53 protein-coding genes and 2 tRNA genes (1 of these 55 running past the window's edge) are annotated in these 57,671 nt (G+C 40.9%); 25 read left to right on the top strand and 30 right to left on the bottom strand.

Annotated features, from left to right (window positions below; translation table 11 throughout):
* Window positions 1-320 carry the 5' portion of a protein CreA gene (gene creA / locus C5469_RS09400; RefSeq protein ID WP_166305307.1) on the bottom strand. The gene continues 166 nt to the left of window position 1, outside the view, so only the first 320 of its 486 coding nucleotides appear in the window; the start codon lies at window positions 318-320; the stop codon falls past the left edge of the window.
* A gap of 275 nt (window positions 321-595) precedes the next feature.
* A complete protein-coding gene (locus C5469_RS24040) occupies window positions 596-730 on the bottom strand; it encodes a hypothetical protein (RefSeq protein ID WP_278249753.1) in 135 nt (44 codons plus the stop codon).
* A 100-nt stretch (window positions 731-830) separates the two neighbouring features.
* Between C5469_RS24040 and robA the strand changes: the two genes are divergently transcribed.
* Window positions 831-1,715, top strand: a complete 885-nt coding sequence (gene robA, locus C5469_RS09395) for an MDR efflux pump AcrAB transcriptional activator RobA (protein WP_166305304.1) — start codon at window positions 831-833, stop codon at window positions 1,713-1,715.
* Here robA and gpmB read toward each other — a convergent pair.
* Window positions 1,704-2,351, bottom strand: a complete 648-nt coding sequence (gene gpmB, locus C5469_RS09390) for a 2,3-diphosphoglycerate-dependent phosphoglycerate mutase GpmB (RefSeq protein WP_166305301.1) — start codon at window positions 2,349-2,351, stop codon at window positions 1,704-1,706. The genes robA and gpmB overlap by 12 nt on opposite strands.
* A gap of 54 nt (window positions 2,352-2,405) precedes the next feature.
* On the opposite strand from gpmB, the gene yjjX reads away from it, so the two are divergent.
* On the top strand, window positions 2,406-2,936 hold the full coding sequence (yjjX, locus tag C5469_RS09385) for an inosine/xanthosine triphosphatase (RefSeq protein WP_054477340.1): 531 nt from the start codon (window positions 2,406-2,408) through the stop codon (window positions 2,934-2,936).
* A gap of 35 nt (window positions 2,937-2,971) precedes the next feature.
* Here the strand turns inward: yjjX and trpR are convergent, their stop codons facing one another.
* Together trpR and sltY are read right to left on the bottom strand one after the other, a co-directional pair.
* Entirely contained in the window at window positions 2,972-3,292 is a 321-nt protein-coding gene (trpR, locus tag C5469_RS09380) for a trp operon repressor (RefSeq protein ID WP_054477338.1), read from the bottom strand.
* A gap of 58 nt (window positions 3,293-3,350) precedes the next feature.
* Complete coding sequence (gene sltY, locus C5469_RS09375; RefSeq protein WP_166305298.1) at window positions 3,351-5,267, bottom strand: murein transglycosylase; 1,917 nt, start codon at window positions 5,265-5,267, stop codon at window positions 3,351-3,353.
* Between the two features lie 373 nt (window positions 5,268-5,640).
* On the opposite strand from sltY, the gene ettA reads away from it, so the two are divergent.
* Window positions 5,641-7,308, top strand: a complete 1,668-nt coding sequence (gene ettA, locus C5469_RS09370; protein WP_166305295.1) for an energy-dependent translational throttle protein EttA — start codon at window positions 5,641-5,643, stop codon at window positions 7,306-7,308.
* A gap of 37 nt (window positions 7,309-7,345) precedes the next feature.
* Here the strand turns inward: ettA and C5469_RS09365 are convergent, their stop codons facing one another.
* The 4 genes from C5469_RS09365 to serB all read right to left on the bottom strand — a co-directional run bounded on the left by C5469_RS09365 (window position 7,346) and on the right by serB (window position 12,409).
* Window positions 7,346-8,128 (bottom strand): ABC transporter ATP-binding protein, encoded by a 783-nt coding sequence (locus C5469_RS09365; protein ID WP_235525409.1) that lies wholly within the window; start codon window positions 8,126-8,128, stop codon window positions 7,346-7,348.
* Window positions 8,129-8,764: 636 nt separating this feature from the next.
* Window positions 8,765-10,012 (bottom strand): multifunctional transcriptional regulator/nicotinamide-nucleotide adenylyltransferase/ribosylnicotinamide kinase NadR, encoded by a 1,248-nt coding sequence (gene nadR, locus C5469_RS09360; RefSeq protein WP_166305292.1) that lies wholly within the window; start codon window positions 10,010-10,012, stop codon window positions 8,765-8,767.
* 12 nt (window positions 10,013-10,024) lie between these two features.
* Window positions 10,025-11,407: a DNA repair protein RadA gene (gene radA / locus C5469_RS09355; RefSeq protein ID WP_166305289.1), complete on the bottom strand. Its 1,383-nt coding sequence runs from the start codon at window positions 11,405-11,407 to the stop codon at window positions 10,025-10,027.
* A 24-nt stretch (window positions 11,408-11,431) separates the two neighbouring features.
* On the bottom strand, window positions 11,432-12,409 hold the full coding sequence (gene serB, locus C5469_RS09350) for a phosphoserine phosphatase (RefSeq protein ID WP_166305286.1): 978 nt from the start codon (window positions 12,407-12,409) through the stop codon (window positions 11,432-11,434).
* Window positions 12,410-12,525: 116 nt separating this feature from the next.
* Between serB and C5469_RS09345 the strand changes: the two genes are divergently transcribed.
* The 5 genes from C5469_RS09345 (at window position 12,526) to C5469_RS09325 (ending at window position 17,575) form a co-directional block, all read left to right on the top strand.
* Window positions 12,526-13,164 carry a YtjB family periplasmic protein gene (locus C5469_RS09345; RefSeq protein ID WP_166305283.1) on the top strand — a complete coding sequence of 213 codons (639 nt, stop codon included), beginning with the start codon at window positions 12,526-12,528 and terminating at the stop codon, window positions 13,162-13,164.
* 230 nt (window positions 13,165-13,394) lie between these two features.
* On the top strand, window positions 13,395-13,649 hold the full coding sequence (locus C5469_RS09340) for a FitA-like ribbon-helix-helix domain-containing protein (protein WP_036772272.1): 255 nt from the start codon (window positions 13,395-13,397) through the stop codon (window positions 13,647-13,649).
* Complete coding sequence (locus C5469_RS09335) at window positions 13,646-14,056, top strand: type II toxin-antitoxin system VapC family toxin (RefSeq protein ID WP_166305280.1); 411 nt, start codon at window positions 13,646-13,648, stop codon at window positions 14,054-14,056. The genes C5469_RS09340 and C5469_RS09335 overlap by 4 nt, the downstream gene beginning before the upstream one ends.
* Before the next feature lie 975 nt (window positions 14,057-15,031).
* Window positions 15,032-16,399 (top strand): pyridoxal-phosphate dependent enzyme, encoded by a 1,368-nt coding sequence (locus C5469_RS09330; protein ID WP_166305277.1) that lies wholly within the window; start codon window positions 15,032-15,034, stop codon window positions 16,397-16,399.
* Window positions 16,400-16,420: 21 nt separating this feature from the next.
* Window positions 16,421-17,575, top strand: coding sequence for a trans-sulfuration enzyme family protein (locus C5469_RS09325; protein ID WP_166305274.1), 1,155 nt, complete (start codon window positions 16,421-16,423; stop codon window positions 17,573-17,575).
* A 90-nt stretch (window positions 17,576-17,665) separates the two neighbouring features.
* Here C5469_RS09325 and deoD read toward each other — a convergent pair whose 3' ends face one another.
* From deoD to deoC, 4 genes are all read right to left on the bottom strand, one after another.
* Window positions 17,666-18,382 carry a purine-nucleoside phosphorylase gene (gene deoD / locus C5469_RS09320; RefSeq protein ID WP_036811781.1) on the bottom strand — a complete coding sequence of 239 codons (717 nt, stop codon included), beginning with the start codon at window positions 18,380-18,382 and terminating at the stop codon, window positions 17,666-17,668.
* A gap of 76 nt (window positions 18,383-18,458) precedes the next feature.
* A complete protein-coding gene (deoB, locus tag C5469_RS09315; RefSeq protein ID WP_166305271.1) occupies window positions 18,459-19,682 on the bottom strand; it encodes a phosphopentomutase in 1,224 nt (407 codons plus the stop codon).
* Window positions 19,683-19,749: 67 nt separating this feature from the next.
* Entirely contained in the window at window positions 19,750-21,075 is a 1,326-nt protein-coding gene (gene deoA, locus C5469_RS09310) for a thymidine phosphorylase (protein WP_166305268.1), read from the bottom strand.
* A 74-nt stretch (window positions 21,076-21,149) separates the two neighbouring features.
* Window positions 21,150-21,929, bottom strand: a complete 780-nt coding sequence (gene deoC, locus C5469_RS09305; protein ID WP_166305265.1) for a deoxyribose-phosphate aldolase — start codon at window positions 21,927-21,929, stop codon at window positions 21,150-21,152.
* Window positions 21,930-22,619: 690 nt separating this feature from the next.
* Here deoC and tssI point away from each other — a divergent pair.
* The 7 genes from tssI (at window position 22,620) to C5469_RS09270 (ending at window position 27,593) form a co-directional block, all read left to right on the top strand.
* Window positions 22,620-24,632 carry a type VI secretion system tip protein TssI/VgrG gene (gene tssI / locus C5469_RS09300; RefSeq protein WP_166305262.1) on the top strand — a complete coding sequence of 671 codons (2,013 nt, stop codon included), beginning with the start codon at window positions 22,620-22,622 and terminating at the stop codon, window positions 24,630-24,632.
* Window positions 24,629-25,126 carry a DUF4123 domain-containing protein gene (locus C5469_RS09295; RefSeq protein ID WP_166305259.1) on the top strand — a complete coding sequence of 166 codons (498 nt, stop codon included), beginning with the start codon at window positions 24,629-24,631 and terminating at the stop codon, window positions 25,124-25,126. Before tssI ends, C5469_RS09295 begins: the two co-directional genes overlap by 4 nt.
* Window positions 25,123-25,464 carry a hypothetical protein gene (locus tag C5469_RS09290; RefSeq protein ID WP_054474962.1) on the top strand — a complete coding sequence of 114 codons (342 nt, stop codon included), beginning with the start codon at window positions 25,123-25,125 and terminating at the stop codon, window positions 25,462-25,464. The genes C5469_RS09295 and C5469_RS09290 overlap by 4 nt, the downstream gene beginning before the upstream one ends.
* Before the next feature lies 1 nt (window position 25,465).
* Window positions 25,466-26,242, top strand: coding sequence for a restriction endonuclease fold toxin 5 domain-containing protein (locus tag C5469_RS09285; RefSeq protein ID WP_166305256.1), 777 nt, complete (start codon window positions 25,466-25,468; stop codon window positions 26,240-26,242).
* A gap of 12 nt (window positions 26,243-26,254) precedes the next feature.
* Window positions 26,255-26,977, top strand: a complete 723-nt coding sequence (locus tag C5469_RS09280; protein WP_166305253.1) for an Imm52 family immunity protein — start codon at window positions 26,255-26,257, stop codon at window positions 26,975-26,977.
* Window positions 26,978-27,022: 45 nt separating this feature from the next.
* A complete protein-coding gene (locus C5469_RS09275) occupies window positions 27,023-27,289 on the top strand; it encodes a PAAR domain-containing protein (protein ID WP_036772407.1) in 267 nt (88 codons plus the stop codon).
* A 154-nt stretch (window positions 27,290-27,443) separates the two neighbouring features.
* Window positions 27,444-27,593, top strand: coding sequence for a hypothetical protein (locus tag C5469_RS09270; RefSeq protein WP_166305184.1), 150 nt, complete (start codon window positions 27,444-27,446; stop codon window positions 27,591-27,593).
* A gap of 144 nt (window positions 27,594-27,737) precedes the next feature.
* Here C5469_RS09270 and C5469_RS09265 read toward each other — a convergent pair whose 3' ends face one another.
* On the bottom strand, window positions 27,738-29,015 hold the full coding sequence (locus C5469_RS09265; RefSeq protein WP_166305250.1) for a NupC/NupG family nucleoside CNT transporter: 1,278 nt from the start codon (window positions 29,013-29,015) through the stop codon (window positions 27,738-27,740).
* A 691-nt stretch (window positions 29,016-29,706) separates the two neighbouring features.
* Here C5469_RS09265 and C5469_RS09260 point away from each other — a divergent pair.
* Genes C5469_RS09260 through C5469_RS09250 form a run of 3 tightly spaced genes read left to right on the top strand, consistent with a single transcriptional unit; the run spans window position 29,707 to window position 32,572 of the window.
* Window positions 29,707-30,741 carry a TauD/TfdA family dioxygenase gene (locus C5469_RS09260; RefSeq protein WP_166305247.1) on the top strand — a complete coding sequence of 345 codons (1,035 nt, stop codon included), beginning with the start codon at window positions 29,707-29,709 and terminating at the stop codon, window positions 30,739-30,741.
* Between the two features lie 6 nt (window positions 30,742-30,747).
* A complete protein-coding gene (locus C5469_RS09255) occupies window positions 30,748-31,443 on the top strand; it encodes a phosphohydrolase (RefSeq protein WP_166305244.1) in 696 nt (231 codons plus the stop codon).
* Window positions 31,433-32,572, top strand: coding sequence for a DegT/DnrJ/EryC1/StrS family aminotransferase (locus C5469_RS09250; RefSeq protein ID WP_166305241.1), 1,140 nt, complete (start codon window positions 31,433-31,435; stop codon window positions 32,570-32,572). Before C5469_RS09255 ends, C5469_RS09250 begins: the two co-directional genes overlap by 11 nt.
* A gap of 226 nt (window positions 32,573-32,798) precedes the next feature.
* On the opposite strand, the gene C5469_RS09245 is transcribed toward C5469_RS09250, so the two are convergent.
* The 6 genes from C5469_RS09245 to C5469_RS09220 all read right to left on the bottom strand — a co-directional run bounded on the left by C5469_RS09245 (window position 32,799) and on the right by C5469_RS09220 (window position 38,081).
* Window positions 32,799-33,572 (bottom strand): TatD family hydrolase, encoded by a 774-nt coding sequence (locus tag C5469_RS09245; protein WP_166305238.1) that lies wholly within the window; start codon window positions 33,570-33,572, stop codon window positions 32,799-32,801.
* A gap of 4 nt (window positions 33,573-33,576) precedes the next feature.
* Entirely contained in the window at window positions 33,577-34,641 is a 1,065-nt protein-coding gene (locus C5469_RS09240) for a DUF6363 domain-containing protein (protein WP_166305235.1), read from the bottom strand.
* Window positions 34,642-34,823: 182 nt separating this feature from the next.
* Complete coding sequence (locus C5469_RS09235) at window positions 34,824-35,201, bottom strand: BON domain-containing protein (protein ID WP_166305232.1); 378 nt, start codon at window positions 35,199-35,201, stop codon at window positions 34,824-34,826.
* Window positions 35,202-35,507: 306 nt separating this feature from the next.
* A complete protein-coding gene (prfC, locus tag C5469_RS09230) occupies window positions 35,508-37,097 on the bottom strand; it encodes a peptide chain release factor 3 (RefSeq protein ID WP_166305229.1) in 1,590 nt (529 codons plus the stop codon).
* A gap of 134 nt (window positions 37,098-37,231) precedes the next feature.
* Entirely contained in the window at window positions 37,232-37,699 is a 468-nt protein-coding gene (gene rimI / locus C5469_RS09225) for a ribosomal protein S18-alanine N-acetyltransferase (RefSeq protein WP_166305226.1), read from the bottom strand.
* Window positions 37,668-38,081: a DNA polymerase III subunit psi gene (locus C5469_RS09220; protein ID WP_166305223.1), complete on the bottom strand. Its 414-nt coding sequence runs from the start codon at window positions 38,079-38,081 to the stop codon at window positions 37,668-37,670. Before C5469_RS09220 ends, rimI begins: the two co-directional genes overlap by 32 nt.
* A 128-nt stretch (window positions 38,082-38,209) precedes the next feature.
* Between C5469_RS09220 and rsmC the strand changes: the two genes are divergently transcribed.
* From rsmC to C5469_RS09205, 3 genes are all read left to right on the top strand, one after another.
* A complete protein-coding gene (gene rsmC / locus C5469_RS09215) occupies window positions 38,210-39,226 on the top strand; it encodes a 16S rRNA (guanine(1207)-N(2))-methyltransferase RsmC (protein WP_166305220.1) in 1,017 nt (338 codons plus the stop codon).
* A gap of 170 nt (window positions 39,227-39,396) precedes the next feature.
* Window positions 39,397-39,483 (top strand) — tRNA-Leu (locus C5469_RS09210).
* 48 nt (window positions 39,484-39,531) lie between these two features.
* Window positions 39,532-39,618, top strand: a tRNA-Leu gene (locus C5469_RS09205).
* 53 nt (window positions 39,619-39,671) lie between these two features.
* Here the strand turns inward: C5469_RS09205 and C5469_RS09200 are convergent.
* From C5469_RS09200 to C5469_RS09160, 9 genes are all read right to left on the bottom strand, one after another.
* Window positions 39,672-39,938 carry a DUF1435 family protein gene (locus C5469_RS09200; protein ID WP_054481336.1) on the bottom strand — a complete coding sequence of 89 codons (267 nt, stop codon included), beginning with the start codon at window positions 39,936-39,938 and terminating at the stop codon, window positions 39,672-39,674.
* Between the two features lie 228 nt (window positions 39,939-40,166).
* A complete protein-coding gene (locus C5469_RS09195) occupies window positions 40,167-42,299 on the bottom strand; it encodes an SGNH/GDSL hydrolase family protein (RefSeq protein WP_166305217.1) in 2,133 nt (710 codons plus the stop codon).
* 559 nt (window positions 42,300-42,858) lie between these two features.
* The gene (locus C5469_RS09190) at window positions 42,859-44,991 is read right to left on the bottom strand and encodes an SGNH/GDSL hydrolase family protein (protein WP_166305214.1); all 2,133 of its coding nucleotides are present in this window, start codon (window positions 44,989-44,991) and stop codon (window positions 42,859-42,861) included.
* A 28-nt stretch (window positions 44,992-45,019) separates the two neighbouring features.
* Complete coding sequence (locus tag C5469_RS09185; RefSeq protein WP_166305211.1) at window positions 45,020-46,792, bottom strand: carbamoyltransferase family protein; 1,773 nt, start codon at window positions 46,790-46,792, stop codon at window positions 45,020-45,022.
* A gap of 644 nt (window positions 46,793-47,436) precedes the next feature.
* Window positions 47,437-48,879, bottom strand: coding sequence for an alkaline phosphatase (gene phoA / locus C5469_RS09180; protein ID WP_166305208.1), 1,443 nt, complete (start codon window positions 48,877-48,879; stop codon window positions 47,437-47,439).
* Window positions 48,880-48,984: 105 nt separating this feature from the next.
* A complete protein-coding gene (locus C5469_RS09175; RefSeq protein WP_242689427.1) occupies window positions 48,985-49,209 on the bottom strand; it encodes a hypothetical protein in 225 nt (74 codons plus the stop codon).
* A gap of 363 nt (window positions 49,210-49,572) precedes the next feature.
* Complete coding sequence (locus tag C5469_RS09170) at window positions 49,573-51,018, bottom strand: 4-hydroxyphenylacetate 3-hydroxylase family protein (protein ID WP_166305205.1); 1,446 nt, start codon at window positions 51,016-51,018, stop codon at window positions 49,573-49,575.
* A gap of 473 nt (window positions 51,019-51,491) precedes the next feature.
* Window positions 51,492-52,112, bottom strand: coding sequence for a DUF3156 family protein (locus tag C5469_RS09165; protein WP_242689426.1), 621 nt, complete (start codon window positions 52,110-52,112; stop codon window positions 51,492-51,494).
* The gene (locus tag C5469_RS09160; RefSeq protein WP_166305620.1) at window positions 52,087-53,580 is read right to left on the bottom strand and encodes an APC family permease; all 1,494 of its coding nucleotides are present in this window, start codon (window positions 53,578-53,580) and stop codon (window positions 52,087-52,089) included. The genes C5469_RS09165 and C5469_RS09160 overlap by 26 nt, the downstream gene beginning before the upstream one ends.
* A gap of 443 nt (window positions 53,581-54,023) precedes the next feature.
* Between C5469_RS09160 and C5469_RS09155 the strand changes: the two genes are divergently transcribed.
* Together C5469_RS09155 and C5469_RS09150 are read left to right on the top strand one after the other, a co-directional pair.
* Window positions 54,024-54,683: a response regulator transcription factor gene (locus tag C5469_RS09155; RefSeq protein WP_166305199.1), complete on the top strand. Its 660-nt coding sequence runs from the start codon at window positions 54,024-54,026 to the stop codon at window positions 54,681-54,683.
* A 295-nt stretch (window positions 54,684-54,978) separates the two neighbouring features.
* Window positions 54,979-55,137, top strand: a complete 159-nt coding sequence (locus tag C5469_RS09150; protein WP_166305196.1) for a hypothetical protein — start codon at window positions 54,979-54,981, stop codon at window positions 55,135-55,137.
* 61 nt (window positions 55,138-55,198) lie between these two features.
* Here C5469_RS09150 and C5469_RS09145 read toward each other — a convergent pair whose 3' ends face one another.
* Window positions 55,199-56,068, bottom strand: coding sequence for an AraC family transcriptional regulator (locus C5469_RS09145; protein ID WP_166305193.1), 870 nt, complete (start codon window positions 56,066-56,068; stop codon window positions 55,199-55,201).
* A 22-nt stretch (window positions 56,069-56,090) separates the two neighbouring features.
* Here C5469_RS09145 and C5469_RS09140 point away from each other — a divergent pair, with 22 nt between their 5' ends.
* Both C5469_RS09140 and C5469_RS09135 read left to right on the top strand, forming a co-directional pair.
* Window positions 56,091-56,240 (top strand): hypothetical protein, encoded by a 150-nt coding sequence (locus C5469_RS09140; protein WP_166305190.1) that lies wholly within the window; start codon window positions 56,091-56,093, stop codon window positions 56,238-56,240.
* 150 nt (window positions 56,241-56,390) lie between these two features.
* Window positions 56,391-57,488 carry a Fic family protein gene (locus C5469_RS09135; RefSeq protein ID WP_166305187.1) on the top strand — a complete coding sequence of 366 codons (1,098 nt, stop codon included), beginning with the start codon at window positions 56,391-56,393 and terminating at the stop codon, window positions 57,486-57,488.
* Window positions 57,489-57,671 lie beyond the last annotated feature (183 nt).

The following is a 57,671-nucleotide window of genomic DNA, read 5'->3' as shown; positions in this document are numbered from 1 at the left end:
TGGAAAACAACCTGGCCTTTCTTACCACTCTTTTTAATCTTGTCTGTTAGCTCGATAGGACCTACCTGTTGGCAGGAAATAGCCGCATCAGCGGTATCTTCCGCAAGTCCTAAGCCACCTTTGATTCCACCTGTTTTTGCCCTACTTAGATAACAAGTCACATTTTTCACATCAGGATCATCAAACGCTTCAACCACAATTTTATGATCAGGCCCGATAAATTTAAAAACAGTATCTACCGAACCAATCTCTTCAGCCTGAGTCGCCAGAGGTATGAACAACAATGTGGTTGCTACGAATATCTTTCTGATCTTTAACATATATAATCTCATGCCTTAATCAATTCAGTCTAAAACTTCACCACAGTGATACCAGATAGAATGGTAATACTATCGATAACAATAGTTACATATAAATATAATTTCACAAAGTAATGAGTGAAATAATAATCTTAACAAGTATCCTATTGTAAATAGGATACTTGTTTTACACTTAGTGCTTATATCCAGTAGAGTTATTGCTGAATGCTATTCTTGTCAATAAATTGTGAACATGGGCAGCACGTGGAAACCAGAACGTACATACCCTATGGATTTTAAGATGCATCGCGACGGCAAGGGAACGAATCCCCGGGAGCATAGATAACTATGTGACTGGGGTGAGTGAGTGCAGCCAACAAAGAAGCAACTTGAAAGATAACGGGTATATGTAATACACGAGAATGACTCATCTCGCTCACCCTACGTACTTGTTCAGAATGGCAAACAAAATAGCCTGGTGGTATAGGCTCTTATATTATTCTTTCTGGTCTTACATGACTAAGGAGATGTATGGATCAAACCAACATCATTCGTGATTTATTACGTTGGCTAGATAATCACTTAGATCAACCATTATCACTCGACAATGTTGCAGCCAAAGCTGGCTATTCTAAATGGCACCTGCAACGTATGTTTAAGGACGTTACCGGCCAAGCTATTGGCTCTTATATCCGTGCCAGAAGGTTGTCACGGGCAGCCGTTGCCTTACGTTTAACCAGTCGCCCTATTCTGGATATTGCTTTGCAATACCGGTTTGACTCCCAACAAACTTTTACCCGTGCATTTAAAAAGCAGTTCAACAAAACACCCGCATTTTATCGACTCAGTGAGGAATGGTGTGCCACAGGTATCTGCCCCCCAATATTACTGGATAAAAGGCATATTCCTGAAGCAACATACATCACGCTGGAAGAACTGCAATTGGTCGGTATAGAGCAGTCCTGTTCCTATATGCTGGAACAATGGTCAAGTTTTTGTACTGAAATGCGCCACAATTTCTGGACATACTATCTGCAAAATGCAGAAGTGCTACCGCCAGTGCTTTATGGTCTTCACCATGCGATTCCCAATCCAGAAAAAGAGGATGAGCAAACAGTATTTTACACCACTGCGGTAGAACCCAAATATGCACAGTTTGATGTGGTCGGCAGCCAGCCCGTTACATTACCGGCTGGGGAGTATGTCTCATTCAGTTACTATGGCACCAAAGAAGGCTTACAGAATTTTCTGTTCACCGTCTATGGTATTTGCCTGCCAATACTGAATCTGACCCGTAGAAAAGGATACGATATCGAGCGTTATTATCCCACTCATATAAATGACAGAGACAAGGAAGCGAGGAATCATATCATAGAATTTCAGTATCTTATCCCCATCCAACCGTTAACGCTGTAATTCATCCAGTGCAGGCGTATCCAAATGTGTGATATCGCCTGCCGTTTCTACAATCCAACCAGATGCCAGCCATGGACTGTTTTGGTAATCCACTCTGGACAAAGAGCAATTACGCAAACGAAGACGACGTTCAGCATGTGCGGGTAATCCTAATATTGTGCCAACTAAACATCCCAGAGCAATTCCATGGCTAACTAATAACGGGCGACTGCCACCAGGCAGATTACGGCAGTTTTCCAGCGCGGCTCTCATGCGCACTGCCAATTCATCCATAGATTCGCCTTCAGGGATACGCCCGCCAGGTGTACCATCAAGCACTTTCTTACGCCAGATTTCCTCTTCAGAGGTTAGTGAATCAATATTTCTGCGCTCAAGCACTCCCATATTCAATTCACGTAAACGTGGCTCCAAAATAATTTCACAACCACAAACCTCAGCAATGATTTCTGCGGTACGGCGTGTGCGTCCGAGATCACTGGTAATAATATGAGTAATACTTTCAGACTTTACTCTTTGCGCCACTAATCTGGCCTGATATTCGCCTGTTTCAGTTAAAGGGCTGTCAGATTGTCCCTGAATACGACGCTCCGCATTCCATTCGGATTCCCCGTGGCGAACAAGATATACCTGTAACATTTTCATTTTCCGTTATACTGCGTAAATATTAGTTCAAAGGATAACTTATTTATTATGTATCACGTTATTGCTGCAACCACCAACCCCGCCAAAATTAAGGCTATTAGTCTCGCATTTGATGATATTTTTGGGCCAGGTGCTTACCGGATTGAAGATATCAACGTAGACAGTAGTGTCCCACAACAACCCATTGGTAACACAGAAACCCGTACTGGTGCCCGTCAGCGTGTAATGGCTGCCAGACAGGTTCGCCCCGAAGCAGATTTTTGGGTTGGTGTGGAAGCGGGTATTGAAGATGATATGACATTTGCCTGGATGGTAGTAGAGTATCAGCAAATTCGTGGAGAATCTCGCTCAGCCAGCCTGATGCTACCAGAAAAAATTCTTAATGGTATCCGTGAAGGCCGAGAACTAGGGCATGAAATGGCTTATCTTACAGGTATTGACAACATCAAGTGGAAAGGCGGTGCCATTGGCTTTTTCACCAATGGTATCCTGACTCGTACCAGTGTATACCATCAAGCCCTGATACTCGCTTTAGTACCTGTATATCATGAAATTTATAAAGAACTGGATGGCCGTTAAACAAGCATTCATCATGGGCCGCAGCTGGCGGCCTGTTATTTCAATAATTGCTCTTCTAACCAAGCTTTCACATCATTTGGTGCAGATTTTAGACTATTAGAACCACGTGTGATAGTCGCAATTCCAACCCCAAGTTCATTTTTCAACTCACGTTGGCTCATTTGCCCACTCATCAATTCCTGGATAATTCGGACTCTTGTAGCCAGCGCTGTTCGTTCATCCGGTGTCAATAATAACTGTAAAATCGGGTGCTGTAGATTTTGTGTAAAAGCCTGTTGGAGTAACGTCACAAAGCGTTGCCAGTCTTCATTATTTTGTGGCGAAAGTGCCGGATCTGTCAGATGATTTGGAGTCATAATTAATCAGTTTCATACTATTCAACTAGTACGGCAGCATAACATAGTTTGCCATAAATCAGTAACGCCTTTGCCATTCTGCGTTAGTCAACACATTTGATGATTTACCCATGAAATTACCGTAGAAAACATCATAAGCCAAAACATTTTTGACATAATTCCGAGTTTCGGAAAATGGAATACTTTCAATAAAGGCTATCGCATCCAACCGTCCACCACTGTCAGATAACCAGCGATCTACACGAGTTGGGCCGGCATTATAAGCGGCACTGGCAAGTATCCGATTATTCCCAAAACGCTGATAAACAGACTCAAGATAAGCAGTACCAATTTCAATATTAGTCAATGGGTTTATCAGTTGGCTACTGTTTGCATATCCCTGAATACCATTTTGCTTAACCGTATATTCCGCCGTTTCCGGCATCACCTGCATCAAACCAACTGCACCGACAGAAGAACTCGCTTGCGGGTTCCAGGCACTTTCCTGACGCGCTATCGCCATCGCATAACTCTGAGAAATGCCTTTATCTGACGTAAAATGGTTGAATTCCTGCTGCCATGCCAATGGGAAACGCTCTTCAAGGTGGTCCCACATTTTTCCGGTTATTGTCGCCTGTACACTAAGAGCCGCCCATTTTTGGTTAAAAGCATAACGGGCAAGTTGCTCTTGTTTTGATTTACTCTGACTAGCAACCAGATAGCTCCACTCTATACGAGCAAGATTATCCATTTGCCAATATATCAGTTCCCTTACTCTCCGCACTTCAGGTATTGCAGCAATAGCAGCATCTGGTTTCTTTGCTATATTAATGATTAGTGGATAGCTGATATTCAGTTTTTGCGCAGCAACCATTGGATAAAAACCACGACCTTCTGTCAGCTTACGCAGTATTGCCTCACCTGCACTTTTTTTACCCTGAGCCAATAAAATATTAGCTCGCCAATAACGCCACTGCTCTTTATTCTGGTTCTCTGACGGTAACAATTTGATCCACTGATCCAGACCACGCTCATCTGCGTTACCCAATGCCAAACGAACACGACGCTCAAGCAGTGAAACAGATTGGGTATCACGGATTACATCATCACGCCACTTTTCCTGTTCATAGGCCACATTCCCCATCAACTGCCATGCAACAATCTCTTTTAACCGCTGGCGCTCACTTTCATTCATCTTTTGCACTCTAACAATTGATGGAATGATCGTTCTTGCCTGATCCGGATCTTGACGGGCAAGACGTAAGAAGGCGGCTACGGTAGCTGCACGAGTAAAATCAGTCGGTCCAGTATTATTAGCAAAATCTAATACGGTAGCAGGATCATCCTGCAACTTAATCAGGCCATCACTGATACTTTTGTATCCTGGTGACAATCGCTTAGCGAGGTAACTGACCAGAGAAGTATCCCCTGCTTTCAAGGCGAGATTAATACGCTGTAATACCAGTTCCACCGATAAATAGCCTGCTTGCTGCCAGACATCCAATAATTTATCGCAGCTGGCTGGTAAAGAACGCCCATTCAACCAGACATTTTTTGCTCCCTGCCAAGCAACCGACTTCTCACCTGTAGCCCATTTAGCAAAATAGTAATTACAACGGGCCGTAATAGATTTCGGGGCCGTGGGGCTGAATACCAGCACACCACTCCAATCTTCACGACGTGCAAGCTCATTGATAAAACGGAATGATAAAGAACGTGCCGGTGGCAAATTAGGATAACGATCAATAAAGTCACGGATCTGCTCTGATGTCACAAGAGCGAGATCATGATTCAATTTTCGATATTCCAAGTAAGGATAAAGCGGATAATCTTTTAATGTTGGCATCAATCTCGCGACTTCAGCCATATCGCTGGCATCCCACGCTTGCTTAATCTGCTGATATCTTTGTCGCTGATTATCCAGAGAATCAGCGTTTGCTGCTACAGATACAAAAACCAACCCTACAGTCACCGCAAGGTGTTGCCATCTAGCCATTACCACACTCCTCCCGGAGATCAAGTTGAATAGGTTGATATTCGCACACACATGAACATCATAATAATATGATTAACACTAATTACCACATTAATTTATCCCATTATGAAATATTTAACCACATATCTCATTAAGGTAAGCTTTTTATCTAAATAAATTAATCACACTTAATAAACTCAACCCAGCATCATTTCATTCCGGCAATTGGGTTATAGAGTTTATTAACTTAAATCGGGTAAACTGTGACAAATCGTGTTCAAATGAGTATAAATAACCTAACTTGATATAATCAAACACCAACACGCCCTGTTCATACAATTTACTTTGCAAAACAGGCATTATAACAATCAGAGATAGCGAGGCTCATAGCAACGTGGCTCAATATGTTTACTCCATGCATCGGGTCGGTAAAATTGTTCCCCCGAAACGTCATATTCTGAAAAATATCTCCCTGAGTTTCTTCCCGGGAGCAAAAATTGGTGTTCTTGGTCTTAACGGCGCGGGTAAATCCACCTTATTACGTATTATGGCCGGTATTGACAAAGACATCGAAGGAGAAGCCCGTCCACAGCCAGGGATTAAAATTGGCTATCTACCACAGGAGCCAAAATTAAACCTTGAGCATACTGTGCGTGAAGCTGTGGAAGAAGCGGTTAGTGAAGTAAAACATGCACTGACGCGTTTAGATGAAGTCTACGCAGCCTATGCTGACCCTGATGCTGATTTTGACAAACTGGCTAAAGAACAAGGTGAACTGGAAGCGATTATTCAGTCACATGATGGTCATAACCTTGATAATCAGCTTGAACGTGCCGCTAATGCGCTACGTCTGCCATCATGGGATGCAAAAATTGAGCATCTATCCGGGGGTGAACGCCGCCGCGTAGCAATCTGCCGTTTACTGCTAGAAAAACCAGATATGCTGCTATTGGACGAACCAACTAACCACCTTGATGCTGAATCTGTTGCATGGCTGGAGCGCTTCCTGCACGATTATGAAGGTACTGTTGTTGCAATCACTCACGATCGTTACTTCCTTGATAACGTTGCAGGCTGGATTCTGGAGCTTGACCGTGGTGAAGGTATCCCATGGGAAGGTAACTACTCTTCATGGCTGGAGCAAAAAGATGCTCGTCTGGCTCAGGAAGCATCGACAGAAGCCGCCCGCCGTAAATCTATCGAGAAAGAATTAGAATGGGTTCGCCAAAATCCAAAAGGCCGTCAAGCGAAAGGTAAAGCACGTCTGGCCCGTTTTGAAGAATTGAACAGCGTTGAATATCAGAAACGTAACGAAACCAGTGAACTGTTTATCCCACCGGGATCACGCTTAGGTGACAAAGTTCTGGAAGTGGAAAATTTGACCAAATCCTATGGCGACCGGGTTCTTATCGATAATTTGAGTTTTTCCCTACCAAAAGGGGCGATTGTCGGGATTATTGGGCCTAACGGTGCCGGTAAATCTACCCTGTTCCGTATGCTTTCCAACCAAGAGCAACCTGATTCCGGCACTATCACGTTAGGAGAAACCGTCAAACTAGCTTCTGTAGATCAGTTCCGTGACAATATGGATGACAAGAAAACCGTCTGGGAAGAGATTTCTAATGGTCAAGATATCATGCGTATCGGTAACTTTGAGCTCCCAAGTCGCGCCTATGTTGGGCGTTTCAACTTCAAAGGTGTTGATCAAGGTAAACGAGTCGGTGAACTGTCTGGCGGTGAAAGAGGCCGACTGCACTTGGCCAAACTGTTGCAAGTTGGCGGTAACATGCTGCTGCTCGACGAACCAACCAACGATCTGGATATTGAAACCCTGCGCGCACTAGAAAATGCCCTATTGGAATTCCCAGGCTGTGCAATGGTTATCTCCCATGACCGCTGGTTCCTTGACCGTATCGCAACCCACATCATTGATTATCAGGATGAAGGTAAAGTGACCTTCTTTGAAGGTAACTTCAGTGAATACGAAGACTATAAAAAGCGGACTCTGGGAGCTGAAGCACTAGAACCACATCGCATTAAGTATAAGAGAATTAGCAAATAATCATATTAAGAACGGCCTGACAACAGGCCGTTTTCCTCTAATTATTATCCTCATATAAACTCATAGTCTTATTCACAATGCTATATGTAAGATGCGTATCATGGATAATTTTCCCTTCTTTCAGCGTAATAATACGATCTGCATGTCTAATAAGCCTATTATCCTGTGAAGCTACAACAACCGTTCCCCTTTGATGATGAGCAATAAATCTTAAGATATCAATGGCTGTCTGACAGTCATATTTATCAAGATAACAAGTTGGCTCGTCAGCAAACAAATACCGGGGACTATTCACAATTGCTCTGGCTATTGCTACGCGTTGTTTTTCACTATCACATAATTCCCTGGGATATATATCTTTCTTATGTTTCAAACCAACAGTATTGAGTGCCTTAGTTGCCCTAGCTATCGATTCCTGATGAGAAGCAGTGATTCCACAGGACAGGGATAATAGCAAATTATCCAATGCTGTGAGTTCATTAGATAAATTAATTCTTTGAAAAATAAAACCACAATTTATCGAATGAAATCTATCTAATTCACAGTGATTCAGTTTACCCAATTCGTGATCAGCAATTAATATTTTTCCGCTGTCGAGACGCAACAACCCAGAAGTCATTGCCAGCAAAGTACTTTTTCCTGAACAGAGATCCCCTGTAATCAAAGTAAATTCACCTGGAAAAATAGAAAGATTGATGTCCGAAATCATTTTTTGGTTAGTTTGACTGTTTGAAAAACCATATGAAATGTCAATGGCTTCAATCGTAGCGATTTGATTCAAATTCATTATCTCAGCATAATAGTGTAAGAAATCTGGCATTATCGGTAACACTTACAGCCAGAACAATCCGTAAAAATACAGATATTCATCATTATAAGATTACACAAACGAAGGGAAATCATATAAGAAATATCTTAATTAAAAGTATATCAATATTTCTACCAGTGACTATTTCAAATGGCTACCTGTATGCTAAAATCAAAATTTTACTAAACAAGATCAACCCATTCCTATCAAAAATTCATTAACAGCAGAGCATTATTTGGTTAGTTCAAATACAAAAATAACATCAGATAAATAATTTTTTATAGATAAAAACACCCTAATATCATAACAACAGGTTAAAGTTAATATTTAATTTTCGTAATAACAAAGACACATAAAACATTAAAATATTTAATATGAAAATCAACCTTATCTTATTTTCAAATAAACCACAAAGCAAAAAAATTTTATTTATAAATCAACAGGGAAGTATTTAATTATTAATTTTGTTTTTATTCAAGAAATAAATAATCAATAGAAGTATCAAAAATATTAATAGCTATTATATATTTTATTACTTATAAGAAGTAAGAATATCCAACCACAACTCACATCGCGGTCAGATATATATTGAATATACTTATTAGTTTATCATATAAAATATTATATATGAATCTAATTATAAACGATTCAACTGATGTTCGGCTTAGGGTTAACAGCTAAAAGTTGCTGAATAAGGTCAATACAACGCAAGAAACGTTGGTCATAATCTGGTGAATCCACCTTAACATATTCAGTATTATTGTCTTTTAGAATATCCTCCAACAATTGCTGGAACGCTTTACGATCCTGATCGCTACCAAGGCTACGCAAACCATCAGCAACCCAAGGGGTATTATTTTCTAGTAGAATGACCAAATCAAATCGGTATTCATCAATCAATGCCTGAACAAACGGATGTTCACGCCCTTCATATCGCTTGCAGAATGCTTGGGTAGTCACGAAATCAGTATCCACAAATGTAACCTTATTCGCATATTTTACTGCAAAATCAATATACTGTGCTTGCCCCAATGCGATTTTGTCATAGTCTGAATATTGTAACGCCATCTCATCACCTCCCAGATGAGAGAAAACATAATCACGACCATACTCCCAAGCACTGGTAGTATTAAAAATATTTGCCAATTTGTTAACTAACGTGGATTTACCACTAGATTCTCCACCAAGAATAGCTACTGTACGGACAAAGAAAGGTTTTACTTCCGTAGGAATATATTCCCAATGACGGAATGGGTCCTGGCGAATCTGTCGACCACAGATCTTCATAAATGATCGTTGTGGATCGATAAGAATAGTTTCAATTCCCAATTGTTCTTTATAACGAGGGGCATCCAGAGTTTCACTGGAATAGATATAACTTGGATTAATCCCCTCCTTTGACATAAAGGCTTTCATGCCTTTACTCCACACATCCCAACCATGTGGATATGGCTCAATTCCCTGTTCATCAAAAGAATGAATATGAATATTTTTCTGATATTTAAATGTCTGAAGTAACCAACGCAGACGATCACTAACAGTAGGTTGCTGCGACATGGAGCTATTCACAAACAACTCTTTATCCCTCGGTTCATCATGACAAAGGATGATATGTAATTCATCTACCTGACTACAAGCCCGTTGAATGAGATAAATATGCCCGGTATGCAATGGATAAAACTTACCAAATATCACGCCAACTGTTTTATTCTGCACAGGATATTGCAACCCCAGATAGTTATGGAGAGAAGCCAATTTTTTGGCACTAGGGCTTTTGATTTTGTCATTAATTAACTGGCTGAGATAACCTTTAGTCATACCGCTTGCATCGGCAACCTGTTGCAACGTACAACCCGTTTGTTTAATCGCTTTTTTAAGGTAGCCAAATTGACCCATATCTCCCCCAGTTTAATCAAGATCTTCCATAACAGATAAAGCATCTGCCAGCTTTCTCACACCAAAAACTCTCATCCCTGACAGCTCTTTTTTCGGCATATTGGCATAAGGGACTATCGCCCGTTTAAAACCATGTTTAGCCGCTTCCGATATCCGTTCCTGCCCACTCGGTACAGGACGGATTTCACCGGCCAGCCCCACCTCACCAAATACAACCAAATCACGGGGTAAAGGCCGATCCCGAAAACTGGAGACTAAAGAGAGAAGTAAAGCGAGGTCTGCACTGGTTTCCGCTACCTTAACGCCACCGACCACATTGACAAACACATCCTGATCGGACATTTGCAAACCACCATGACGATGAAGAACCGCCAGTAGGATAGCCAACCGGTTTTGCTCTAAACCAACAGCCACACGGCGTGGATTATTCATCATCGAATGATCCACCAGCGCCTGAATTTCCACCAATAAAGGACGGGTACCTTCCCACACCACCATGACCGAACTGCCAGCCGTCACTTCATCACCACGGCTAAGGAAAATCGCTGACGGGTTACTCACTTCGCGCAACCCCTGCTCTGTCATAGCGAATACTCCCAGCTCATTGACAGCACCAAACCGGTTTTTATGGCTGCGTAAAGTACGGAAACGAGAATCAGCCTCACCATCAAGCATTACGGAACAGTCAATACAATGTTCCAACACTTTCGGGCCGGCCAGCGAACCATCTTTAGTTACATGACCCACCATAACAATGGCAACACCACGGGTTTTAGCAAACCGAGTAAGATAAGCAGCGGTTTCCCTGACCTGAGCAACACTCCCAGGAGAGGATTGAATATCCGCCATATGCATCACCTGAATAGAGTCAATCACCATCAGTTTTGGCTGTTCCTGCTCTGCAATCAAGCAAATCTGCTCAATGCTGGTTTCTGACAACATATTCAGATTATCAACCGGCAACCCCAACCGGTGAGCACGCATAGCAACCTGTTGTAACGACTCCTCTCCAGTGACGTATAACGTTTTCATTTGCGTGGATAACTGACACATCGTCTGCAACAGTAAGGTACTTTTTCCGGCTCCTGGGTTACCACCAATCAGAATGGCACTACCAGGTACAACACCACCGCCCAGAACCCGGTCAAATTCTTTGAATCCAGTGGAAAAACGAGGAAGTTCTTCCAGACTAATCTCTGATAATTTCTGAACCCTGCTGACACCCGCATCTCCCGCATAACCACTGAATCTGTCACTACGAGAGGAAGGTGCGGCGGCTAAACGCACCTCAGTAATAGTATTCCAGGCATGGCATGCACCACATTGCCCCTGCCAACGCGGATAATCCGCTCCACACTCATTACAGACAAACGCTCGTTTTGCTGCTTTCGCCACTCTGCACTCCCTAAAACAACTTCATTAACGTTCTTCGTGTTTAAGACCACCACTTAACACACACAATACCCCCATCAGATCAGCATGGCGAATTGTCACCTTCGACTGAGCATAAACCTTCGGTTTCGCATGATAAGCAATACCCAGCCCCGCTTTACGGATCATTTTTAAATCATTAGCACCATCACCAATAGCCACGGTTTGTTCCAATGGGATATTCAGTTTTTTCGCCAATCTCACCAATGTGGCAGCCTTATATTTGGCATCAACAACTGGCCCTTTAACCTTACCTGTCAACTTGCTATTTTTTACTTCTAACTGATTTGCTACCGCAGCAACCAAACGTAAATTCTGGCGCAGGTGATCCGCAAAATAGGTGAATCCCCCCGACGCGATTGCCACATGCCAATCAAAGGACTGCAACTTACGCACCAGACTGGTCAATCCCGGCATAAGTGGTAAATTTTCTACAACCTGCCGCAGAATATCAGCATCAGCTCCTGCAAGCTGAGAAACCCGCTCCCGCAGACTCTCAGAAAAATCCAACTCGCCTTGCATTGCCCGCTCAGTAATTTCGGCCACCTTGTCACCTACGCCTGCCAAACGAGCTATTTCATCAATACACTCAATTTGAATGGCCGTTGAATCCATATCCATGACCAACAAACCTGGCGAACGCAACCGTGGAATCTGCCCCAAAGGAACAACATCCAGCCGACACTCATCAGCAAGTCTTTTAATACGCGGCGTCAGACTTCCAGCAATACGCACTACCTGATAATCATCAATACGCCATGAAGAGACAATAACAATTGCCGCTCCAAGCCGATGCTGAAAGTTACTGATACGTTGTTTATCTAAACCACGACCATATATCAACCAACCACTGTCACCAGCCCGGTAATCCAATGGCATAACTTCTTCACCACTTAATGAAAGTGGTAATCCCGGCCATTTATGGACCTCTTCCGGCAAATAACGATAAGCCAGGTTATTAGACATTAATCCCTACTCCTGTAATCCTACATAGCTCTGACTGCAAAAAATGACATTTCAAACTATCCTCTCTGTATCGCATCTGGCAACATTGAATTAACCACAGCCAGGAAGAGATAACTATGATCAAAGCTAAATTAAAATTCCGACTGCATAAAACAGCTATTATATTGATCTGTATTGCCTTATTAGTATTTCTAATGCAGGGCGTTTCTTATTTTAGCCGTTCTCACCAACAAGCCCAGATAGATCAATTTGAGGAATTGGCCAAAACCCTGGCAAAACAAGTCGCATTCAGCTTATCCGATTATATGGAGAGTGGCAGCAAAGATCTTAATAATGAGCAGATACTGGCTAATTTGAATCATCTGACCAAAAACAGCCGCATACTTGATGCGAGTGCTTACCTTAAAAATGGAACACAAGTTGCACATAGTGGTGAGAGTGTGCCAGTACGCGATCGTTTATCGCTGGATGGTAAAAAAGCAGGAAGTTATTTTAACCACCAGATAGTCGTTCCCATTCCAGGAAAAGATGAACCAAGCGGTTTTCTGCGCCTGACACTAGATACCCACAAACTGGCAACAGAATCCAAACAGGTGGATAACACGACTAACTTACTTCGTATCATGATTTTACTCGCTTTAGCAATTGGTTTTATTCTGGCACATAATCTGTTGCAATTAACACCAAGCCGCTGGCAGCAATCGCCTTATTTGCTGACAGCCAACAGCAAATCAAGCGAAAAGGAAGAGGAATAAGGTAAATCGGCTCTGGAAACATATGACCAGAAAATACTACAAAATAGTTAGCGAAAACCCGCCGTAAAACCTCGCATTGAGCGGGGCGCAATCACTCAATATGCCAGACTTACTTAACTCGTTTTCTGAGGCATCCCTTGAACGTCCTCTGACCTCTGTCGGGATCGCTTGCCAGTTTGAATTCACTTAACTATATTGAATGCATCGAATGCAAATATAGGTAAAGAATTATGGCAATGATGACTGTCAGAAACATCCCTGATGAAGTGCACCGTGCCTTGCGGGTTCGTGCTGCCATGCACGGCCACAGCACTGAGGCCGAAGTACGCGCCATTCTGGAAAAATCCGTAAAAGCCGAAGGCCGGATCAAGTTGGGCTCAATGCTAACTGAGATTGGCCGGCAAGCCAAGTTAACCGATGAGGAGTTCACAGCCATTGAGCAAATGCGTGATAAAACGCCAGCCAAGCCGGTAAGTTTTCAATGATCATACTGGATACTAACGTGATTTCAGAACCGCTGCGTCAAGCCCCTGAATCGAATGTCATTAAGTGGCTAGACGCACAACCGATTGAAACCCTATATCTGTCGGCAATAACTGTAGCCGAACTGCGCTTTGGTTTGGCCTCGCTGCCCGTGGGGAAACGACGTGACAAGTTGCAGGAAAGCCTGGAAAAGCAGATATTACCTTTATTCGTCGGACGTGTATTGTCATTCGATATGTCAGCATCACAATCTTACGGTGAACTGATGGCAAAAGCACGGTTCGCCGGTTTGGCAATCGGCCTGGCTGATGGATATATCGCTGCAATCGCCGCTGCAAATGGCATGATAGTTGCCACACGAGATATTAGCCCGTTCGAGGCGGCAGGTGTGGGCGTGATTAATCCCTAGGAAAATTAACAGACGACTTTTTGTGACATCGTAGCTTTTAAAATATAAAACATGGCTTTGGTGTTGCTAGCATTTTTCCTAAATAATCAAATACATCCTATGTTGTGTTTTTCCTTTTACCATCCATAAAGATACTTTTTTTATCTTCATCAATTAATGCCAGAGGATATGAAAATTTATTATCAAACGTTACAAAATCATGAGAAATATAACCAGATTTAAAATATCTATTACTAAACGGGATTTCAGCACAATTCAATATTGCTTTCATATTTTTAATAACTAAATTATGAGCATAATTCTTACTGTTTTAATATCCTTCTTTAAAATATATAAACTTCTTCTTAGGATATTCATTTGCATTTACATCACCTATAACCTTAAAATAACTTCCCTTAGATTTAATAATGGTTAGATTTATTCTATATTCTCTTAGTCTTATATCTTAATTATCACTTTCACAAAGAGACAATTCCTCTATCCATCATTAAAAACACCAAAAAATTAAGAAAATGACCCCATAAGATGTTATTTTAAAATCACAACAGAGATTAACAAGAAACAAGATGAAAATAGCCATTATCTCGTTCATAAAATATTTTTAAAATCCAAATCCAAATCCAAATCCAAATCCAAATCCAAATCCAAATCCAAATCCAAATCCAAATCCATTTTAGATTAATAACTAAATTATCAGAGTATAAATTTCTGATAAAAATTATAGGATTTATTCTAATAATCTTCTGACAATAAATTAAACTATTTTATTTACTCCAAACTTTAACAAACAAGGAATTCTAAACATCTATACTTCTTTACCTCTTTACCTCTTTACCTCTTTACCTCTTTACCTCTAAAATAAAATTAATATATTCCATTTGGCTATATATGGTTGCTATTCATTCTTTCAAACAAGTACATCTACAGAGTTATCCTCCATAACTATATGAATACAACGGATTATCTGGAGATGATATGACCTCGTCACGCTCTGTTCTCGATATGATTGGTAATACCCCATTGCTGGAGTTAACACATCTGAATACCGGTTCGTGTCAATTATTTATCAAACTGGAGAATCAAAATCCCGGTGGCTCTATTAAAGATCGCGTTGCACTTTCAATGATCGAGCAAGCGGAGAAACAGGGCCTACTCCAGCCCGGTGGTACAATTATCGAAGCCACTGCTGGCAATACCGGTATTGGATTGGCATTAGTCGCCGCCCTGAAAGGCTATAAGCTGATTCTGGTTGTCCCAGATAAAATGAGCAGGGAGAAGGTGTTCCATCTGCGTGCACTGGGTACCGATGTACGTTTGACCCGTTCTGATGTCAGCAAAGGTCATCCAGAATATTATCAGGACTATGCCCTACGTTTGGCTCAAGAAATACCAGGCGCTTATTACATTGATCAGTTCAATAATCCAGCTAACTCAGCAGCTCACATCACTACCACCGGTCCGGAAATTTGGCAGCAAATGGCTCACAACGTCGATGCCGTGGTGATCGGCGTCGGTTCCGGTGGGACGCTAGGCGGTCTGTGCAGCTATTTCGCTCAAGTCTCACCAGAAACCGAGTTTGTATTGGCCGACCCGAGCGGCTCTATTCTGGTGGACTACATCGAACACGGTGAATATGGTAAAGCCGGAAGTTGGCAGGTGGAAGGCATCGGTGAAGATTTTGTCCCTCCCTTGGGCGATTTTAGCCGGGTGCACCACGCCTATCGTGTCAGTGATGCAGAAGCCTTCTCCAGCGCCCGTGATCTGCTGTTAAAAGAAGGCGTACTGGCGGGTTCTTCCAGTGGCACGCTACTGGCCGCCGCACTGCGCTACTGCCGCTCACAAACCACACCAAAACGTGTAGTTACGCTGGCTTGTGACAGTGGAAACAAGTACCTGTCAAAAATGTTTAACGACTACTGGATGCTGGAACAAGGATTCCAGTCACGTATGCCACAACATGATCTGAGCGACTACATTACCTATCGCTATCAGGATGGCGCTACGGTTTTTGTGTCGCCAGAAGATACGTTGAAAACCGCTCATACCCGAATGCGTCTGTATGAAATTTCTCAGTTACCCGTACTAAAAGATGAACAAATCGTCGGCATTATCGATGAATGGGATTTAATGCACACAGTGCAAGCTAATCCACGCAATTTTACTCTACCTGTTAGCCACGCCATGACCCATCAGGTTCAAACTCTGGATAAGGACGCTTCTTTGCAACAATTGATGGCAACTTTCGACGCCGGGCATGTAGCACTCATCGTCAACAATGGCTGTTTCCTTGGGCTCGTAACTCGCACAGATGTGCTGAACGCATGGCGTCAGCAACTTAATTGATTTTCTCGTAGGAATAACATTATGACCAAGTTTGATACTAAAACTGTTCACGCTGGCTATACACCTGACCACACTGGCGCGGTAATGCCAGCGATTTATGCGACTTCGACCTACGCCCAGACTGCGCCCGGCCAGCACACTGGTTATGAATATTCCCGCAGTGGTAACCCGACGCGCGACTCACTGGAAAACGCGATAGCTGAACTGGAAAATGGCAGTCAAGGCTATGCTTTCAGTTCAGGGCTAGCAGCCAGTTCCACGGTGTTGGAACTGCTGGATAAAGATAGTCATCTGGTAGCAGTAGATGATCTGTATGGTGGCACTTACCGGCTGCTGGAAAGGGTACGTAGCCGTACTGCTGGTTTACGTGTTACTTACGTGAAAGCAGATGATATCGCTGGCCTTAAAGCGGCAATTCGTCCCGATACAAAAATGATTTGGGTGGAAACTCCTACCAATCCGTTGCTAAAACTGGCCGATCTGGCTGCTATCGCGCAAGTAGCTCAACAGCATGGAATTATTAGTGTCGCGGATAATACTTTCGCCTCCCCATATATCCAACGCCCACTTGATCTGGGATTTGATATTGTCGTGCACTCCGCTACTAAGTATTTGAATGGTCATTCCGATGTGATCGCAGGGCTGGCTGTCGTCGGCAAAAATGCAGAACTAGCAGAAAAGCTCGGTTTTCTGCAAAACTCTGTGGGCGGCGTGCTTGATCCATTTAGCAGTTTCCTGGTTCTGCGTGGAATGCGCACGCTTGCTCTGCGTATGCAACGTCACATTGACAGTGCATCAAAGATCGCACATTGGCTGGAACAGCAGCCTCAGATCGAAACCGTCTTCTATCCCGGCCTCGCTTCCCATCCACAGCATGAACTGGCGAAACGTCAAATGAATGGTTTTGGCGGTATGATTTCTGTTCATTTAAAAGGTGATGATGATTATGCCCGCCGGTTAATTCAAGAGCTAAAGCTATTTACATTGGCTGAAAGTCTGGGCGGAGTGGAAAGTCTGATCGGCCAACCATTTAGTATGACTCACGCTTCTATCCCATTAGAAAAACGCCTTTCTTCCGGGATCACACCACAGTTGGTACGTATTTCTGTAGGTATAGAGGATGCAGAGGATCTCATCGCCGATTTAGCTCAGGCGTTGGAAAAAGCCACTCAATAAAAGAGCAACGCCAGCCAATTTTTTAACTGGCTGGCATTTAAATAAAAAGCGGCTCTTTTTATGCAATCAAAAGTAAATGTAGAGCCGGGATTATTTATCACCCAACAGAACAGACTCTAGGGCGATTTCAATCATTTCATTAAAAGTCGTCTGGCGTTCCTCGGCGGTCAGTTTTTCATGAGTACGGATGTGGTCAGAAACGGTACAGATAGTCAGCGCTTTTGCGCCATATTCAGCCGCAACACCGTAAAAACCCGCAGCTTCCATTTCTACGCCCAGAATGCCATATTGTTCCATTACATCAAACAGTTGTGGATCAGGTGTATAGAACAGCTCAACCGAAAAGATGTTACCTACACGTACATTGATGTTTTTTGCTTTAGCAGCATCAACAGCGTTACGGACCAGATCGAAATCAGCAATCGCCGCAAAGTCGTGATCTTTAAAACGTATACGGTTAACTTTGGAATCAGTGCATGCCCCCATGCCAATAATCACATCACGCAATTGAACATCTTGACGTACTGAACCACAGGAACCTACACGGATAAGGACTTTAGCGCCGAAATCGGTGATCAACTCTTTCGCATAGATAGAGCAGGATGGGATACCCATACCGTGTCCCATCACGGAAATCGGGCGGCCTTTATAAGTACCGGTAAAACCTAACATACCGCGTACATCGTTTACCTGTCGCACATTTTCCAGAAAAGTTTCAGCAATGTATTTTGCACGTAGTGGATCACCCGGCATCAAAACAACATCTGCAAAATCGCCCATCTCAGCATTAATATGGGGAGTGGCCATAATTAAGTTCCTTGTTTCTTATTTAATGACTATTTTAGTGAGTATATGACTGCCCGAAAGCAGTCAGTAATCAGATTTAAAACATAGACTTGCCGTATTCCATTGGCGACAAACCAAAATATTTAGCAACAGTCTGTCCAATGTCAGCAAAACTTTCACGGTGGCCTAGTGAGCCAGGTTTTATCTTCGGCCCATAAATCAGAACTGGAATGTGCTCACGAGTATGGTCCGTACCAAGCCATGTAGGGTCACAACCGTGGTCTGCCGTCAAGATCAAAATGTCATCATCTTTCACGAGTTTCAGCATTTCAGGCAGACGACGATCAAACAGCTCCAATGCAGCAGCATAGCCCGGAACATCACGACGATGACCATAAGAAGAGTCAAAATCAACAAAGTTAGTGAAGACGATGGTGTTGTCACCCGCTTTTTCCATTTCCACCAGCGTTGCATCAAACAGTGCGTCAATGCCGGTCGCTTTCACTTTTTGCGTAATCCCGACGTTTGCATAGATATCTGCAATTTTACCGATAGAAACGACTTCACCATTTTTCTCATCAACCAATTTTTTCAGCATGGTTGGCGCGGGAGGTTCAACAGCCAAGTCGTGGCGATTACCAGTACGCTGGAAATTGCCAGCCTTATCACCAACAAATGGTCGGGCAATCACACGACCAATATTATAACCACCGTCTGTCAGTTCTTCTCGGGCAATTTCACACAGCTCGTACAGGCGATCCAAACCGAAAGTTTCTTCGTGGCAAGCAATCTGGAATACTGAATCAGCAGAGGTGTAAAAAATCGGTTTACCCGTTTTCATATGCTCTTCACCTAGTTTATCCAGAATGACAGTACCAGAAGAGTGACAATTACCCAGATAACCCGGTAGATTTGCGCGTTCTACCAGTTTGTCCAACAGTTCCTGCGGGAAGCTGTTTTCTTCATCTTTGAAATATCCCCAGTCAAACAGAACCGGTACACCAGCAATTTCCCAGTGACCTGATGGAGTGTCTTTCCCTGAAGAGAGTTCGCTAGCATAAGCGTGAGCACCGATAATATCTGCATCTTTATCCAGACCCACAGGGAAAGTTCCACAAGACTCCTCCGCAGCTTTACCTAAACCTAAACGGCTTAAGTTTGGCAAATGCAAAGGCCCTTTGCGACCGACATCGGCATCACCACAAGCACAGACTTCTGCAATGTGTCCCAAGGTGTTAGATCCTTTATCACCAAATTTTTCGGCATCTTCACTGGCTCCAATGCCAAAAGAATCCAATACCATGATGAATGTACGTTTCATAATTTTCTCCTGCGTCACGTCACGCTAACAATGCGGAAATGCCACCGTAGTTTAATAATAAGTCTGGTTATGATTCGCCGATTTGGCGATAAACCATCGGTGTGGCTGGTTTGGCTTCTACCCCTAGAACAATAGCTTTACGTACTGCCTCTGCCGCTTCCTGCCATTGGTTCTCATTATTGGCATGAATTATAGCTAAGGGAGTATCTGCACTCACTTCTGAACCTAGAGCAACAATATTGCTCAGCCCTACACTGTAATCAATGAGATCCACTGCTTTACGGCGCCCTCCGCCGAGGGAAACCACAGACATACCCAGAGCACGGGTATTCATATCAGTGATAAATCCATGCTGTTCAGCTAATACCGGCTTGCTGAACGAGGCAGTTGGTAAGTAACGGTCGTAACGCTCAACGAAATCAGTCGGACCTTGCTGTGCAGCGACCATGCGACCAAAGATTTCGGCTGCTTTACCGTTATCTAATACAGACTGGAGTTTATTACACGCATCTCCACGATTTGTCACCAGATTACCCGATACCAGCATTTCAACACAGAGTGCCATTGTAACTTCGAGTAAACGTGGATTGCGATATTCACCCGTCAGAAAGCGAACGGCTTCACGAACTTCAAGTGCATTACCTGCACTGGATGCCAAAACCTGATTCATATCCGTCAACAGTGCAGTCGCTTTACAACCTGCACCATTAGCCACACTAACAATGGATTCTGCCAATTGCTCTGATTTTTCATAAGTCGGCATAAAAGCACCTGAGCCAACTTTGACATCCATCACCAAAGCATCCAAACCTTCAGCCAGTTTTTTGCCAAGGATGGATGCCGTGATCAAAGGAATAGAATCCACCGTTGCGGTAATATCACGGGTAGCATAGAAACGTTTATCTGCCGGTGCCAACGAATGAGTCTGGCCGATAATCGCAACACCAACATCCTGAATAATTTTACGAAAACACTCGTCATCAGGGAAAATATCCAATCCTGGGATCGCTTCTAGTTTGTCCAGCGTACCACCAGTATGGCCCAGACCACGGCCAGAGATCATCGGGACATAACCGCCACAGGCAGCCACCATCGGGCCAAGCATCAGGGAAGTGACATCACCAACACCACCGGTCGAGTGTTTATCCACAATCGGACCATTCAGATTCAGGCTCTTCCAGTTCAAAACTGTACCGGAATCACGCATAGCCAGTGTCAAAGCCACACGTTCTTCCATCGTCATATCGTGAAAGTAGATAGCCATCGCCAGAGCAGCAATTTGCCCTTCGGAAACAGAATCCTCACATATGCCATTAATGAAAAAACGGATCTCTTCTTCATTCAATGGATACCCATCACGCTTTTTACGGATGATTTCTTGTGCCAGTAACAAAGCATTCTCCTAATCATAATGAATATCGGGAAAAATTCAGCAAGCTACACACCGAATGATGCAGTACATGATTATCAGTAATTGCTGCTTTGTTTTTGCCCCTGATGACCCAGAGTATTCAGCAAATCCCCTAACAGGCTGGAAGCACCAAAGCGGAAATGACGGGCATCAACCCATTTGTTACCCATGATACGATCAGCCAATGCCAGATATTGTGCCGCTTCTTCAGTAGTACGCACGCCACCAGCGGGTTTAAAGCCAACGATTTCACCAACGCCCATCTCATGGATAACCTTAATCATGATTTCAGCACTTGCCAGTGTGGCGTTAATCGGCACTTTACCCGTAGACGTTTTGATAAAATCAGCACCGGCTTTAATTGAAATTTCAGATGCCTGACGGATTAGAGATGCTTCTTTCAGTTCACCCGTTTCAATAATGACTTTTAGCAGAACACCTGCTTCTGCACAGGCTTCTTTACACGCTTTCACCATCTCAAAACCGATTTGTTCATTACCGGCGATCAATGCACGATATGGGAAAACCACGTCTACATCATCAGCACCATAAGCAATAGCCGCACGTGTTTCAGCTAAAGCGATATCAATATCGTCGTTACCGTGTGGAAAATTTGTCACTGTTGCAATACGGATTTCAGGCGTGCCCTGTTCACGTAATACCTTACGTGCCAGAGGAATAAAACGAGGGTAGATACAGATAGCCGCGGTATTACCTGCCGGGCTTTTCGCCTGATGACAAAGCGCCGTCACTTTTTCATCGGTATCATTATCATTGAGTGTCGTTAAATCCATCAAACTCAGCGCACGCTGCGCTGCTGCGGTTAAATCGGTCATAAAACTCTCCAACGTTATTATCGTGGCCGGCTTCACGCCTGAGTCACGCATTCTTTTAAGCGATTGTTTGTTGGCGAGCGGACTTGGTTCCTTAAAGATGTAGCGGTGGTATGCCCACGGCGACAGTTGAACTCCTTTTCACCGCGCTATGCTCTCTTTTCGGCTTGTGATCCCTAATGCGAGCCTCGCCTTTATCCGTGAAATTATTGGCACATCTTTATTTGAACATTTAGACGCTCAAAAAATCGTGCCTTATATCACACTAATAAAATGTAATTTGCAAAAAATTAATTTTAAATGTGATATAAATCACATTAATGAAAATTTACCCTCTGCTTTATCTACAAATCAGGTACTGCTACCATTTTAAATAATGCACGATAAAAAATATAACTCACTGCCAAACAGAGAACTTTGGACAGGAATACCCTGTTTTTTCATTAATTAACCTTACTTCTGTTGTAAAAACACTCAGTTCATTTAATTACACGATGGATAACAGTGGTAATTTCAGGTTAAATATTGTACTAACATGCACAACCATCATTTTAAATTCATCTAAACTGTATTGTTTCTATTCAAAATTCTTATTGAGTTCTTTGGTTAAAAAACAACACAATCGATTCTTTTTCAATCATTTCATTTGGGTTATATTGCGATCTTATAGCTCAATATAGGTAATGATTGCTTATGGTTAATGATTTTAATTCAGAACGAAGCGGATTGATCTTTACACTCACCGCAAACGATCTCCCAGAGAAAACATTTGCTGTAGCCGAGTTTTCTTTGCAGGAAGAATTGTCCCAACTGTTTACGCTGTCTTTAACTCTGGTCAGTAAACGGGCCGATATTGATTTAGAATCACTGTTATTACAGTCGGTGAAATTCCGGGTGGTTTTTAATGGCGTTGAACAACGTCAGGTCAGTGGTGTTATCGCCCAGGCGGTATTAAGAGAGACTCATGCTCATCGTACCCTTTATTCCCTTACTGTCCGGCCCGCTCTCTGGCGAATGACCCTGAATCAGGATAGCCGGATTTATCATCGGCAAAGTGTGCCGGCCATTCTCAATAGCTTGCTGAAAAAACACCATGTGTTGGCTGATTCCCAACTGAATGAGTTTCATTATATTCGCGAGTATGTGACGCAGAAACGGGAGTCCGATTATGACTTTTTTGCCCGGTTAGTCGCCGAAGAAGGGCTGAATTTCTGGTTTGAAGACAACAAACTGTTTTTCAGTGATAGCCACTTAGGCATGACCGCCAATTTACCCCTGGTCTACAATCCCCAGATACAGACTGCCACAGAAATGAATGTGATCAATCAGGTGCATCTGGGTGTTTCCATGACCCCGCAGCGGGTTATTTATAAGGATAGAAATCCGCAAAATCCTGATTACTTCCTCACGCACTGGGCCGATACCGATCCGCGTGTAGCGGGGCAGAAAACCCTGTTTTCGATCTTTGAAAGCTACGGACGTTTTCAGAAAGATGCGGAGGCGAAACCGTTTGTCCAGCGCCGTCAGCAGGCAGTTCAGAACCAACGTTTGGCCGGCTATGGGCAAAGTCATTGTTTTAAACTGATGCCCGGTAAAATCTTTGACCTCAGCGAACACCCGGTTGAAGCCATAAATACCCGCTGGCAAATCGTGTCTATTCATCATCACGGTAAATGTCCGCAGGCATTGCAAGAAGGCAGCAGCGAGTCAGGAACTTATTTGCATAATGAATTCAGTTTTATTTCTGGCTATAAGGACTGGCGACCGCTATATCGTTACAAACCGCTGGCGGATGGTGATGAAGTCGCGACCGTGGTTGGCCCGGCAGGGGAAGAGATTTATGTTAATGAAGACGGTTGTATTCGCGTCCATTTTCACTGGGATCGTTATGATAAGGCCGATGAAAACGCCGCCTGTTGGGTGCGGTTCGCGCAAGGTTGGAATGGTAGTGGTTACGGTTTTATGGCGGTTCCCCGTATTGGTCAGGAGGTGATTGTTTCCTATCTGAATGGCGATATTGATCGTCCGATTGTGACCGGCTGCACCTATAACGGCCTGAATCGCCCGCCGCTGGATTTACCTGCCGAAAAAACCCGCACCACCTTTAAGACCCGGACCCACAAAGGAAAAGGCTTTAATGAATTGCGGTTTGAGGATGAAAAAGATCGGGAAGAAATATTTATTCATGCTCAGAAAAACATGAAGACTCAAATCTTAAATGACGAAACAATCAATATTGAACATGACCGAATCCACCATATTAAGCACGATGCTCATTTACGTGTTGATAATGAATATCGCGTTCTGGCTAATAATGACATATCCGTTTCGTCCAGAAAAAAATTGCATGTCAAGGCCGATGATGCACTCTTCATGCTGGGGGAAAATGCAATTCACCTGAGTTCAGGAACTACCTTAGTTATTGATGCTGGTAGTGAATTAACTCTCCAAGCGGCGGGACATTTTATCAAAATTGATGCTGGTGGCATCACCAGTAGCTCAGGAATTAATTTCGGTAGTGGGACACCGGGTATAGGTTCTGGTTGGGGAGGGAAATTGCCCGATATGTTACAAAAAGAGATGAAGCAGGCGAATGTAGATATTCCGGCACAAATACCGAAAATACCCAATAAGGGGCTGTGCATCAGTTGTTTGCTGAAAGCAGAACTGGAAGGAGCAACAATGGTTATCAGAGGACAATCATGATATTAGAATTAAATGAAAAATTAATGAACTATCAGAAAGAGCACCCTGAAACTCGGCTTTATGCTCTGGTAAATGGCTTGCAATATGAGTACTACTTTCAGGCAGAAATTAAATATATTGCCGGGGTAAATAATCCTTTATTCAGGTACTACCCTGATTCAAAAATTGCGTTTGCTGGCCCTTGGTTATTTGATATGGAATATGGACATCATTGGCATAATAAATTGTCAGAGTTAGAAGATACCTATCCTTCTGTATCGTGGATATTGACACCTTTATCATTAGATCAATTGACCCGACATCTATTGCCTTATTTAAATATCCAGTTGCCGACAAAACAGACGGCGCTTTTCCGTTTTTATGATCCTCGTGTTTTACATCGAATTCAGGAAATTTTCAATGATGAGCAGTTGGTAGAATTTACTCGCGGAATGACCAAATGGCTTTATCAGCATAATTCGAGCTATTATTCGGTGTCGGGAGCAATGTTATGATTAAACTGACTCAGGGACAATTCGATAAAATTATTGAGTTAGAAAAACAAGAATTTGTTGAAAAAGTGGAAAAAGAGATCTTGGCTGAATACGCAAATTTAATCCCTTGTAATTCTCATCTCAGTAAACGATTAAAAGGGGCTTACGATTATTTATTAGCATTAAACTTTCAGGAAAAAAATACTATCCAATCTTATTTATATCTGGTGGCCTTTAATCCCGACTTTCAGAATGCTTCACCAATCAAGGATGTATTTGAATCTTCCGGTCAGAATCCAGAACAACAGTTTAAAGATTTCCTTCGTATTGCAAAAAATAGGATGAACAGGAGACATTGATATGCCAATACCCTTACTGGCCCCGGTTGCTGTAGGTGCTGCTGAATACGTTATTACTGCCTGCACCGGAGTATTAATTGCGGTTGGTGTGATGGAAGCAGGAAAAAAGAGTTCAGTAGAAGAAGATGACAACATTATTCGACATCAGAAAACGGATTTTGTAATAACCCCTGAAATCACAGATCAAGATCGCAATATCGTCTGGAGCGCAGAAGCCCACGCCGATTTTTGGGAAGATGATGATTTGGATGATGGTCCGGTTGATACCTCTGCGGTTCAAACCCAAATAGCGGCCAAAACGGAAGAATGTGAAAGTACGGAAAAGCAGAAAGCGTGCGAAGAATGTCTGGCTATTCCGGTGACAAGTGAAAAATATCGCAAGGTCAATCGCTGGAGCGCCATTACTATTAACTATCAGCGATTTATTGCCAAAACCCGGTATGACCCGGTGGCACAAATAATTCAGGAGTTTCAGTGTCTGAAAGTGACGTTTGATGGCTGGCAGCCTAAGCGTTGTTTATTTCTAGAGGCTAAGGCGCGGTATGACCAGTTTTTTGATAGTAAGGGAAAACCTAAAAGTTGGTGGAAGGGGGCAAAATCAGGGAAAAAACAGGCTGAGAGACACCAAGCAGTCTGTAATGCATTAGATAATATGCCTCATGTGGAATGGCATTTTTTACAACCCATAAGTTGTAAATATTTTAAGGCGCTATTTATTGAACATAAAAATATTAGTGTTCATTACACCCCCTGTTCCGATTTAATGATAACAGTTTAATTCGAGGTAAATATGGCTATAATTCGTATAGAAATCAATGTGCGTTATGAACAACAGGAAACTATTACTGTAAATTCAGCGTTAATGGATTTGTATTTTATTACACGACAAATAGATATATTTTTTGAAAAGAAAAAAACATGGTACTTAACTGGTTACTCCCGAAAAGAGGCATTAAAACATGTTGTGTTTGATGAACAAGGTCCAACGGAAAAAACAGTGAGTTATTTTGAAAAATCTTATAAAAAAGATTTTCCGTCACTCATCGAAGATATGTGGGATGGAGAACAAGATGAGACAGCTAGTAGTATTAGTTATAATAAATTATCTACTAGAGGTCCTAACTGGGTCAAGTTAGAACTGAACCTAAAAATTGACAGCAACCAGCTTAATATTTCCCGGTTAGTTGAACTTGTCAAATATCTAGTGAACAGTCGTAATTTCCCCTATATTCAAGTTGAAACCAACGAATATACATTACAGAATAAACAGGTTTTCCCTGACCGTCTCAGTGTCGGCTGGATGCTTTATCAGCCTAGAATAATTGATAAATCCTGTCTTCCTATGGCAGAAGACGTACTTCCCGTTTATCAAAACGATCAGCAAATTGGCACATTAATCATCACCCAAAAAGGGATTTTTGATGGTGAAAATCAGGATGATATTGATAAATCCAATGATGTTGAAATTCAGTTGCTCAATCTGGGATGGCTGCCATTAATTACTGAGATTTAAGGGTAACGATATTATTTTCTAATGGTAAAACAATGGAGAACTTTAATGTCAAAGGCTGTTATCCTGCTGGGTGATACAACAGATCATAGTGGTAAAGTCATTACCGCCATTGACCAATATACTTACAACGGTATTTCCATTGCAGGTAAAGGGGATCAGGTCGAATGCCCCCAATGCAAAGGAGTTTTTCCTATTATTGAAGGTACTGACTCCCTGCAATATCAGGGAAAATCCATTGCACTTGAAGGAATGCAAACAGCATGCGGGGCAAGATTAATTGCCCGTCAGCATAACCTTACGCTTATAAGTTAATGAGAGTTTTATTCGCAATATTTAAACCTCTGGTTTAAAGATTCATATTGCAAAAAATAAGATAAATAGGAGGAGTTAATATGCCTATACCCAATAGATTTCAAATTGCAGCGCGGCGGCAAGTGAGCGCATCCCTAGGAGCATAGATAACTATGTGACTGGGGTAAGTGAAAAATATCGCAAGGTCAATCGCTGGAGTGCCATTACTATTAACTATCAGCGATTTATTGCCAAAACCCGGTATGACCCAGTGGCACAAATAATTCAGGAGTTTCAGTGTCTGAAAGTGACGTTTGATGGCTAGCAGCCGATGTACTGTCGCTTTTTGGAGGCCAAAGCACGGTATGATCAATTTTTTGATATTGCACTCTGCAATATTTAATGAAGATAAACCGGAAGGAAAATTGATTGCAGGCGGGATTATCCCACCTGCATATTGCAATGAAAGTTACAGAGCCAGGAAGAATCCGGCAATGGTTGCACTCATCAGGTTAGATAATGTACCCGCTATAACAGCTTTGATCCCCAGACGAGCAACATCCCCACGACGACTTGGTGCCATACCGCCCAAACCACCCAACAGAATAGCTACAGAAGAAAGGTTAGCAAAACCACACAGTGCAAAGGAGATGATGGCTTTGGTGTGTTCTGACAGAACCTGCAAACCCGCTGCCGCAACCACATCATCTGGTTTCAAATAAGCACCAAAGTTCATAAAGGCAACGAATTCATTCACAACCAGTTTTTGACCGATGAAAGAACCCGCAACTGTGGCTTCATTCCACGGAACACCAATCAAGTAAGCAATTGGCGCACAAATCCAGCCCAGCACCAATTCAAGGGAAAGTTGTGGGTAATTCCACCACCCACCAATGCCACCAAGAATACCGTTTACCAATGCAATCAAGGCAACAAACGCCAATAACATTGCACCTACGTTTAATGCTAATTGCATACCCGCAGCGGCACCAGAAGCGGCAGCATCAATGATGTTAGCAGGGCGGTCCTCTTCCGCAACCAGTGACATTGCATCAACAGTATCGCGGGGTTTTTCGGTTTCAGGCACCATCAGTTTAGCGAACAACAGACCACCTGGCGCCGCCATAAAGGACGCAGCAATCAAATAATCCAAAGATACACCCATTGATGCATAGCCAGCCAGTACCGAACCTGCAACGGATGCCAGGCCACCACACATAACCGCAAATAGCTCAGACTGGGTCATCGTCGCAATATAAGGACGAACAACCATTGGTGCCTCAGTTTGGCCCACGAAAATATTAGCTGTCGCAGATAAAGATTCTGTACGCGAAGTTCCGAGAATTTTTTGTAGGCCACCGCCCAATATTTTAATAATGAGCTGCATGACACCAATGTAGTACAGAACAGCAATCAGTGAAGAGAAGAAAACAATAATAGGCAGTACGCGCAAGGCGAAAACAAAACCGCCGCTGCCAAACAGCTCATACATTTTTGGGGAAACTAATCCGCCAAAAATAAAATCCATCCCTTGCTGACCATAATGGATAACACTGGAAACTCCCTCAGACATACCTACTAATATTATCTTACCCGTGGGAACGTAAAGTACAAAAGCGCCGATAGCGATCTGAATCAAAAAGGCACCAAGGACAGTACGGAGTTTAATAGCACGATAGTTACTGGAAAAAAGTACTGCGATCAAGATCAGCACTACCATCCCGACCAGGCTCATAAAGAGTTGCATTGGAAGAATCCCTGTTCACTTAATAATAAATTAAATATGTCAGTTGAATGTAAATCGTTCACTGACGCTGAGTCGGCGCTGATTATACTCAGTCATTGGAATGAACCAGCAACTTACATCACAAATACCTACAGGAAAAAGCAATAAAAAAACCAAAAATGTGATGCACATCACATAATATTGTATAAATAATCTACAACAAGATAATCTGACCGGCGGGATAACAAATTAATAGATGAATATAATATAAGCGTAGCTAAAGTTTGGTGGTAATTATCCACCGACAACAGCTCTACCGTATCATGTTCACACTATACAGATAAGCAAATAAAGCAATATTTCAAAAACAAATTTAAAGAAACAAACCCAAACCTAAATCACTGAATCAACCCTTTATGGAAAATAATATTTTATTTTGACCGGGTGAGTATTTTCCAATGGGTATTAGAATTTTACTTTGGCGAGAAATATTCCTACTATAGCAACTGACCGCCATTCTGAGAAAATACGCTTATTAATCGAATCCACCCTGTACAAAAATAACCGTATTAATAGTGCCTAATCCCTGATTAGGCCAAAATTCAATTATCTTTCTACTCCCTTCTAGCTATATAAAAACAAAGCAACACTTGTTATGATTTCATACACATTTAGCAATAGATTTTTATGCTAATAAAGAAGGAATACACTAGTGTTGACAGAACGAAAAGATTCCCTTCCAGCGGTAGATTTATTTTTATCTAATCAAGATAAAAATAAACTATCACAAGCATTAAATACTATATCGAATAGATATACTCAAGAACTGGCACCACATCAATTAGCTGATGAAGCTGCAAAAAAAATTATACAGAATATTGATTCATGTTTATTATCTAAAATTGTAGAATACTGGAGAACAAAGAAACCTCCTTATTTGCTGTTTAAGAACTTTATTTCAACATATAACCTACCACCCACACCGACTAATGATATCACTCCAGAAGAGTCAGGATGGAGAACTCAAGCTGCTGCATTACTTGGTCTGCTTAAGCTCACGGGGTACGCATGTGCATCCTTTCAGGATGAAATGGGTGGTCGTCTATGCCATATGGTAATGCCCGCCGAAAATAGTGAAAAAAGTTTTCTGCGATCAACCAAAAAACTTAATTTTCACACAGAAGTCGTTAACGGTTATTTTAAAGAAGAGAAACCAGATATAGGAGATCCACTTTCACCAGAAAGCTTAGGACTAATTTGTCTGAGGAACCCCGATAAAATACCAACAACAATATTATCGTTAAAAAATATTTTAAAACAGTTACCTCAAAATATTATCCAAACCCTTATGGATAAGAATTACTATGCTCAAAGCCAATCTTCTTTTGATCGTCAAATCATTATAGATAACGTTTCTGTATTAATACAGCTATCGAATGGAAGTATAGGGATTAGATATAGTAACAGTAAACTAATAGGAAAAACAGCAATCGCACAAAACGCCTTAGATACCCTTCATAAACTTTTGAATGACTCTCCAGATACTCTATTCTTGACTCTTAGTCCTGGTGATGCATTAATAATTAACAATAGGAATTGTCTGCATGGTAGAAGTGCAATATCTGACTCAGCAAAATTTAACGGTAATGATCGCTGGTTAGTACGTATTTATGGATACACAGAAGAAACAATACCGTTCATGAAGAAGAAAGAAAACATGGAACATGTCATGCTTTTAAACAGGTGAAATATAATGAAAGTGGCTCTTTTAGAAGAACGTTTGAAAGAATTTATAAAACATCGACTCGCAAAATCTAATGATAACGCCCATGATATTGGGCATCTGATTCGTGTTACAAATAACGCAAAAAGAATCATGGAGAAAGAAGGAGGTGAACCTTTGGTAATAATTGCCTCAAGCTACTTACATGACATTGTGTCATTACCAAAGAATCATCCAGAAAAAAAACAGTCCTCAAAACTTGCCGCAAAGGAAGCCACAAGAATTCTGTCTACTGAATTTCCAGAGTTCCCAAAAGAACTTTATGATTCGGTAGAACATGCAATTATAACTCATAGCTATAGTGCAGCCTTACATCCTGAAACAATAGAAGCTAAGATACTCCAAGATGCGGACCGACTAGATGCGTTAGGAGCCATTGGGCTCGCCAGAGTATTTTATATTGCAGGCATGCTTGGTCAAAGCCTTTTTCATTATGATGATCCCTTTGCACTGAATCGCCCTTTGGATGACAAGTCCTATGCAATCGATCACTTTCAAATAAAACTATTTAAACTCCCTGAAAAAATGAACACAACAGAGGGCAAGAAGATCGCACAATTGAATGCTCAATATTTGGTTGACTTTCTGAGCAAACTATCAAGCGAAATTAAAGGCGATTTTATTAATACGGGTGAATTTATAAAGGATTTTTTCAATGAAAATTGATTGCGTTTTTAAAGCTGAGCGGACACTTATTGATTGTTATAATTTGTTGAATGACATAAACACTTCAGATTCATTATCTGGTAACTCAACGATAGTAAAAAAATATGAAGATGCACTAGCTCAATATTTTAATGTTAAATATGCAATTGCAGTTTCGTCAGGAACTGCTGCACTACATGCAAGTATCGCTGAAATAATTAAACCTGGTGAAGAAGTGTTAATACCTGTTATTTGCGTTCCTATGACAGCTGCGGCAATTTTACAGGCCGGAGGTATACCTGTATTTTATGATTGTGATATTGACAGTTTCAAACCATCCCTAGAATCACTATCCTCATTATGTAGCGAGCAATCTCGTATTCTAATTACAGTTTCTATGTGGGGCTACCCCGCTATTGATAACCAGATAATAGAATTCGCCAGAAAAAAAGACTTAGTCATCATCGAAGATACTGCTCAAGGAGCGGGAACAAAAACTAATAATAAATTCGAGGGCACAATAGGCGATATTGGATGCTTTAGTACTCATGAGTTTAAGCTAATAAGTACTGGTGAAGGTGGATTTGTGCTCACAAACCATGATCAGTACGCCGATAATATTAGATCTTTTGCTCATATAGGATTTTCAAAAACAGATAACAGTTTTGGCTATCGAAGTGGTTTGAACTACAAACTCTCCTCATTACAATCTTCACTAGGGATCAACCAACTATCCATTCTGGAAAAGAAAATAGCCTTGCGAAATGAAAAAATATCACTTTGGAAAGAACAACTTTCTGAATGCAATCATCTTGAGTTTTTTAATGATAAATACAACTTTGGACATAATGGCTATTCCCTGTGTTGCACACTTAATCAAACGAACTCTTTAAATGCATCAACACTTGCCCACTTACTCTTTAATGAAGGTATCAATACTGACACTCACAGATATAAAGAAAGCCTGATAATTAATTATCCTTTCCTTAAAAAATTCTACCAAAATACAATATATACAGGAGAATTAAAACTAGATTTTCCAAACGCTACTACGTTAATGGACAAAATGATAATATTGCCATGCCACGATGAAATTTATACTAAGGATATTGAGTATGCTTCATCAGTATTAAAAAACATTCTTAAATAGATATATGACACTATTTCAGGAGATACTCACTAATATTTTTCTAAAGTAATCCCATAGGCGCTAACCAAAACGATTCATCTCCAAGGTTTCCACGGGTAGCGTCACTTTTTCATACAAAATATTACCAATATTATAACCTTAAAGCCTTGCATCTTAATCCATCATCGATTTATCCATTTTCAGTTAACTGCATCTTTGCCAATAATAGTTAAAATCACGCTGTAAATCATATAACTAATCCAAATAACTCAATGCTGTTATGATAAAGCTGGCTAGCAATTTCATCAGGAGATTCACAACGAAGCTCACATAACGAAGCAAAAACCCCAATAATTCTCTCCGGTCGGTTAGGCTCTCCCTGAAACCCGGAAAGCGGCATATCTGGTGCATCTGTTTCCAATACCAGAGACGTTAAAGGTAATTCAGCGACTACTCGACGTGTTTTCTGTGCTCTTTCATACGTAATGGTTCCCCCTATCCCGATGTAATATCCCAAACGTATAAAAACCTCCGCCTGAGATAAACTCCCGGCAAATCCGTGTACTACTCCGGTACGAGGAAGATTGATTTTTCTCAGGACCGCCGCCAGTTGATCATGGCTTTTTCTAGAATGAAGCATAACCGGTAATTCATACTGTTTTGCTAACCGCAATTGGGCACACAGTAATTCTTCCTGCTTTGCAAACTGAGGTTCAGCCATATAGAGATCGAGGCCAATCTCTCCGACAGCCACCAGCTTTTCATTTTCCTGTTTCAACAATCGTTCCAAATCTGCAAGATGTGATTCCTGATGTTCATTGATATAAAGAGGATGCAAACCCAGCCCTGCATAGACCTCTGGATAATTACGAGCCAGTTCAAATACCCGTTGCAAATTTTGCCCACTGACAGCTGGTACAATAATTTTATCCACACCAGCCTGTGCAGCCCGTTGCAAGCTCTGCTGCTCATCATCACGAAATGGTGGAAAATCAAAATGGCAATGGGTATCAATAAACATGAGACTAGCCGTTATTAATCTGTTCTGGTGGCTCTGTTAACGCAGCTGATGACCTAACCGAATCTCTATTTTTTACATTCTGGCGCAAGAAGTTACGGTTAAAATTGTAATTTCTACGCTCAGCAATACCAAACTCATTATCAACAAACGAGTGACCGACTGTTGCCAAGAAATAGCGACCACAACGACGCCCAAGATGATAATCCTTATTCAGTGCTGGCAAACGGCTGCCTAACGCACTAGCCATTAATGGAGCAGGTGGATAAATTTCAAAAATCTGTACATCATCAGGTGGGTTCTCAATAAATTTCTGAGTACGGTAGTAACTTTTCGCATGTTGTTGTAACATCCGCACCATCTTTTGCAGGCTGCTATCTCCCAACCAATGTTCCATCCGTTTCATCCAATCAGGCGTGTAATAGAGCTGTGAAGGAACTGTGCGGATCACCACTATGGTATCAGCTCCACGACGATAAGCTTCCTCCACAGGAATCGCATCGCTGATACCACCATCATGATAAACAACACCGTTGATAGTGACACCATTGCGATAAAATCCAGGAATTGCACTTGATGCTTTAATCACTTCCAGCCAGTTTTGCTCATCAGGATGAAAATAGGTAGGTTCAAAATTATCTGAACGGCACGCGCACATATAAAATTCGCACCCAGCATCAAACTTGCGTAAAGCTGCCGGAATATCTAATGGAAGTTCGCTAGACACGGTGTCGACAAACCAGTCTAAATCAACTAAATGACCACCACGAACAAAACGCAGAGGATTAAAGAAAGTAGGATTTGTTGTATAGCGACTGATAGCCCGCCGGGCATATCCACGTTGCCCACAAATATAAGCTGAAAGATTCTGAGCACCTGCCGAAGTACCAAGTAACAGATCAAACGGGTTAAATTCAACGCGCATAAATTCATCCAGCACACCGGCTGTAAAAATACCGCGTTGTCCTCCTCCTTCACAAACAAGCGCAATTTTTCCAAATTTAACATTCGACTTATATTTATAGGATAATAGATCAATATTTCCCAAAGTTATCGGTATACGTTTCCCCACACAGCCCCCAAGAAAATAAATGACGGATAGAGAGCATAACTTGGGGAGTTATTATCCGTCATTATATTATGGTGCTAAGTAGTCAATATTTTGATAAAAAGACCCCTGGTGAGGGCGCATATCTGGTTAGTACAACTAAAATTTGTTGGATAGGAAACAACCATCCAAGACAAAGGAATATATTATTTTTTTACGGTTAAACCACTTTGAATAGATTTGACCCCTTTCACTTTAGCGATAACAGCTAAAATTTTCCTGGATTGTTCCTCACTTTTCACAAAACCAGAAATATAAACTACTCCTTTTTCTGTTTTTACCGAGATGTCATTGCTGCTGATACTCCTTTCTGCCAACAACTCGCTTTTAATTTTTGCTGTGGTTGCACTATCTCCCATGTAACCATCAACACTTTTCATTGAATCATCAATTTTTTGACCAGCACTGTCAAATGCTTGTGTCGCTTTATTTTTAAAAGACTCCTCCGCCAGCACACTACCGCTGACCAAGGCTGAACCTAAAACAACAGCCATCAATGAGTAAGTCAATTTAACATTCTTCATCTTATACCTTCCTTTTGTCGGTTAGATTTCTGAATCTATAAAGCCATTCAAACTGTCTTTGCATAAGGTAATCTAAACAGAATAACAATCCGCATTGGAGTTAAAAATGGATTATTACTCCCAACAGTTAAGCTAAATTGGGAAATAAAAACACCGATACAGTAAAGACCGGGAAATAGTAACAGGAAAATAAAGCAAAGAGCTATAAAATAAGACGAATCTTGCCGACTAAATTATAAATTATTCTTGTGTTACATATATTTTTGTAAAGATAAAAGGCTAACCTATTGTTAGCCTTATAAAATATTAATGCTCCCGTGTCTTACGGAAATTAACATCAGGGTAACGTTCACCAGTAAGATTCAGATTGACCATGGTTGGCGCAATATAGGTCAGATTATCACCACCATCGAGCGCCAAATTTTGTTCATTCTTACGCTTAAACTCTTCCAACTTTTTAGCGTCATGACACTCAACCCAACGCGCAGTCGAAACGTTTACTGGTTCATATAAAGCTTCAACGTTGTATTCACTTTTCAGACGAGCAACAACAACATCAAACTGTAGAATACCCACAGCCCCCACAATTAAATCGTTGTTTGTCAGTGGACGAAATACCTGTACAGCACCTTCCTCAGATAATTGAACCAATCCCTTCAAGAGTTGTTTCTGTTTCAGAGGGTCACGCAGGCGAATACGACGGAACAATTCCGGAGCAAAGTTAGGAATACCCGTAAATTTCAGATCTTCCCCTTGGGTAAAGGTATCACCAATCTGAATCGTCCCGTGGTTATGCAGACCGATAATATCTCCCGGATAGGCATGATCCACATGAGAGCGATCACCAGCCATAAATGTTAGCGCATCAGAAATGACAACATCTTTCTTAATTCTTACCTGATGCAACTTCATGCCTTTTTCATATTTACCTGACACCACACGCAAGAAAGCCACGCGGTCGCGGTGTTTAGGGTCCATATTGGCCTGAATCTTAAAGATAAATCCGGTAAATTTATCTTCTTGAGCAGAAACTGCACGGACATTGGTCTGACGAGGCATTGGCGCAGGCGCCCATTTAACCAAACCATCCAGCATATGGTTAACACCAAAGTTACCCAATGCAGTACCGAAAAATACGGGTGTAAGTTCACCTTGCAAAAATGCCTGATGATCAAATTCGTGGGAAGCGCCCTGCACCAGTTCCAGCTCCTGACGCAATTGTTCAGCCAGATCTTCACCAATCGCAGCATCCAATTCAGGATTATTCAGCCCCTTAATCGCGCGGACTTCCTGAATAGTGTGTCCTTGCCCGGTTTGATACAGGTACGTTTCATCAAGATAAAGATGATAAACCCCTTTAAAAGACTTACCACACCCTATCGGCCAGGTGATCGGGCAACAAGCAATATTCAACTCATTTTCCACTTCATCCATCAATTCCATTGGATCACGGATATCGCGGTCAAGCTTGTTCATGAACGTCAGAATCGGGGTATCACGCAGACGGGTCACTTCCATCAATTTACGTGTACGATCCTCAACACCTTTAGCGGCATCAATGACCATCAAGCAACAGTCAACCGCCGTCAATGTGCGGTAAGTATCTTCGGAGAAATCTTCATGTCCTGGCGTATCAAGCAAGTTAACCAGGCAATCTTGGTAAGGAAACTGCATCACCGAAGTAGTAATGGAAATACCACGTTGTTTTTCCATTTCCATCCAGTCAGATTTCGCGTGCTGATTTGAACCACGACCTTTCACTGTACCTGCTTTCTGAATCGCCTGTCCGAACAGCAACACTTTTTCAGTGATGGTTGTTTTCCCTGCATCAGGGTGAGAAATGATTGCAAAAGTTCGCCGTTTAGCGACTTCTTGCTGAAAAGGGGAATTTGACATCAATAAGAATCTTCTGCTTTGTATACGGGCTTGTACTCAACATCAGGCGCTTCCCCGCAAGGAAAACAGCTTCCAAACCCATGGATGAATAAAAAATTGGCGCTCATTTTCGCTGAAATTGGTGCTATAAACAATCAATCAATTTCATTGCACCAATCAGAAAATAACGGCAGTGCCATAATGATGGCATCTTCTTTACCTGTTGCAGTAGGATAGTAATTCTTACGTACAGAGACTTGATTAAAGCCTGACTGTTCATACAACCTGATAGCAGAATGGTTTGATTGCCTTACTTCAAGCCATAAGGTATTTATTCCTTTGCCAGGCAAAATAGATAGTAAATACTCCAGTAATGCTTTACCGTAACCTTTACCTTGATAGTCGGGATGAATAGCAATATTAAATAATGTTGCTTCATCTAATACCCATTGAGTGATAGCAAAGCCAATAAGTTGTTCATTAATCGCTATTTTATAATTCAGATACCGCTCACCCTGATTACTGAAAAACGTTTTTTCACTCCACGGGAACGCATGACTAGCTTGTTCAACCAGAAAAGCGGACGGGAGATCAGCGGGAGTTAATAGAAAAATGTTGTTCATGTTGAGAAATCTGCTGCCAAAGAGAACGTTTTGCCTTCCCATCACGATATAAATCATTTAATGCAGGGCTTCTCAAAGAAATTCCTTGCCATGATAGTGTAATATCTACGCCCAACAGCCAACATGGGCACTTAACCTGTTCCGGCAACATCGCAACATTATCCGATGTAACGCAGTAAACAGAGGATTTAGCCAGCCCCATAGCTGTGAAAATATCTACTAATAATGAATGAGTTAAATCAATGTGGTCATTGGTAATAATCAGCAGACGGGTAGCCTCAGGTAGGTGAACAGCTAACTCACCTTGCAAAACCGCAGGGTTACGTAAGGTCCATTGGGTAATCCCCAATTGAGCTAATAACCTATCGCGCCGGGTTACCATATCTATTCACCTGCTGTAAAAAATAATCAGTAACATGTTATCAGAGGCCACTATCTGCGCCAATATTGGGCTTAAGATTTATCTTCCCTTAATACTTGAGCACAGAACATTAAGGAGCTTATAGACAAATGTCTGCGTTAACCCCCGCCAGTGAAGTTATTTTGCGTCACCGTGAGCAATTTAGCTCTCATCATCTGCTGTTCGCTGGTGATATTCAAGACACACTAGCAACCCAAATTGATGCCGCCAGTGTGCGAGTGCACACTAACCAATATCATCACTGGCAATCCCTGATCCATACTCTGGGTGATAATGCTTGGTTTGGCCTGGCAGCCGAAAAAGCATTTACCCGAGGTTGCGACACCCTTATTTATTACTGGCCTAAAAGTAAGCAAGAAGCTCGCTTTCAATTACGCAGCCTGTTCTCTGTTTTACCAAAAGGTATCAATATTTTTATTGTCGGTGAAAACCGTAGCGGAGTACGTAGTGTAGACAAACTGATGGACGGTATGGCAACTTTCCAAAAAATCGACAGCGCTCGTCGTTGCAGTCTCTTCTACGGCCAGTTAGAACATGAGGTGCTGTTTGAACAGGATAACTGGTGGAACAGTTATCAGGCGGAAAACGTCATAGTGAATACTCTACCGGGTGTATTTAGCCAGGATGAACTGGATGTTGGCAGCCGTTTATTGCTTTCTACCTTTGACAAGCCTCTCTCAGGTAATTTACTGGATGTCGCATGTGGTGCGGGTGTTTTGGCTGCCGTATTGGGTAAAAAGAACCCTGAGTTAGCACTTACTCTCAGTGATGTTAATGCAGCCGCTATTGCCTCCAGTAAAGCAACCTTAAAAGCCAATAAACTGGAAGGTCAAGTTATTGTTAGTAATGTTTATTCCAATATTGAAGATAAATTCAACTGGATTATCTCTAATCCCCCCTTCCATGAAGGATTGAAAACCAGTTTGCGGGCAGCCGACGATCTAATCCGCCAGGCGCCCAGCTACCTCAAACCCGGAGGTAAACTACGGATTGTCGCTAATGCCTTCCTGCCTTATCCCGATTTACTGGATAAAACGTTTGGTAATCATGAAGTCATTGCTCAGACGGGAAAATTCAAAGTTTACCAAGCAATAAAAAAATCCTGATTTGTTTAGCCTGTCCGTGACTATGGACAGGCCATCTTTGATAACAAAATAGTAAATGATGATTTTTACGGCAATCATGCAACGCTATAATAAATAATGATTGACGTAGGCTACAAAATCTCTAGAATTCGCCTCCATGCTATCGATCAAGGTTGATAGTGTCTGAACTTGCGAGGGTGGCGGAATTGGTAGACGCGCTAGCTTCAGGTGTTAGTGTCCTTACGGACGTGGGGGTTCAAGTCCCCCCCTTCGCACCAAATCAGACAACTACCAATGAAATTCGGCAACAGAAAATAACAGTACCTGCGAGGGTGGCGGAATTGGTAGACGCGCTAGCTTCAGGTGTTAGTGTCCTTACGGACGTGAGGGTTCAAGTCCCTCCTTTCGCACCAATCTGTTCATTTTTCGCATCAGTTTTCTCCCTTATTTTTCCGCCTAAACAACGTCAAAAACAACCAAACCGATTCGCCCCAGCCAACAAAGCGCACAGTACAGCAAATCCTGATGGTATTAACAGAAAATGGCGCGACCTCTGATTCAACAACATAAATAAAGTCAGCAACATCGCGACTACTACCCCAATTTTAAACTGCTCAATTCCAGGATTCACTATTACGAATAGTATTCCCGCCAAACTAGATAAACCAACTCCCCACAAGCTGGTCATTCCCTGCCAGAAAAGAGATCTTTGCCTTTCTTTAGCCCTTATCATAACTTGCACCAATTCAAATGATAATGATAATGATTACCAATATCATATACAAAAAAGTAAGAAGTTCAAGCCAGTTGATCCTCTTTGATCAGATAATGATTACACAAATTTATGCGCAGTCTCTGTGCCATTAACATTAATGACAGCATAAACCCAAAGCATTGCCATCCATTTTATAAATTTAGTTTATAAAATGGATGGCAAATTATACGGTATTACAAAACCCATTTATTCTGAATAATAAACTTTCAGTGAAAATAATTCGCCAAAAACTGGGAATATTTCAGTTTTTAAACCTTTATTATATCGAGATGATATATTCAACACTTCCTCTTCTTCATTCTGCACCAATTTAGGCCACTCCAAAGTGACTGTATTGAATCCCGGTTTAGTAAGAGAGCCTGGAATTATTAGTTGGCGATGAGACCATTCCGATGATGGCTCCATTTCTTCAAGCAATTCACCGTTAATTAAAATCCTGACTTTACTTCCTTCGATATATTTCTTAACTCTGCTGGTAACTGCCATATTTAGATCACGATTACCACTCGTGATCAGTGTAAACGATGATGTTGGCCACCATGATTTAAAATATGGAACACTTCTTCGCGTATTGACTTCAGGATCTACGGAAACTCTAATAACCGCACTAGCTCGCTCAATATATTGAGGTTCAGTCAAATCTACACCGTATTTAAGTTGGTCGATATAACTCTTTTGATAATATTCTTTCAACACATGACCATGACGACCGTACTTATTAAGTATTTCACAAATTGCGTCAATCGTTTGCGCATCTGTGCCTGGTGATGTTTGAGCCACGGGAAAATCAAGCGGAGAATTGACAAGTTCAAGTAACTTTTGCCCTGCTCGACTTAGGCTAAATCCTGCTCCTTTCTCACAACTTCTGGCTTTAATATAAAGCGCCATAATATCCAGTATTTCAGCTGAGTATTGAACAGCTTTATCAAATAACTTAACTATTCGCTCTTTTTCTGCGACTTCATCAATTGGCCGATTGATATGACTGTTGTATAAAGCAGTATAAAAATAAGAAACCGCTAAATCATACGGGGATACGTCTAATTCAATGGTTTTCCTTGCCATTGCCTCCCAGTTTACACCCGGTTTATCTTTTCCATGATTAATTAGCCATTCTGCTACAGAAGACATCGCAACTTTGAAACCTTCCGGTGTCATATGGCAGTAATCAACAAAAAGTGAATCATCTAACAGGCTCGTCCCCAAATACTTAGTGAAGTAATATTCTAGATCGATAATTTTGATACCAACGCTTTGTTGGAAAATACGCTCTTTAACAAATGAGGGAGTATTTGGGAATGATGTTACAAGATCATACATTAACGCATAACTGCATTCTGCGTCTAAGTATGGCTTAGCTTCTTCAGCTCGATTTAACGCAATCAAGCTATTAGCCACAATACGGTTAGAAGTCGCCGCAGTGCCGCCATCAATCTCGATCATGCTCAGACCCAATTCCAAAGCCTCAACATACTGCCCACTCATTATTGCTTGTGATGCATGGCGATATAATTCATACCACTCAGCGGTTTTGCCATTACCCAACCAATGAAGTGGCGTTTTCCGTTCCCAATCTGCATAATTAGATGCAGGTAAGGCAAAAATAAATTCAGTACTGCTTTCTTTGGATATTGCATCTATCCTATTTATCAATATTTCTGCATTCTTCTCCAACTTTTCCTTATATTCAATCGCCATTCCATTAGGACCTGAATTTGCAAGTACATTGGCATAATTTCTGCGTCTTTCCAGCGGTGGATTATGCTCAAATAACACATCTGAAAACCAGTTATTACCCGCAAGGATAACCACATAATCCGGTTGTAATTGTAAGCTTGCCTTACAAGTCTCCAATAATCCCCCCGCATTCATGCAGCTTTTTGCAAGATCGATGACTTCCCATTCGATATTAGTATGCTGGTTCAATAAATACGCTAATGTTTTGGCTGGCGTAGTATGAGGAGAGAAAAGCATACCAAGCGCGACAGACTCACCGATAAGACATATCCTTTTCACATTTTTTGCCTTATTCAACGTCAGCTGCTGTTGTGAACTTTCCCAAAAAATGGAGTCAGACTGCTCACGTCTGACAAAAGTAATTTCACCATCAATTTTCGCTGGATGCCATGTCCCGATAGCCGTATATCCATCAATATTTTCACTGCATGAAGGAATGTTATTAAAAAATTTAGCATCGTTATTGTTTTGATCTTCACTCATTAAATAGATTTGAGCTAATCGCATCACTTCCAAAGCATCTTCTTTATTATCAGAAAGAAACTTTGCTAATTTTTCAGTATTGACGTTAGATTTATTCATATTATTTTCCTAAACACTTAAGTTTATGCTAAATAAAAGTATAAATAGCTTCTATACCCAATGGATTTCAAGATGCATCGCGACGGCAAGGGAGCGAATCCTCGGGAACATAGATAACTCTGTGACCGGGGTGAGTGAGTGTAGCCAACAAAGCAGCAACTTGAAGGATGAAAGGTATAAATATTATAATTATTTTCATTGAACAATATCAGTATTATGTAAAAAATGTAAACCTTATCGAGTTAATTTTGTGATCATTATTAAAACAAAACATTATAAATCATCACCATTTATCTCTTCATTTTACATGAAAATCAAATATGATCCTTTTCAACAAATTAATATTAATCTATTATTTATCAACAAATTAATAATCACAAGAATAATTAGTTACATGAATTAAGTAAATTTCTGCGTAAAATAGGAATAATATCAATATTAAATCGGTATTCAGGCCGTGTAATAGCCAAAGACACACATATCAGCCCGCTTTAAAGCGCGGGCTTACTTACACTAAATAGCAATGGATGGCAGATCATACAGATATTATAAAACCAGACTATTCTGAATAAGAGACCTTTAATGAGAATAATTCACCAAAAACTGGAAATATTTCTGTCTTTAAACCTTTATTATATCGAGATGATATATTCAACACTTCCTCCTCTTCATCCTGTGCTAATTTAGGCCACTCCAAAGTGACTGTATTGAATCCCGGTTTAGTGAGAGAACCGGGAATAATTAATTGGCGACGAGACCATTCCGATGATGGCTTGATTTCTTCAAGCAATTCATTGTTAATTAAAATCCTGACTTTACTTTCTTCGATATATTTCTTAACTCTGCTGGTAATTTCCATATTTAGATCACGATTACCACTCGTGATCAGCGTAAATGATGATGTTGGCCACCATGATTTAAAATATGGAACATTTCTTCGTGTATTTAATTCAAGCTCTGCGGAAACTCTAATAACCGCACTAGTTCGCTCAATATATTGAGGTTCAGTCAAATCTACGCCGTATTTAAGTTGGTCAATATAACTCTTTTGATAATATTCTTTCAACACATGACCATGACGACCGTACTTATTAAGTATTTCACAGATTGCGTCAATCGTTTGCGCATCTGCGCCTGGTGATGTTTGAGCAATATAAAAATCGTGTGGAGAATTGACAAGTTCAAGTAGCTTTTGCCCTGCTCGACTTAGGCCAAATCCTGCTCCTCTCTCACAACTTCTGGCTTTAATATAAAGCTCCATAACATCCAGTATTTCAGCTGAGTATTGAACAGCTTTATCAAATAACTTAACTACTCGCCCTCTTTCCGCGACTTCATCAATCGGTCGATTGATATGACTGTTGTATAAAGCAGTATAAAAATAAGAAACAGCTAAATCATATGAAGATACATTTAAATCAATGTCTTCTCTTGCCATTATCTCCCAGTTTACATCTGACTTATCTTTTCCATGATTAATTAGCCATTCTGCTACAGAAGACATCGCAACTTTAAAACCTTCCGGTGTCATATGGCAGTAATCAACAAAAAGTGAATCATCTAACAGACTCGTCCCCAAATACTTAGCGAAGTAATATTCTAGATCGATAATTTTGATGTCAACGCTTTGTTGGAGAATACGCTCTTTAACAAATGAGGGAGTACTTGGAAGTGGTGTTACAAGATCATACATTAACGCATAACTGCATTCCGCGTCTAAATATGGTTTAGCTTCTTCAGCTCGATTTAATGCAATCAAGCTATTAGCCACAATACGGTTAGAAGTCGCCGCAGTGCCGCCATCAATACCGATCATACTCAGACCCAATTCTAAAGCTTCAACATACTGCCCACTCATTATTGCTTGTGATGCATGGCGATATAATTCATACCACTCAGCGGTTTTGCCATTACCCAACCAATGAAGTGGCGTTTTCCGTTCCCAATCTGCATAATTGGCTGCCGGTAAAGCAAAAATAAATTCAACACCGCTTTCCTTAGATATTGCATCTATTCTGTTTATCAATATTTCGGTATTCTTTTCCAACTTTTCCTTATATTCAACCGCCATTCCATTAGGACCTGAATTTGCAAGTACACTGGCATAATTTCTGCGTCTTTCCAACGGTGGATTATGCCCAAATAACACATCTCCAAACCAGTTATTACCCGCAAGGATAACCACATAATCCGGTTGTAATTGTAAGCTTGCCTTACAAGTCTCCAATAACCCCCCTGAGCTCATGCTACTTTTTGCAAGATCGATAACTTCCCATTCGATATCAGTATGCTGATTCAATAAATGCGCTAATGTTTTGGCTGGCGTAGTATGAGGAGAGAAAAGCATGCCAAGCGCGACAGACTCACCGATAAAGCATATCCTTTTCACATTTTTTGCCTTATTCAGCGTTAGCTGCTGCTGTGAGCTTTCCCAAAAAATGGAGTCAGACTGTTCACGTCTGACAAAAATAATTTCACCATCAATTTTCGCTGGATGCCATGTCCCGATAGCCGTATATCCATCAATATTTTCACTGCATGAAGGAATGTTATTAAAAAATTTAGCATCGTTATTGTTTTGATCTTCACTCATTAAATAGATTTGAGCTAATCGCATCACTTCCAAAGCATCTTCTTTATTATCAGAAAGAAATGTTGCTAACTTTTCAGTATTGACGTTAGATTTATTCATATTATTTTCCTAAACACTTAAGTTTATGCTAGATAAAAGTATAAATAGCTTCTATAGCTTGCCCGGTAAATAGATCATTTGGTGCCTTAATAAGGCTAAACTCTCTTGCTGCCATCTCAGAAAATGCTTCAGAAAGCATAGAGCGATCAATAATGAAATCTTCCAATACCAAAACATCAATGCCTGAATTGCCGAAACACCTTATGGCATCCAGTGGGGTACAAACGATCGGTTCTCCCCTAACATTAAAAGAGGTATTCACTAACATTGGGCAATTCGTCGCGTTATAAAACGCCTTCAGTAAAGAATGAAATTTTGGATTCGTATCAGCGGTAACTGTTTGCGGTCGGCAGGAACCATCAATATGAGTAATTGCGGGTAAACTTAAATCTGACGTTACCTGACAAGTTTCAAGCATAAATGGGGTTGGGATTGATAATTCAATATGATTTGCCGCTTCCTCTTCTAAGATAGCGGGTGCAAATGGTCTAAACCCTTCTCTCTTTTTAACTAAGGCATTTAGCCGATCTCGCATAGAAGAATCTCTGGGATCAGCAATAATACTTCGTGCTCCTAAAGCTCGCGGGCCAAATTCCATCCGTCCTTGAAACCAGCCAATGACTTTGCCATTGGTCAGCATTTCAACAATAGTCTGCTCAAAACTTTCTCTATCTTCCCGGAAATCTAAAGCTTCAATCTCCATTAAAGTTAGCATTTCCAATATATTTTCATTATTAAACTTCGGGCCAAGATAAGGATTTGTAAATGGTTCGTTACTGTGTCGTTTTCCCGTTATCTCAATATGAGCCAATGCAGCTGCACCCAAGGCAGAACCAGAATCTCCAGCCGCCGGAGGAATAAAAATATTATCAAAGAGACCTGTCTTACGGATAGCATGGGTAGCAACACAGTTTAGTGCCACACCACCTGATAAGCATAAATTTATGGAATCAACTTTTTCGCGCAAATTATAAACTTGTTCGATGAGAATCTCTTCCAGCACAACCTGCAAACTTTTCGCTAAATCCATATGATGTTGCAGCATCACAGATTCTTGCTCTCTTGGAGGAAAGCCAATCAAGTCGATAAAAGCATCCGTATACATTCGATTCATTTGGCTAAAGTCAAAGAATTGCATGTTCAGTTTAAAACTGAACTTATTTTCCGTGCCGAACATTTCTCGCAACTTATCGGTATATATTGGCTTACCATAAGGTGCCAATCCCATGACTTTATATTCACCACTGAGTACTTTAAATCCCAGATAGTTAGTAATAGTGCTATAAAAGAGACCGACTGAATTGGGATATTCGATTTTCTCGAATAAATTAATACTATCGCCTTGCGCATAACCAAAAGTAGATGTTTCCCATTCACCTACACCGTCGGAAGTTAATATAGCTGCGTCGGTGAAACCAGAAAATAGATAACTCCCGGCGGCATGAGCCATATGATGATCGTAAAATTTAATCTCTTTCTCATACCCTAATATTTCAGTGATATCACGAAATGGTTTGTGACAATCCAACCAATGAAGGCCATCGGTAGCAGAAAAGTTAAAATTGGAAGCGAGTTGCCTGGACAGCTTTTTATACGGATTCTCATAATAAGCGACACAATCAACATCAGTAATATCAATCCCGCCCTCTTCTAAACAATACCTGAAAGCTCTAACTGGCAATCTGGAATCATTTTTAAGTCTAGAAAATCGCTCTTCTGAAACAGCTGCTACTAATTGACCATCACTAATCAGTGCACAGGAGGAATCATGGAAATTTGCAGAGATACCTATTATATTCATAGCGTTATACCCTATCTTCGTTAGATTTAAGAATAAATACAGATCGCGTTACTATTTATTATTTTAAAGTAAATCATATATCTTATTTCCATTTATCGATTGAAATATTCATCAAATACTTTTATTAAAAAACAATAACACGCTACAACATATCAATACTGATTTCACAATAGAAATAACTGCTAACTTTTTACTTTATATAATATTTCTTTGAAATTTATTATCTAAACATTATAATTATTTTTATTGAACAATATCAGTCTTATGTCAAAAATGTAAGCCTTGTTGAGTCAATTTTGTGATCATTATTAAAACAAAACACTATAAATCATTACCATTTATCTCTTCACTTTACATGAAAAGAAAATATGTTCCTTTTCAACAAATTAATATTAACCTCTTATTCGTCAATAGATTAATAATCACAAAAATAATTAGTTAAATGAATTAATTGAATTTCTGTGTGAAACAATAATCAGATCAATATTCAGTGGATATTCAAGCAGTTTAATAGCCGAAGGTACACAGTAAGCCCACTTTAAAGTGGGCTTATCTGGGCTAATCAAAAAATCTGACTTAACGGGCAGGATATTAAAAATAACCTTATTCTCAACTTTCACCATTTAATACATCATCTGTAAAAATTACTTTAATTCCATTGCATTACGTATAGTGAAGAACAGATCTGTCTGGTCGGTCAAACCAACAACATTCGCTGCCTGAGGGCCATAAGCAGCAACACGGAGCTGAGTACCCGTATGTTCCTGAGCTTTCCCCTCAGAATTACTGTAACTCACTACCATTACTGAACCATCTTTGGTAATCAATGCTTGAGTCAGTCCTGGAGACTTCACTTCAGCTTCAATAATCTGGCTAGAGTGAGCATGATCAGCCGTGACAATCACTAATGTATCACCGTGTTCACGTGCATATTTCAGGCCAACTTGAACCGCCTCATCCAATACAACCGTTTCACCAATCTGCCCACAAGGGTTAGCTTTGTGATCCTGCTTATCAATAGAAGCACTTTCTACTTGCAAGAAGAAACCATTCTTATTTTCTTTCAACAGATCGATAGCTTTCGCTGTCATCTGTGCCAAAGTTGGCGCATCAGGATTCCGTTTGGAGTTCACTTTACAGCTCACCGGAGGGTTATCAATATTACCGTGATAAACCGCTTTAGGCCCTTCCCAGGCAATATCCATATTGCCTTTATGGAACAGACCTAATAGCGGTTTTTTCTGGTTTGCTTCGGTAATTGATGCCAGTGATTTAGCATCCCTTACCAGCTGGTAGCCCTGTTCTTGTGCCTGATCTTCCAGCGTTTTACCTTTTCCATCTCCAGCCATAGATTTCTGGGTGAAAATCTTAGCACCACCACCTAATGTCACATCAGCACGAGCCACTAGCAGCTGTTCTGTGATGGAACCTCGTCCACCATTTTCCAACGCATTCGTCGGACATTCTTCTGCCGTCTCTTTCGGGCCAGAACAATCACGGTCGGTCACATGCGCATACTGTGCCGCCGGTGTAGCATCCTGCACTCTAGCCGTTGTGACATTGCCTGTCCCTTTGCCATTCGCTTTTGCCAGCTCAAGCAAGGTTTGGTGATCTTTACCAAATACATCAACGCCCAATGCCCCATTATAGGTTTTTACGCCAGAAGCCCAAGCTGTAGCAGAAGCGGCAGAATCAGTCACATAGTTAGGTTTATGGGTCTTTTTATCGAGAGAATAGTGTGTATATTGTCCAGTAAATGGCAAAGCATCAATGCCTTTGAAAAATCCACCAGCACCTTTTGCATAGTTACGGGCGATAGTAATTTCAGAATCGCCCATCCCATCACCAATAAACAAAATAACATTTTTAGCTTTATGGTTATTAATTGCCGCCTTTAATGCCTTAGTCTGATTGTGAGTCATACGACGAGCACCACCAAATTCAGTAATATTGCCTTTTACTGCACGATCTTCCGCCATAATTTGATTAACCTTCTGAGTGCTATCTGCCAACACTGGCAGGCTGACTCCTGAAATTAAGGCTGAAATCATAACTGCAATCAAATTCTTTGTATATTTTTGAGACATTTAGGTTTCCTTGTTAAAAAACAATCGGAGTAAAAACTATCGTTATCTACTAAAAGGGATACTAAATAAACTATGTGACAATTATGTGAAAAAAATACACCAAATTTACCACCTTGCTACTAACGACTGTGTCCCGTGATACAACGTCTCACACCATGAGATATAGTCGTGACCGCTGGAAACTTCGCTGGATTCAACCTGATACCCTTTCTGCAATAAGGTTTCTTTCAGGTGACGGTTATTATGCAAAATGCCATCCACTCCACCTCGGTCTTCAAACAACCCTGCTTGTAAATAGATAAGAGCACATATCACTATATTTATTTTCATTTTTTTCTCTTTATCGGTTTTTAACTACAGATTTCTAACTACAGATGTTCAATCACTTTTCCGCGCCAAATCATGCATCAAATCTTTACTTAATAATAAGAACAAATACTATTATCCATAAAATAAATTGCATACTAACTTTCACCAGTAATGATATAATCGCGTTAAAACATTACAAATAAACCATTCTCTAACTAATTATTAATTGAATATACGAAAAATTTAGTACGTTGATATTAAACTAGTGATCTCACCCCTTTTTTAATATATTAAATAACAAAAAAGCGGAATATATTCTATCCCGCTTCTTCAAATTCGATAAAATTAAAGATCAGTAACTATACCCCAAATTAAATAAAAAATTTATTTCACATCAATGGAATCTAAAATTCCTCTACTCATACTCTTAGCAAAATCCCAATCATATTGTTCATAAACACGAGACAAAGCAAGAAAATGCGCGCCTGAATAGAACATTTCATATTGAGTATGACGTGATGCAAACTCAGAGCCAATGGCATCCCAAACTAATTTCAGTAACTTCACGCGTTCAATGGGTTCCAGCAAGGTTGAATATTGCGTTTTTTCTATTAAGTCACGGATTTCTGGATTTGTTAAGTCAGCATAGTTGGATGGCAACATAATCACACCACCACCAGAAAGTGTTCTGATGTTTTCTATCACTTTGGGATAAATTGACTGCAAAACAACCTGGCAAGCATATAGTTGTAATCGATTAGGAATATAGTACTCATTATGTCGATCAGGGTTATGAAGCAAGCCTCGAAATAGCCCTTCCATGTTAGTGGCATAGCAAGCAAGCTCAGCTAATGACTCTCGAACAGCAGGAAATTCATTGGTGCTTATAGCTTCGGTAAGCTGATGAGCCAGACCCGATAAGAAATGCAGCTTAACGGCATATCGGGCCATGCCTTGAACATCCATTAAAACATCAGCAGCAGTTGCCTGAAATTGTCTACGACACATACCCGTATTTTTATAAATAAAAACTCTTTCCCACGGCACGAGGACATCATCGAAATAAATTACAGAATCATTTTCGTCAAATTGATGCGATAAAGGGGAATCAAATTTATTGCTTCCTATTTCATAGGACTTCCTAGAAAGAATTTTTATCCCTTTAGTATTCAAAGGCAACGCAAAAGATAAAGCATATTGATCATCCACAAATTCTTTAAGTGGATTGAATACACCAACAAAAACCTCTTCTGCAAGGACAGCAGCTGTCCCTAACATCTTTGCCCCTCTAACAATGATTCCTTGCGGCTTTTCCTCCAGTACACGAAGAGTATGAAATACGTTTTTTACATGCTCACTGGGCGTTTTGGATCGATCACCTTGTGGATTGACTAATGTGAAAGTCAAATAAGTATCTTTATCACGGGCATATAAATAGTAGTTTTTTAACGCCTCTGCCCTGTCCCTAGAGTATTCTTCAAATATTTCCAGGTGAGTCATTATTCCAGTCATAGCAGAAGCAACATGATCCGGGCTTCTGCCTAACCAACCACAACTTTGCATTGCCCAGGCATATGCAGCCTCACCTCTGGCAATCAATTTCTCTTGAGTATCAGGAAGCTGCCAACTTAAACCGACGTTCTTGCCTCCAGGGATTTCAAACGTCATCCGATCAGCATGTTCTGCCTGATAATCATAAAGTGAAGCTACGGTCCTGATTGCATTTCGAAAAGCAGGGTGATCCACATGATTTGTGATCTTTTCTCCATTCAGAAAAATAGTTCTTCCATCACGCAGGCTTTCAATATATTCCTCACCTGTTCTTGACATTAATGACTTCCTCCGAAACGGGATTGATTTTAGGTAAATCGATCTTCAAAGGTCTAAAAATAAAAAAGGAGCCTTCAACTATAAACAACCAACATACAACGAAAATTGCTCAACATGTTTGACCCTGTTTCCGATACATCTATTCATCACTGAAATATTATAACAGCCTTTTAACGATATAATTTTGTAGTCATTCTAATAAATCAATTACTTTTATACGATAAAGTCCTGGTATTATAATTACTATCTAAACTTTCCTGTCGATATTATTTTGTATTATTTTTCACATATTAAGTATAGATTGAACAACAATGACTTGATGAAATATTTTAATAAATTTTCTTAAACATCTGTGATATCTACCTTAATTTTACACATAATCATATAATCCATTACGGACATAATGATTTCACTCACACAACCACCGACTCTTGAATAAAGATCGGTGGTTTCTATTTAAAAATAAACAAGAATTATGCATATCTTATTGTTTTTTCATCTAACTTTCCTATTAGCTGACTAAACATCAGCAAAGTACTGAGCAACAAATAGCGCTGCTCAGAACTCAAACGCAAATAACGACGACTGACTGGTAATCGACTGACGACCTCAGAAGCTGCAAAATGCTCCACCTCAAACTGCCATTGCCCCTGATGAATATTCAATGTGAGATGCCGAAAATCCAGCTCTGCTAACGTTTCACCAATCAATGGATACTGATTAAGTAAATCAATAATCTGTTGTCCAAATTCTGCACCATGGCAACAGTAATAACTCACTGTCTTTCGCCGAAGTATTCCTTTCACTTTGGCTTTAATAACTATTTTTTCCTTGAATGAAGTGATTCCCTGCAAACGAAAACAACAACTGACAATATAAGCCAGAAACAGCGCCTTCGGCTTTTCATAAACTTCAACCCGCGGTCCATCAGGTAACGTAATTTGCAAACTTTCTGCTGACAAACGCTCACAACAGTAAGATGACAAATTCTGTTGCAGCCAGTTTAGAGTCATACCGACCTGATAGCCAGAAGGATGACGGGGTTTACTCACCCACCGCCAAATACCATCAATTAAGGGAACGAAGTGGCCCAAGTTGCACCTCCGACAATTCATCCTGAGTAAAAGTATGCGAAAGTACCTGCTCAACGGGCACTGGTTTAAACGGATTCACCCGTTGTACACATAGCGTCCAAAACAGAGCATAACTGGCTGTCAGGCCCAACATGATGGCAAATGGAATATACACGTCGCCGGGATTCATTCCCGGAGGTGTGATATGAATAATCGCCAAGATAATACCCACACTGGAGATAATCTGAGGCAATGGGAAAAACGGTGATTTATAGGCACGATGTAAATCAGGTCTGCGGATACGCAGTAATATCACTGAACATGTCACCAGTAAATAAGCCACACACCAAGCACATACTGCTGCCAGAACCAAAGGCATAATCCGATTCAAATCGCCCTGAATAATAAAGGCATGTAAACAGGGGATCATTACCGCAACCAAAATCCCAAATATTGGCGTTTTAAAACGTGGATGCAAATAAGCAAAAATACGCGGCAATGCTCCATCCAATGCCATCCCGTAAAGAATACGTGGTACCGCCGCCATCAGGGTATTAATCGTTGCAGCCCCTGCCAGTAATAACCCGATACCAATCCAATACTTACCAAAATCTCCCATTACCTGACCCGCAAACGCAGGGATTGCCATTGGCGTTTCCAGCAAACGAACATTATTTTCTACATCAACCAGTACATTCTCTACCTGATGACTGATCGATGCCCCGTATAACCCCATACAGAGAGCCACACCACACAAGCCCGTCATCATTGCCCGCGGAATCACTTTGGCAGAATTTTTAATTTCAGGAGCCATTGGCGTGACCAGCTCACAGCCAACAAACATAAACATCGCCATACCAACCAAGCTCAGTACCGCTAGTGGATCGTTCAGATTAAGCCCCTCACCGAACCAACTCTCCAACGGCACAGTAAACGGCATCAATAACCCGAAAATACTGAAAATAACCAAAGTACTCCACATACAGAATGTCAGCACAATTTCGACTTTACTGAACGCTTCAATCCCCAACGCATTCAGTAACCCGAAGGTAATAACCAGTCCAACACCCACCATCCATGACGCGTTATTACTTTCCATCACCGTATTAAGGCTGTCAAAATTAACTAATGCCATAATGCCAGACAGAATTGTTTCTGCCGTACCCGCAAAAATATGAACAATTAAATAAGCTGAAAGCGCGCCGGTAATCGCCCAAAACCTCCCCATCCCACAAGAAATATAATCATAGACAGAACCAGATGTCGGTAAAATGGCTGCCGCTTCGGAAAAAGTCGTCACTTGAGCTTGCATCATGATAAAGCTAATTATCATAGCCAATACGAAAGTATCACCACCAATACCAAAACCACTTGTTACAGTCAGAATAACCGGGCTTGCCATAATTACCCCGACGGAACTTGCTAGTGTGGTAGGAAATCCCACCACGCCCTTTGCAATATGCGAAGTCAGTCGCGTTGACATACTCATCATTTTCCCTCTTATTCCGGCCATAAAAATAACGTTAACAACTATTTATTTGTGAATTTTTTGTAAATTTCATTAGTGATAAATACACTATAGAAAGCGAAGCGGAATATCGGCCATCGTCCTAAAGGACGATATCTAAAGGGGGATTAATAGCTAAAAAATATTGCGGAAAATACCAGAAAATGGAGAGTAAAAAACATAACCACTTAAATATCAAACAATAAAAAAAACAATAATTCATTAATACATTAAAAACTCACTTCAGAAATGTACCAACATAGTGTTGTTAATCAGTAACTATCACCTTATAAAATTTTATTTATTGTAATCTATGTCACGTTATTAATATGTTTATTTTGTGTTAATTTCACACTTTAATTACCCTTTTATTAATCATCAATATTAACTTACCCAATTAGATACTATTCTAAGAGAGAACATTCTTGTCTACCTTACCCTCAACCAGCCGTGAAAATACTTTAATCTACAGTTGCCTGAACACTATTGCTCATTTAGTTCCTATCTCAGCCGCAGCATTCTATCTGGTGAACGATAAGTCACGCCCTGAGAACTACATTCTGTATGGTATTTCAGGCGAAACACACAAGAATTATCTGGCACATTTTCAGCATTTAGATCCACTCAAACCGGCCAATTATCAACAAAATGATATTAATATGGTTGGCATGGATCAAAATACACTGACCAAACATAATAAATACTACTATGAATTTATGCTGCCAAATAACATACAAGATATTGCAGAAATATTTATCCGCCAGCACAACCGAATTATTGCTGGAGTTTCTTTATTACGAGATACTCCATTTACACCGAAAGATTTTAATCGTCTCAGTACTATCCTACCATTAATTGAATTAGCCACTAGAGATTTACTTCCTGAAACACCAACGATTCTGACGGCTAAAGAACAGGAAATTATTAATTTGGTAAGAGCAGGTGCAAGTAACAAACGGATTGCACAAGCACTTAATATCTCCCTGTCTACCGTAAAAACCCATTTGCGCAATATCTTTGTCAAAACTAAAGTGACTAATCGCACCGAACTGGTTTCCAACGGATTTATTACCCGGCACTTGTAATTGGTAGATGTTATAAATTACCTGTAACAATAAAATGGCTTTGCATGCCTAATCAAAGTAGTTATTCAAATAAAAATCAAATGAGGGGAAACATCAGATTAAAGATGATATTTATAAGCGCCAATGCGTTCTACCCAACTGCGGGTATGCGCCACAGTAGATCATTAATATTAATAAGCCGGAAAATTATTCCGGCTTATTAACTTATTATCGACATATTTATTAATTATACCCGTTATCTTTCAAGTTGCCTCTTTGTTGGTTGCACTCACTCACCCCGGTCACCGAGTTATCTATGCTCCCGGGGATTCGCTCCCTTGCCGTCGCGATCCATCTTGAAATCCATTGGGTATATAATCCCAGCAAGTTGTACTTAAATAATGCTAAGACACCAACCCGCAAAGGTATCTTTGATTTAGCACCGTTAATCCACCGCCAGTTGCCGACAGCCTGAATTAATAATCCAGATTGAACATATTTAGGGGAATTCTCTTTTCCGTCAACAATAAAGGTAGCTACTTAAGCGGCAAATATATATCCGTCAACAATTCATGTACAGCGACTTCATGCACAAAGTTAAGGTAGTGAAAGTATAATGGGAAATCGCGCAACTCTTCCCCACTGGCGGGCAACCAGTCACGATACAAATATCGCGCACTCTCCGACAAAGAATCATGTAAACCATGATGGCGCACAACGGCACAGCACCCACCTGGTATAGTACCGTTCCTGATCCCGAATAAATTATCCTCTTGGATTGGTACCTCTACTGTTCCGCAAATGTCAAAGCGGAAATCTTCTCCTTTTGTCGTTACCGGATCATGCGGAGCAATACCGTAGGTTTGACTGGTAGCAACAGGCGATAATCCTGTGGTTTTGCGCCATTCGATAAAACGTGCAGCCGTCGCATTGACCAGCTCAGATTGACCATGATGGGACAATATAGCAACGCGTGTTTCTGGAAAATTAACAATTTTTACATTCATAGTTTGTGTCCTTGTACGTTTTTGTTCAGGAATACGTTGGTGCCAACATGCCCAATCCGGTTGTTTGCGAAACTGGCTAGGTGTTAGACCAAACGATTGTTTGAAAGCACGGCTGAACGATTCTGGGTTTTGAAAACCTGCGTCCAACGCAATATCAATAATTTTTTCTAACGGATTGAATGCTAAGCGGTAGGAGGCTCGCTTTAATCTCATTAATTGGATATAGCGTCCTACAGGTATACCGCAGTAGTTAGCAAACTGTCGGTGAAAGTGATAACGCGAAAAATTCGCAACATCACTCAGTTGTTCCAGTGTAAGCGGTTCGTCCAAATGGCGCTCAATATAACCAAATACCTGATCGAACCGTTTCACATAGGCGTCAATTTTATCATCGTGCATTGCATCCTCCATGCAACTCACTATGCCTGAGTTAAAGAGACATTGCCTGACTGATATTGCTGACTTTTGTGTTAAACAAGCACAGAAAATGCTGCCTCAACGAAATGAAGCTGTACCCGAAAAAATTGTCCTACGCCAACTGATTCATGAGCCTGAAAATCGTTTCCAGTGAACTGCTCACTCGAAGCAAAAATTGCCGTAAATCGTCTCCCTATACCAATAAAGATACAAGGCGAAAAGCCCAAAATGAGTCAAATAAAATTACTATTCGACTCACATATTGAGTAGAATACAAGGCTTATTTGACTCACAGGAAAAATCTATGTGGATATGGGAACAACCGAATTGGCCGAAATTCCATTGGGATGCCGACATTATTGCACCATTACTGCGAGACGTGCATTTTAACCAAGGATTGTTATTAGGCAAATCTGACTTTGAAGATGCCAAGCAGGCAACACTTGATAGCCTTCTATCCAACATACTCTATTCAAGCGAAATTGAAGGAGAAAGATTAAATGCGGCTTCTATACGTTCGTCATTGGCAAACAGATTAGGTATTACGGAAGAAAAACCTTATCCAACAATAGAGAAGAGTGATGGCATTACAGAAGTCGCCCTCGATGTGATAGAAAATAGTGATTCTGCTCTAACCCTTGAACGTATCCTCAGATGGCACCAGTTGATATTCCCTGAAGGCTATACCATGTTCAATCCGATACAGGGAGGTAAATTACGCAAAGGGATGATAGAAGTAGTATCCGGTCGTTTGGATAAGCCAACTGTCCACCTTGAAGCACCGCCGCCAGAGAGAATGGTCACTGAAATGACTCAATTCATAGAATGGTTTAATCAATCCCGAACAGATGCCAGTCTTGACCCCATCATCAGAGCAGCAATCGTTCATTTATGGTTTGTGACAATTCACCCCCTGGAAAACGGGAACGGACGCATTACCCGATTTTTGACAGACCTTGCACTTGCTCAAGCCGAAAACCGCTCAATCCATTTCTACGCAATGTCGGTAAGTATTTGTAATCATCGTAAGGCATATTACGAAATCCTTGAAAGCACTCAACGAGGCGGCTTGAATATTACTGTCTGGTTAGTTTGGTTTCTGAAAATATTGAATGAGACCTTAGCAAACAAACTAAAAGAAATTAATCAGGTTGTGCAAAAAGCTAAATTCTGGCGACGGATAGATCAGACCCAACTTACCGAAGAGCAAGCGAAGGTACTAAACCGTATGCTGGACAGCAATTTTGAACAAGGCATTAGCAGCAGCCAATATCAAAAGGTGGCTAAGGTAAGTCGTGCCACTGCAACCAGACACCTGACACATTTGGTTGAGCTAGGTTGTTTAGAAAGTACTGGTGCTGGTGGTCGTAGCACTCGTTACGTTATTAATCACAAAGGTTGAATCTTAGTAAATGTAGGGAAAAGGAGACATATCAAAAGCAATAAAAAAAGGATGAATTAGCAAAATCCGCCGTAAACCCTAGCCCAGTGCGGGCGGGGATATAAGGCGAAAAGCCCGAAGGGCTTTAAAACACGTCACTCCGGCGTATTTTGACTGGCAACGTACGCTTTAAGCGTTTCTATC

Origin of the sequence: Photorhabdus cinerea (assembly GCF_011189575.1) — a bacterium.
Taxonomy (GTDB): Bacteria; Pseudomonadota; Gammaproteobacteria; order Enterobacterales; family Enterobacteriaceae; genus Photorhabdus; species Photorhabdus cinerea.
Note: the sequence above shows the minus strand (reverse complement) of the source record. Positions and strands in the feature narration are given on the sequence as shown.

Coding starts and splice junctions, on each gene's coding strand:
- C5469_RS09175 (WP_242689427.1), bottom strand. CDS start 49,209: ATGAAAATAAATATAGTGATATGTGCTCTTATCTATTTACAAGCAGGG.
- gpmB (WP_166305301.1), bottom strand. CDS start 2,351: ATGTTACAGGTATATCTTGTTCGCCACGGGGAATCCGAATGGAATGCG.
- serB (WP_166305286.1), bottom strand. CDS start 12,409: ATGTCTAATAACCTGGCTTATCGTTATTTGCCGGAAGAGGTCCATAAA.
- C5469_RS09190 (WP_166305214.1), bottom strand. CDS start 44,991: ATGAATAAATCTAACGTCAATACTGAAAAGTTAGCAACATTTCTTTCT.
- yjjX (WP_054477340.1), top strand. CDS start 2,406: ATGTATCACGTTATTGCTGCAACCACCAACCCCGCCAAAATTAAGGCT.
- C5469_RS09280 (WP_166305253.1), top strand. CDS start 26,255: ATGGCTATAATTCGTATAGAAATCAATGTGCGTTATGAACAACAGGAA.
- C5469_RS09275 (WP_036772407.1), top strand. CDS start 27,023: ATGTCAAAGGCTGTTATCCTGCTGGGTGATACAACAGATCATAGTGGT.
- trpR (WP_054477338.1), bottom strand. CDS start 3,292: ATGACTCCAAATCATCTGACAGATCCGGCACTTTCGCCACAAAATAAT.
- C5469_RS09340 (WP_036772272.1), top strand. CDS start 13,395: ATGGCAATGATGACTGTCAGAAACATCCCTGATGAAGTGCACCGTGCC.
- C5469_RS09185 (WP_166305211.1), bottom strand. CDS start 46,792: ATGAATATAATAGGTATCTCTGCAAATTTCCATGATTCCTCCTGTGCA.
- C5469_RS09170 (WP_166305205.1), bottom strand. CDS start 51,018: ATGTCAAGAACAGGTGAGGAATATATTGAAAGCCTGCGTGATGGAAGA.
- prfC (WP_166305229.1), bottom strand. CDS start 37,097: ATGTCAAATTCCCCTTTTCAGCAAGAAGTCGCTAAACGGCGAACTTTT.
- deoB (WP_166305271.1), bottom strand. CDS start 19,682: ATGAAACGTACATTCATCATGGTATTGGATTCTTTTGGCATTGGAGCC.
- C5469_RS24040 (WP_278249753.1), bottom strand. CDS start 730: ATGAGTCATTCTCGTGTATTACATATACCCGTTATCTTTCAAGTTGCT.
- C5469_RS09150 (WP_166305196.1), top strand. CDS start 54,979: ATGCTCCCGGGGATTCGCTCCCTTGCCGTCGCGATCCATCTTGAAATC.
- nadR (WP_166305292.1), bottom strand. CDS start 10,012: ATGGGTCAATTTGGCTACCTTAAAAAAGCGATTAAACAAACGGGTTGT.
- deoD (WP_036811781.1), bottom strand. CDS start 18,382: ATGGCCACTCCCCATATTAATGCTGAGATGGGCGATTTTGCAGATGTT.
- tssI (WP_166305262.1), top strand. CDS start 22,620: ATGGTTAATGATTTTAATTCAGAACGAAGCGGATTGATCTTTACACTC.
- C5469_RS09245 (WP_166305238.1), bottom strand. CDS start 33,572: ATGTTTATTGATACCCATTGCCATTTTGATTTTCCACCATTTCGTGAT.
- robA (WP_166305304.1), top strand. CDS start 831: ATGGATCAAACCAACATCATTCGTGATTTATTACGTTGGCTAGATAAT.
- C5469_RS09160 (WP_166305620.1), bottom strand. CDS start 53,580: ATGAGTATGTCAACGCGACTGACTTCGCATATTGCAAAGGGCGTGGTG.
- C5469_RS09135 (WP_166305187.1), top strand. CDS start 56,391: ATGTGGATATGGGAACAACCGAATTGGCCGAAATTCCATTGGGATGCC.
- C5469_RS09325 (WP_166305274.1), top strand. CDS start 16,421: ATGACCAAGTTTGATACTAAAACTGTTCACGCTGGCTATACACCTGAC.
- C5469_RS09290 (WP_054474962.1), top strand. CDS start 25,123: ATGATTAAACTGACTCAGGGACAATTCGATAAAATTATTGAGTTAGAA.
- C5469_RS09195 (WP_166305217.1), bottom strand. CDS start 42,299: ATGAATAAATCTAACGTCAATACTGAAAAATTAGCAAAGTTTCTTTCT.
- C5469_RS09265 (WP_166305250.1), bottom strand. CDS start 29,015: ATGCAACTCTTTATGAGCCTGGTCGGGATGGTAGTGCTGATCTTGATC.
- rimI (WP_166305226.1), bottom strand. CDS start 37,699: ATGAACAACATTTTTCTATTAACTCCCGCTGATCTCCCGTCCGCTTTT.
- sltY (WP_166305298.1), bottom strand. CDS start 5,267: ATGGCTAGATGGCAACACCTTGCGGTGACTGTAGGGTTGGTTTTTGTA.
- C5469_RS09220 (WP_166305223.1), bottom strand. CDS start 38,081: ATGGTAACCCGGCGCGATAGGTTATTAGCTCAATTGGGGATTACCCAA.
- rsmC (WP_166305220.1), top strand. CDS start 38,210: ATGTCTGCGTTAACCCCCGCCAGTGAAGTTATTTTGCGTCACCGTGAG.
- C5469_RS09330 (WP_166305277.1), top strand. CDS start 15,032: ATGACCTCGTCACGCTCTGTTCTCGATATGATTGGTAATACCCCATTG.
- C5469_RS09255 (WP_166305244.1), top strand. CDS start 30,748: ATGAAAGTGGCTCTTTTAGAAGAACGTTTGAAAGAATTTATAAAACAT.
- C5469_RS09235 (WP_166305232.1), bottom strand. CDS start 35,201: ATGAAGAATGTTAAATTGACTTACTCATTGATGGCTGTTGTTTTAGGT.
- C5469_RS09145 (WP_166305193.1), bottom strand. CDS start 56,068: ATGCACGATGATAAAATTGACGCCTATGTGAAACGGTTCGATCAGGTA.
- C5469_RS09345 (WP_166305283.1), top strand. CDS start 12,526: ATGATCAAAGCTAAATTAAAATTCCGACTGCATAAAACAGCTATTATA.
- phoA (WP_166305208.1), bottom strand. CDS start 48,879: ATGTCTCAAAAATATACAAAGAATTTGATTGCAGTTATGATTTCAGCC.
- deoC (WP_166305265.1), bottom strand. CDS start 21,929: ATGACCGATTTAACCGCAGCAGCGCAGCGTGCGCTGAGTTTGATGGAT.
- C5469_RS09335 (WP_166305280.1), top strand. CDS start 13,646: ATGATCATACTGGATACTAACGTGATTTCAGAACCGCTGCGTCAAGCC.
- C5469_RS09140 (WP_166305190.1), top strand. CDS start 56,091: ATGCCTGAGTTAAAGAGACATTGCCTGACTGATATTGCTGACTTTTGT.
- C5469_RS09365 (WP_235525409.1), bottom strand. CDS start 8,128: ATGCCAGATTTCTTACACTATTATGCTGAGATAATGAATTTGAATCAA.
- C5469_RS09250 (WP_166305241.1), top strand. CDS start 31,433: ATGAAAATTGATTGCGTTTTTAAAGCTGAGCGGACACTTATTGATTGT.
- C5469_RS09295 (WP_166305259.1), top strand. CDS start 24,629: ATGATATTAGAATTAAATGAAAAATTAATGAACTATCAGAAAGAGCAC.
- C5469_RS09200 (WP_054481336.1), bottom strand. CDS start 39,938: ATGATAAGGGCTAAAGAAAGGCAAAGATCTCTTTTCTGGCAGGGAATG.
- C5469_RS09285 (WP_166305256.1), top strand. CDS start 25,466: ATGCCAATACCCTTACTGGCCCCGGTTGCTGTAGGTGCTGCTGAATAC.